Source organism: Limosilactobacillus gastricus DSM 16045 (genome assembly GCF_001434365.1).
GTDB lineage: Bacteria > Bacillota > Bacilli > Lactobacillales > Lactobacillaceae > Limosilactobacillus > Limosilactobacillus gastricus.
In genome coordinates this window covers 1-57671 of sequence record NZ_AZFN01000008.1, presented here as the reverse complement: position 1 = coordinate 57671, position 57671 = coordinate 1, and the positions used below count along the sequence as shown (strand labels likewise).

Below are 57671 nucleotides of genomic sequence, written 5' to 3'. Positions count from 1 at the left end.
GTTAAAAGCCCAATTAAACGAAGCTTTTCCTGACATTCCAGTGCTAGTTAGGACTACGGTTCCAGTGATTGCTACCAATACAGGATTCGGGGCTAACTGTTTAATCTACTATACTAAATAATTAATGATTAGGCCTCCAGAGTTGTCACTTGGACTTTGGAGGTTTCTTATTGGATTGAAAAATGAAAAAAAGAATTTGGTTATTTTTGATAATTATTGCTCTCCTTCTGATTGGAGGAGGGGGCTACCACTATTGGCAACAGGAAGCTAGCCATAATAGTCCTAAGAAAGTTTTGAAATCTAAGGTTAAATTAGTCGCGATTGGTGATTCCTTAACCCAAGGAGTTGGTGATCAAAAGCAACAAGGTGGCTATGTAGGCATCATCAAGCAGTTACTGGCTAACCAGTACCATAACCAAGTCATCACTTATAATTATGGGAAGAGTGGGGATCGATCGGATCAAATCTTGCAACGCTTGCAGCATCAATCAGTCATTCAGCACAATTTAAAATCGGCGGACGTAATTGTGATGACCGTGGGCGGAAATGACTTATCCCAAGTCCTGTACGCTAAAGCGCCTGGAAAATCCGCTAACCAAGTTGAAACTGCGGTTCAAAAAGCCGGCATTAGTTATCGAAAGAAATTACGACAATTAATGCGCGCCATTCGCCAAGAAAATAAGACGGCTCCAATATTTGTGATTAGTATCTATAATCCTTACTATGTCTATTTCCCAAATGTCACCACTATGGAGAATTCTGTTACCATTTGGAATCATTACACCCAGGCAACCGTTCAAAAGTACCAACAGACTTATTTTGTAAACATTCAAAAGTTAATGTCTTATGGTCAATATACCAGTGCCAGTTCGCGATCCTCCTTAGTATCGCAAACGGAACAGGCTAATCAATCTTCTACCAAACAAAGTGATCTCATTCAGGTAATGAATACTTCGTCTAATTTAAACAACTATATTTCACCGTCAGATAATTACCATCCTAATTACCGTGGTTATACGAAAATGGCGCAGGCCTTGTTAAAGGTGATGAAGCAACATAATCAATTTGAATATCGAATTGTAAAGGAATAAAAGTAATGAAAAAGATTAAACCTTCTCTTTGGAAATGGTTGTTTATTGGTTTGTTAACCATTAATATTGCCGTAATTGGTACGGTTATCTATCAGGGAACAGCGCCTTTAACCAATGTGGTTGAGACTAAAGCCCCTAAGTCTAGTGACTCCTCATTAGAACTGGTGCTGAGCCGTAATCAAGTAAATACTTTATCCTCAAATTATCTCAACCAATTTTTAAAAGATAAAACGATAAAGTATCAATTTATTGTCGGTAAAAAATATGCATCTGTTATTGGGGTGACTAAATTTATGGGTGTTCAAGTAAAATTTGCCCTTAATTTTGTACCCGAAAAAACTAGTCAAGGAAACGTCATTTTACATGCGAAAAGCCTTTCGGTTGGTCAGTTAAAATTGCCAATGTCATACATCATGAGATATATTAAGAAAAATTATACATTGCCAGATTGGGTCAGTTTAAACCAAAAAAAGCGAACGATCTTGCTGGATCTAAACAAATATAGTCAAAAGAAAGCCATCAATTATCACGTGAATGAAATTAACATGGATCAGGGACAATTTAGAATTGGTCTGACCATCCCTAAAAAATAGGAGGACTTTATGTACCGGGAATCTTTTTATCAATTTTTAATGACCCAGCGAAATCCTAATCAACCTAATGAAATCGAGCAGTTTGCTAATGATGCCTTTTTTGATTGGGCCTTTCCTAAACAATCGCAAGACTTTGACGAAATCTCTAAGTATTTAGAAGAAAACGCGACTTATTTGTATTCGATGACGATTTTTGATGATGCTTGGCAGTTATATCTAGCGAAAATGAATTAGGAGGAAAGATAGATGGCAGTAATTCAATGGTTCCCCGGTCACATGGCAAAAGCCTTACGCCAGATTCGGGAACAAATGCCCTTAGTGGATTTAGTTTTTGAATTAGTCGACGCTCGAGTGCCATATTCGAGTCAAAACCCTGAAGTTGATTTAGCAGCTGGTGATAAACCACGTCTATTGATCATGACTAAAACCGATTTAGCTGATCCAGAAGTCACCAAAGAATGGTTAGCCTTTTTTAAAAACCAGGGTCAACCAGTTTTGGCATTGGATTCGCGGGAGCAACAAGTTGCTAAAAAAGTGACCAATGCGGCTAAAAAAGTGTTAGCTGATAAAATGGCTAATGAAGCTGCCAAGGGCATGCAAAAACGGGCGATTAAAGCGATGTGTGTGGGGGTACCAAATGTCGGGAAATCGACATTGCTCAATCATTTGGTACACAAAAATGTGGCCGCAACCGCCAACCGACCAGGGGTAACGACCGGACAGCAATGGCTACGCTCATCAGCTGAATTAGAGTTGTTAGATACTCCCGGAGTTCTTTGGCCAAAATTCGCGACGACCAAACAGGGGACGATGTTGGCCCTTTCAGGAGCTATTAAAGATAGCCTCTATCCCAAAGATGATGTCGCAATTTTTGCTTTAGATTATTTACGTCAACAGCGGCTAGTTGAATTAAAAACCCGCTATCGGTTAACGGATGTAGAAGTCGATGAGGCCGTGCCAACTCCCGAATTATTATTAACGATCACCCAAAAACTGGGAATGCGCGATGATTATGAGCGAGCAAGCGAACGGATCATTTTCGATATGCGCAAGGGCAAATTAGGTTCCTTTACGCTTGAAAGACCAGCTGACCTCAATGCGGAGGGGTTAAATGAATGATCGTCAATTAACGGTAAGTGATATTAAGAAGCGTCTACAAACTATTTCAAATTTAGAAGATCCATTTGTTTTAGCCCTTTGTAATGATCAGCGTAAAGGAGTCCAATCGGCTCTTAATCAATTAAAAAAACGGCTAGAAAAGCAAGCCCAGGCAAAAGTAGCTTTTCAGGCCCGCTTTAAATATGAACGTGAATTATGGTCACACGGGCATCAATGGGTAGCTGGGATTGATGAAGTTGGTCGTGGTCCACTTGCCGGGCCAGTCGTTACCTGTGCTGTCATTTTAAATGAAGACTTTAACCTGATTGGAGTAACGGATTCTAAACAGTTAACCCCACATGAACGCGAGCAGCTCTACTTACAGATAGTTGATCAAGCAGTTGAAGTCCGATTAGCAGTTAATTCAGCGACCGTCATTGATCAAATGAACATTTATGCGGCGACTCAAGATGCCATGTTGCATTGTGTTAATTCCTTACACCATCAACCAAGCCATTTAATTGTCGATGCCGTTCCACTAGACACATCAATTGGTCAGACGACCTTGATTAAAGGTGATCAAAAAAGTATTTCTGTGGCTGCAGCTAGTATTGTCGCTAAGGAATATCGGGATCACTTAATGGCCACCTATGATCGACTATATCCAGGCTATGACTTTAAGGATAATATGGGTTATGGGACAGCCAAACATTTGGCGGGTCTAGCTAAATTAGGTGCTAGTCCGATTCATCGGCGGACTTTTAATCCCGTGCCGAAATATTTATAAAGACAATCTGGAGTTTTAAAACCTGCGTACTTGATAGTATGGAGGTTATTTATGAAATTAAATGATTTTATTTTTCGACTTAGTCTGTGTGAACATCTGGGGGCAGTTAATCAACTTAAAATAATTCGGGCTAAAATTGCTAGCCCAGAGGCTGCATTAGCTACTTTGTTGAAGGCTGCTAGTATATCACTCCAACAAGGACAAGCTATTTTAAATCAATGGTCCTCACCAGAACTAGATCGGCGAGTGCGACTCAATCAAGCGGTACCACACATACTCATTACTGATGAAGCTTATCCGGCAGCCCTAAAGGAAAGTTATGGGGCGCCGACGGTCTTGTATTATCGCGGTAATCGGGAACTATTAACTACGCAGATGTTAGCAGTGGTGGGAGCACGTCAAATGTCCTCATACGGGCAAATGGTGATGGATCAATTACTACCCCCAGTTATTTATGCGGGAATTACGATTGTTAGCGGGTTAGCTCGGGGCGTTGATGGTTATAGCCATCATATTGCAATTGATCATGCCGGAAAGACGATTGCCGTCATTGGAACCGGGTTAGATCGGTTCTACCCACGGGAACATCGACAGTTAATGCGACAGATGATGCAATCGCAATTAGTATTAACGGAGTATCCATTAGGTACGCCGCCATTGGCGAGCCACTTCCCAGCTCGGAATCGGATCATCGCTGGCCTTTGTCAGAGTTGTTTAGTCGTGGAGGGGCGGCAACGAAGCGGAAGTTTAATTACGGCTAATTTAGCCTTACAGGAAAATCGCAATGTCCTAGCAGTTCCTGGAGCAATTAATCATGAATTATCGACCGGCTGTAATGAATTAATTGCCGAAGGAGCCAAACCAATCCTTAGGGCGCTTGATATTCTGGAAGAGTTTACATAGCTGTTTCTACTATTAATATTACGATTTGATTTGACAGATTGAAATGAACTTGTTAATAATAGTATGCATAAATTTATAGAGGAGTGCCTCAAATTGGCTACTAAAACAACAACGAAGAAATCAACAAAAAAGAAAACCACTCGGAAGGCTCCGCAAAAGAAATTAGTGATTGTAGAATCACCTTCAAAGGCGAAAACGATTGAAAAATACTTGGGACGTACTTACAAGGTCGTGGCCAGTGTTGGTCATGTACGTGATCTGCCAAAGAGTCGGATGGGGGTTGATATTGAAAATGATTATCAACCTGAATATATTTCAATTCGGGGAAAAGGTAGTGTCATCAAGGAATTAAAAAAGGATGCCAAAAATGCTAAAGCCGTTTATTTAGCATCCGATCCCGACCGGGAGGGGGAGGCAATTGCTTGGCATATTGCCACTCTCTTGAAAGATTCCAATGAAAATTTAAATCGCGTGACCTTTAATGAAATTACCAAGGACGCTGTTAAAGAATCATTTAATGAACCGCGACAAATTAATATGAACTTGGTTGATGCTCAACAAGCACGTCGGGTTCTTGATCGGTTGGTTGGGTATTCAATTAGTCCCATCCTTTGGAAAAAGGTCAAAAAAGGATTGAGTGCGGGGCGTGTCCAATCAGTGGCCTTAAACCTGATTATTAAACGCGAGAATGAAATTAATAATTTCAAACCCGAAGAATATTGGACTTTGGATGCTGAATTCAAAAAAGGTCGTGAAAAATTTGCGGCCAGTTTTTATGGCATTGATGGTCAGAAAACCAAATTACCTAATAATGAGGCGGTCCAACAGGTCTTGGGTCAATTAGATCGGAAGGCGCCATTTTTAATTGAAAATGTGGAACGTAAAGAACGGCGGCGCGCTCCGCAACCTCCTTATACGACTTCTACCTTACAACAAGACGCCAACCGTCGGTTAAATTTCCGGACACGGAAAACGATGATGGCAGCCCAACAGTTGTATGAAGGGATCAATATTGGTCAAGGTGCGGCAGTGGGGTTAATCACCTACATGCGGACGGATTCCACGCGGATTTCGGAATTAGCTAAACATCAAGCGGCCGAATTTATTCATGACCAATATGGGGCTGAATATGCGGCCACCAAACCTCGAAAAGGAAAATTACCGGAAGGGGCACAAGATGCCCACGAAGCCATCCGACCAACCTCAGTTTTGCGAACACCGGCTTCAATTAAGCAGTATTTAACTAATGACCAATATAAATTATATAACTTAATCTGGTGTCGCTTCGTCGCTAGTCAAATGACAGCGCAAGTGACCGACACCATGACGGTAACTATTACGCAAGGTCAAGTTAATTTCCGGGCTAATGGCTCAAAGGTTAAGTTCCCTGGTTTTACCAAGGTTTATAAACGGGGGGATGAAAAGGACAATTTGTTACCAGATCTTGCGGTGGGGGACCAGGTAACAATGGTGAAAGACGATCCGGCCCAACACTTTACGCAACCACCGGCCCGCTATACGGAAGCGGCCTTGGTTAAAGCCTTAGAAGAAAATGGGGTCGGACGCCCATCAACTTATGCGCCAACTTTAGATACAATTCAACGCCGCTACTATGTCCGTCTAGTATCTCGGCATTTTGAACCGACTGAATTAGGCGAAATCGTCGATACGATTATTTCGGAACAGTTCCCCGAAATTGTCAATGTAAAGTTTACGGCTGATGTTGAACAAAATTTAGATGCGGTGGAAGCAGGTAAAGAGAATTGGGTCAAAGTAATTGATGACTTTTACCAACCATTTGCTAAAGAAGTTGCTCAAGCTGAAGATCAAGTCGCTAAAATTGAGATGCGCGATGAATTAGCTGGACAGGATTGTGACATCTGTGGTGCTCCTATGGTTATTAAAATGGGGCGATATGGTAAGTTTTATGCTTGCTCTCGTTTCCCGAACTGTCGCAATACCAAAGCAATCGTGAAGGATACGGGGATTACTTGTCCCAAATGTGGTCAAGGAACCGTTGTGGAACGTAAGTCGAAACGGAACCGGACCTTTTACGGTTGTTCGCGTTACCCAGATTGTGATTTCGTATCATGGGACCGACCAATTGATCGTAAGTGTCCTAAAGACGGTCACTTCTTGGTCGAAAAGAAGGTCAAGGGCGGCAAACAAGTGGTTTGTCCGAATGGTGATTACCAAGAAGAAGTGCAAAAATAGGCGGTGAGACCAATGGCAACGAATCAACAGTTATTAGCGCAATTTTTAAATTCACTCGCGACTAGTAAGAGCCCATCAACCTTAAAAAACTATCGACTGGATTTACAAAAATTCGTTCATTTTATTGGATCCAAGCAAGTAACCAATCTTGATACGGTTGATATCCAAGCCTACTTTAACCACCTAACGAAGCAAAAGCGAGGTGCCGCAACCATGCAGCGGCACCTTTCTAGTTTACGGCAATTCTATAAATACTTGATTAAACAAGGCTTAGTTAGCAAGTCACCATTGATGGAGATTCAGTTAGCGCAACCTAAAACTTCTAACCAGGTGATTGCATTAAGTAAAGATCAGCAAGTGTCCTTGGTAAGATTAGTTAGCGATCAATTTAGCTGGCGAGAAATGATCATCATTCGTTTGCTAATGGAAGTAGGTTTAAAACCACAAGAGTTACTAAATTTAAAATGGGATGATTTTGATGTTAATAGTCGTACCTTACGAATTAAGTCAAACCAAAACGAACGGATTGTCCCCATTTCAAAAGATTTAGTTGAAATGCTGGTTGATGATAAACGTTTATCAAAATATGATATAATTATCACAAATCAATTTGGTGAACGGTTAAGTATCGATGGCCTTTATTATCTAATTCGACAAATCGAAGCGGTTTGGGATCATCCGTTAACAATGAGTCAATTAAGAGAAACGGCTCGACAAACTATTAGTAAAAATCACCCATCATTATCGGAACTACAGAATCAATTTGGCGATCGCAGTTCTATCACAACGATGAGGCATTTACCAATAACTGTTCAGCATTTGAAAGAGGATTACCAACGCTACTTTAGACGGTAATGGTAAAGAGAGAGAACAAGTTAGATGATCACAATTGAAAACAATCGTTTAAGCGTATCAATTAGCGAACTTGGGGCCCAATTACATAGTATCAAACGCCTTCCCGATCAAACTGAATATTTATGGCAAGGTTCACCTGATTCTTGGGAAAGACAGGCACCAGTCCTTTTTCCTTTTGTTGGCAAATTAAAGGACGATCAATACACATATCAAGGGCAAACCTACCATCAAAGTCAACACGGCTTTGCTCGTGATATGGTTTTTGCGGTCACTAAACAAAGTGACCATGCGGTGACTTTTCAATTAAAGGATAACGAAAAGACCCGTCAAGTCTATCCATTTGCCTTTGAACTTAATATTTCATATCGACTAATTGATGATCAATTATTAGTGAATTACCTAGTGGTCAATCCTAGTCAGGATCAAACTTTGATCTATGCACTTGGTGCCCATCCGGGCTTTAGGACGCCGTTAAGCGACTCTAGTCACTTTGAAGATGTTGAGATTTCTACCGAACCGGCCGAAGAATTAGATCGCTTTAAGTTAGTTGGTCCCTATAATGATCGTCAACACCCCTTTAAAATGGATATGCACCAACCCATCATGGCTAATCATGACTTATTTGATGAAGATGCCATTATTTTTGAAACGCATAGGGAACCCTTTGCTGTTAACTTAACTGACACGAAAACTCAGCATGGGGTTAAAGTATCAGTGATTGACACTCCCTTTGTTGGGGTTTGGTCTGCTTATCCGCAGTTGGGTAATTTTATTTGTATCGAACCTTGGTGGGGAGTAGCCGATGCTGTTGATGCTGATGGGCGCTTGGAAGATAAAGATGCCATGCATCGTCTAATACCACAGGACTCTGATACGTATTCCTTCTCAATTAAACCATTTTAATCGCGAAATAGTTTAGGCGCTCCATGGGATTGACCTGGAAATGATCGTTGATCCATTCGAGTTAACGTGACTTTGCAGGCCAACCGATGGAGCGTTTTATAAGCTTGAAAGGAGATGACCAGGATGGATCAAACTTCTCTATTCGACCAAGCAATGGACGAAAACGCCCCATTAGCCAGTCGTGTTCGCCCAAGGGACTTAGACCATTTTGTCGGTCAAGAGCATCTCGTGGGTCCCGGAAAATTCTTACGAGAAATGATTGAAAAAGATCAGTTATCCAGCATGATTTTCTGGGGACCGCCCGGAGTCGGCAAAACCACCTTAGCTGAAATTATCGCTCGCCAAACTAAATCCCACTTTGTAACCTTCAGTGCCGTGATGAATGGGATTAAAGAGATCCGTAAAATCATGCAAGCGGCGGAGAATGATCGTCAAGTGGGCATCAGAACCATTGTCTTTATTGATGAAATTCATCGTTTCAATAAGGCGCAACAAGATGCCTTTTTACCTTACGTTGAAAAGGGTAGCATTATTCTCATTGGTGCTACGACTGAAAATCCATCCTTTGAAATTAATTCTGCACTCTTATCGCGGACGCGAGTTTTCATGTTAAAGCCCCTGTCAGATCAGGATTTGATGAAGCTTTTACACCAGGTTTTAAGTGCCCCCCAGGCTTTTGGGGAGATCAAAGTATCAATTACGGATGGACTTTTACATGAGATCGCTATCTACTCCAATGGTGATGCCCGATCTGCCCTTAATACTCTGGAAATGTTAGTGATCAATAGTGATATGCATGATCACCAAGTGACAGTCGACCAAAATTTATTAGCGGAGTTAACGGATCATAAAACCCAATATTATGATAAAGATGGAGAAGAGCACTACAATATTATTTCTGCACTTCATAAATCTATGCGGAATAGTGATGTTGACTCGGCCATTTATTGGTTGAGTCGGATGCTAGATGGTGGTGAAGATCCCTTATACATCGCCCGGCGCTTAGTTCGATTTGCTAGTGAAGACATTGGTTTAGCCGACAATAATGCCCTCAATTTAGCGATTAATACTTTTCAAGCTTGTCAATTTTTAGGTTTGCCCGAATGTGATGTTCATTTAACTCAGTGTGTGATTTATTTGGCGCTTTCACCAAAATCAAACGCAAACTATCAAGCGCGGGTTGCCGTAAAAAAAGATATTAAACAAACTATCAACGAGCCAGTGCCGATGCAACTCCGCAATGGTACCACTAAGTTAATGCGTGAAATGGGATATGGGAAGGGTTATCAATTGGCCCATCACTATGCGGACAAGTTAACGACCATGCCAACGCGACCTGCATCAATTAATGATCATATTTATTACCAACCAACCGAACAGGGGAATGAAGGAAAAATTAAACAACGACTTGAATATATTAAGCGTTGGAAAGCTAGTCATGATACTAATTTCAAGTCATAAATAAAAAATAACCAAAAAAGCAATAAGGGTGGGAAGAAATGCTAATCAACGTTTCTTCCCACCCTCTTAATTTTTGGTATGTTTTTTTCTAAGATATTGACCTAAGCCAAAGGAGACCATCGATTCTTGACCATGGATAATTCGTTGAATGTTGGACCGGTGTAAATAATAGACCCCAATCGTAATAACAATTCCTAGTAAAGATAATATCCAGTCATGTTGAATTAGGGCAATAATTGTAATCGAAAGGACTACCACTAAGCTACCTACGCTGACCATACTAGTCAAGAGCAAAGTTATCGCAAAAATGACGACCCCAACCAAAAATAATAAAGGGTTATAAGCTAATAAGACCCCAGAACTCGTCGCAACCGCCTTTCCACCCTTAAAGTGGTCAAAGATTGAAAAGACGTGACCGACTGCTGCAAAAAAGCCAATAAATAAAGGATTAATCGGACTATGAAATAAATAAGGTAAACAAGTGGCCAATGATCCTTTTAAAACATCCATGATAAAAACAATAGTGCCGGCTTTATTACCTAAGATACGGAAGGTATTCGTGGTACCAATGTTTCCACTCCCATAACGCCGCAGATCTTTATGGTAAAAATAAAGACCAATCCATAAACCAGAGGGAATAGAGCCTAAGAGATAAGCGATTAAGATCATGACTAAAGTTAAAACCAGCTGAGACAACATTGTATCGATCCTTCCTTTCAATAACCTTTTCAGTTTATCACGAATCGCACTAGGATACTATCTTCTTGCCATACAAGTGTTTGCAAAATAGGCGGAATTTGGGTATCCTAAAGATTGTGACCCTAGAAATAGGGAATTCGTTTAAATTAGGGGGCAATAGTTTGGCTAATAAAACTACTGAATATGATGCATCCTCAATTAAAATTCTGGAAGGCTTAGAAGCGGTCCGGAAACGGCCAGGAATGTATATCGGTTCAACTGATACCCACGGCTTACACCACTTGGTATGGGAAATCGTGGATAATGCCGTTGATGAAGCACTTTCAGGTTTCGGAAATCATATTGAAGTCACTATTGAAAATGATAATTCGATCACCGTTCAAGATCATGGGCGAGGGATGCCAGTCGGAATGCATGCTAGTGGGAAACCCACGCCAGAAGTCATTATGACCGTTTTGCATGCGGGAGGAAAATTTGGCCAAGGTGGCTATAAAACTTCTGGGGGATTACACGGGGTCGGTGCCTCAGTTGTCAATGCCTTGTCGACCCATTTAACTTTAACCATTGTTCGTGACCATGTCCGTTATCAAGAAGAATTCGCCGATGGTGGTCATACGGTGGGAACGCTTAAAAAGTTAGGCAAAACTAAAGATGATAGTGGGACCACCGTTAATTTCAAACCCGATCCCGCGATTTTCAGCACGACCGTTTATGATTACAATACCTTAGCCCGGCGTCTTCGTGAATCTGCCTTTCTCTTAAAAGGCGTAACCATTACTTTAACTGATCAACGCGCTGGTCAAGAACAAAGGGATGTCTTTTACTATGAAAACGGGATTGAAGATTTCGTAGAATACCTGAATGAAGATAAAGATACGCTAGGAAAAGTATTATCTTTTAGTGGAAGTCAGGATGGCATTGAAGTTGAAGTCGCCGCTCAATATAATGACGGCTATTCTGAAAATGTCTTATCATTCGTTAATAATGTGCGAACTCCAGACGGGGGGACTCATGAAGCTGGTTTTCGTGCGGCCTGGACGAAAACCTTTAATGATTATGCGCGTAAGATGGACCTGCTAAAAGACAAGGACAAGAATTTAGAAGGAAGCGACGTGCGAGAAGGTTTAACGGCAGTCGTTTCCGTGCGTGTGCCTGAAAATGTCTTGCAGTTTGAAGGGCAAACGAAAGAAAAATTGGGGACTCCTGAAGCCCGCAAAATTGTGGATAGCATTGTGAGCGAACAATTAGGCTATGCTTTGATGGAAAATGGTGACTTTGCTCAAATGTTAATTCGCAAAGCCATTAAAGCCCGGCAAGCCCGAGAAGCGGCTCGCAAGGCCCGGGATTTAACACGTTCTGGTAAACGAAAGAGCCGACAGGAACGGAATTTATCTGGGAAATTGACCCCTGCTCAATCGAAGAATGCGGCCAAGAATGAATTATTCCTAGTCGAAGGGGATTCTGCCGGTGGATCGGCCAAGCAAGGTCGAGATCGAAAATTCCAGGCGATTTTGCCATTACGGGGAAAGGTCTTAAATACTGAAAAAGCTAAACTTGATGATGTCCTTAAAAATGAAGAACTCAATACCATCATTTATACCGTTGGCGCTGGTGTAGGTTCGGAATTTAATGTAGAAGATTCAAACTACGACAAAATCATCATTATGACAGATGCTGATGATGATGGGGCGCATATTCAAATTCTGCTATTGACCTTCTTTTATAAGTATATGCGACCTATGATCGAAGCTGGGAAAGTCTATATAGCCTTACCACCATTGTATAAATTACAAAAAGGCTCGGGCGCTAAGACAACCATTACCTATGCTTGGACCAATGAAGAATTAACCCAAGTTTCGAAACGCGTTGGGAAAGGGGCCAGTCTACAACGTTTTAAAGGCCTGGGTGAAATGAACGCGGACCAACTGTGGGAGACGACCATGAATCCAGAAACCCGCACTCTAATTCAAGTCCGAATTGAGGATGCTGAATTAGCTGAGAAACGTATTACCACCCTTATGGGTAACAAGGTAGAACCACGACGGGACTGGATTGATCATCATGTCCAATTTACGATGACTGATGATGAAGAATCAGATCAATTAGTTGATACCAAAGGACAAGCCCTACCTGAAGTTGAACCAACTATCAATACTTGGGATCAAGGATAAATTAAGAAAGGAGGATGACCATGCCTGATTCAAAAATTGAAGTCATGAATTTAGAGGCGATTATGGGTGATCGCTTCGGCCGGTATTCAAAATCAATCATTCAAGAGCGGGCCTTGCCAGACATCCGCGATGGCTTAAAGCCTGTCCAGCGTCGGATTTTGTTTGCCATGAATAAAGACGGCAATACCTACGACAAAGGTTTTCGAAAGTCTGCCAAGTCAGTCGGGAATGTCATGGGGAATTTCCACCCCCATGGGGATAGTTCCATCTATGAAGCCTTGGTTCGTATGAGTCAAGACTGGAAATTGCGCGCGCCCCTAATAGAAATGCATGGTAATAATGGGTCCATGGACGGAGATCCACCTGCTGCGATGCGGTATACTGAAGCCCGGCTGGCGCAAATTAGCGGGTTGATGTTAGCTGACATTGACAAAGAAACGGTTGAAATGACCTGGAACTTTGACGATACGGAGAAAGAACCCACGGTTTTACCGGCACGGATTCCCAATCTGTTTGTTAATGGGGCAACGGGGATTTCAGCAGGTTATGCAACCGAAATTCCGACTCACAATCTAGGCGAGATGATTGATGCTAGCATCTATTTGATTGACCACCCCAATGCTAGTCTGGATAAATTAATGGAATTTGTACCCGGACCTGATTTCCCGACTGGCGGGATTATCCAAGGGGTCAAAGAAATAAAAAAAGCCTACGAAACCGGCCGCGGTCGCGTGGTTGTTCGGGCCAAAACGGCCATTGAAGATTTGCGTGGTGGTCGTCAACAGATTACCGTTACCGAAATTCCATATGAGGTTAACAAGGCCCAATTAGTTAAGCGGATTAACGATTTACGAATCAATAAAAAAGTTGAAGGGATTGCAGATGCTCGTGATGAAACTGATCGTAACGGTTTAAGAATTGCGATTGAATTAAAACGGGGAGCGAATGCTACCGGAGTATTAAATTATCTCCTTAAAAATACCGACCTGCAGATTAACTATAATTTCAACATGGTAGCGATTGATGATCAACGACCAATGCGGGTGGGCTTAAAACACTATTTAGCATCTTACGTTGATTTTCAAAAAGAAATTGTTACTAAGCGGACCCGTTTCGATCTGAATAAGGCCCAAGCTCGCCTTCATATTGTGGAAGGTCTGATCAAAGCTTTATCCATTCTTGATCAGGTGATTAAGACGATTCGGGCTAGTAAGAATCGACGTGATGCCCAGGATAACTTAGTAAGTGCTTATCAATTTACGCAGCGACAAGCCGAAGCAATTGTTGCCTTACAACTTTATCGGTTAACCAATACGGATGTAACCGCCCTTGAAAATGAGCTAGCTAATCTTAACGAACGGATTGCAAAATTCAAACAAATCTTGCTTGATGATCATGAATTAGCCCTTGTAATTAAGCAAGAATTACGCGCAATCAAAAAATCATTTGATAGTCCTCGCCAGACGCAAATTGAAAGCGAGGTGCAAAAGCTGACTGTAGATACTAAGATTACGGTGGCTAATGAAGAGGTCATGGTTTTAGTTTCGCATGCTGGTTACATTAAACGGAGTAGTATGCGGTCCTTTAATGCTTCTGACTTTAGTGATAACGGTTTACGGGAAGATGATTATCCGCTTTTGGTAACGAAGACCTCGACCTTAAGTCACTTGTTCATGTTTACTAATCAGGGGAATGTGATTTACCGTCCCGTCCATGAAGTTATGGATGCCAAATGGAAAGAAACCGGTGAACATATTTCACAAACAATTGGTTTAGCCGACGATGAAGAAATTATTGCGGCTCTGGTTGTTGATCAACTCGAACAAGCCGGTTCAATCTTGATGGCTTCTAGTGATGGTCAGGTCAAACAATCAGCTTTTGCGGACTTCAAACCTGGTTCTCGATACAAATCTCGACCAACCTTAGCTTTCAAATTAAAATCCAGTGATGCTAGAGTCGTAGCAGTGCATTATTATGATCCACTAGGTCCTAAACAGTCCTTAGTAGCGATTTCTAAAGCCGGTTATGGGTTACGATTTGCCGTTGATGAACTTCCAGTTACTGGTCTCCGTACTTCTGGAGTAAGGGCCATTAATTTAAAAGATGATGATCAATTGGTTGATTTGGCCTTAGTCGAAGAAAGTGATCATTTGGCCCTGATTACGCAACGTGGGGCCTTTAAAGAGATGTTGGCTAGTGATTTGGAACTCGGTGCTCGGGCCCGTCGTGGTAACCTTATTTTGTATAAACTTAAGAAAAATCCACATGAAATCGCGGACTTTATCGGTCATGCTGCTGATTACCAAGGAGCCTTGGAAATCATTACTTCACGACCAGTCTTTCAAGATGTTTTAGTAGCTGACCATCATTTAGGAACAGCTAAATCAAATGGTACCTTTGTAATCGATACTGATACTCAAGGGGTTCCAGTTTTGATTCGGAAAAAAATCATCATCAGTCAACCTAACGATGATGAGCATGAAAATGATCAATCCGTTGAACAATTAACCTTATAGTTGTGTGGGCAAATCGACCTTGATCGTGATATGATAAGAATGTTAAATTAAAGCTTTCCAGGAGGAATTTCATTTATGAGTAAAGAATTAGTTTTCGGTCATCAAAATCCTGATACTGATACCATTGCTTCAGCGATGGCTTATGCCTATTACCAAAACCAATTAGGCTACGAAGCGGAAGCTGTAGCCTTAGGGGAACCTAATGATGAAACCAAATTTGCTTTAGATAAATTTGACTTTGAACCATTACGGTTGATTGAAACGGCTGCTAACGAAACTGACCAAGTGATGTTAGTTGACCATAATGAACCCCAACAAAGTGTTAGTGATATTGATCAAGTTACGGTAACTCATTTGATTGACCACCACCGGGTTAACGGTTTTAATACTTCTGCTCCTTTATTCATGTCAGTTCGCCCATATGGGTCAGTAAGTACTATTTTGACAGAAATGTTCCAAGCTAAGAACATTAATATTCCAGCTAATTTAGCAGGAATGTTGTTATCTGGTTTGATCTCTGACACCTTGCTCTTAAAGTCACCAACAACGACCGATCATGATCGCGAAGCATTGACTTACTTGGCTAACTTAGCCCAAGTTGATGCTAACGACTATGGGATTCAAATGTTGAAGGCCGGGACTAATTTAGCTGCTAAATCAGACGAACAAATTGTTGATGGGGATGCGAAGACCTTTGAATTGGGTTCATCTAAGGTTCGGATTGGTCAAGTTAACACTGTTGACCTAGCTGACGTGTTCTCTCGTCAAGCTGACCTAGAAGCAACAATGAAGACTTTGATGGATGCTAATGGTTATGACACCTTCTTGTTAGTAGCTACTAACATTTTAGATAGCGATTCCGAATTACTCTTTGTGGGAGCTAATGCTGATAAGGTTGAGGCCGCCTTTGAAAAGAGTTTAAATGACCAAAACCGGATGGATTTACCAGGAGTTGTTTCCCGGAAGAAGCAAGTGGTACCACCATTAACAGCCGCTTTTGAAAATTAAAGATTGATTATTGAACCACCATTGAGCCAAACTAGCTTAGTGGTGGTTTTTATGTAAAAGAGAATTTGAAAATCTGTTTGATTCATGCTAATCTAGAACTAGTAAGAAAACGCTTTCATAGCGTTTGAAATAGATTGGAGAGTGTATTGAACTATGACATATTACTTTAAAGGATTTCCCCAAAGCGACCAAAACAAGTCCCTCAAGATGATTTATGTTGATGAACTTGAAGAACGGGCGAAGGAAGTAATGCCTGAACCAGCTTATTACTATATCGCTTCAGGTTCAGAAAATGAGTGGACTTGGCGGAATAATACTGCGGCTTTTAACCATTTTCAAATTATCCCACGTTCATTAACGGATATGGATGATCCACAAACGGAGACAGAATTTTTGGGTAAGAAATTAAAGACGCCAATTATGATTTCGCCAATTGCTTGTCACGGGATTTCACATAAGGACGGGGAAGTAGCGACGGCTTTAGGGGCTAAAGAAGCAGGAGCAATGTTCTCATCAAGTACCTATGCTAACCGGAGTGTTGAAGATATCGCTGAAGCAGCTGGTGACGCGCCTCGTTTATTCCAACTGTACTTAAGTAAGGATTGGGACTTTAACCAAATGGTCTTTGATGCAGTTAAAGCAGCCGGTTATCAAGGAATCATGCTCACGGTGGACGCCTTAGTTTCTGGCTATCGTGAAGCTAATTTACGGACTAAGTTCACTTATCCCGTTCCATTGGACTTCTTTACTCGTTATCAAGGTGGGCAAGGTGAAGGACAAAGTGTCGCGCAGATGTATGCAGCTTCGGCCCAAAAGATTGGTCCGGATGATCTAAAGAAGATTAAAGAACGGTCTGGTTTACCAGTTTTGGTTAAGGGGATTTTGTGTGCTGAAGATGCCCAAATGGCAATCGATGCTGGTGCAGATGGGATCGTAATTTCTAACCATGGTGGTCGTGAAATCGACGGTGCCCCAGCTACCATTGATATGTTGCCAGAAATCGCAAAAGTGGTTGATCATCGGGTACCAATTATTTTTGATTCAGGTGTTCGGCGGGGGTCCCACGTCTTTAAGGCTTTAGCTTTAGGGGCCGATTTAGTGGGAATTGGTCGTCCATATCTCTATGGCTTAGCCTTGGGTGGTTCCAAGGGAGTCGCATCAGTTATCAATCAATTAAATGATGAATTAAAGATTGATATGCAATTAACGGGATGCAAGACCATCGAAGACGTCAAGCACGCCATGATTACGAACTTGCCTTACAGTAGTGACAACTTACCTTCATCAACGGATCCAACTGTTAAACCACCATATCCAGTAACTGACCATAATCAAATGAAGGCCAGTTATGTGACAGGTACCGATGGTGAGGAACCTGCCCCACAAGTAGCTGAACCAGTTGATACTGAAGGTGGCGCATCCCATTAGTTAAGATTCATTAGAGCTTGCTTGGTTAAAACCAACGAGCTCTTTTTTGATGCATTTATATTGATCAGACAATTTAATCATGTAAAATAAACAAAAAATAAGCTTAAGAAGGTGAAGAATATGCAACAAGAAAAACAAGCTGATTTAAAGGGTCGACTGACACCAGAACAATATGCCGTTACTCAAGAGTCCGCAACGGAAGCTCCCTTTAGTGGTAGATATGATGATTTTTATGAGGAAGGTATTTATGTGGATGTGGTCAGTGGTGAGCCATTATTTCTCTCGGCAGATAAGTATGATGCAGGTTGCGGTTGGCCGGCTTTTAGTAAACCCATCGGTAAATTAAAAGAGCAAATTGATACTTCTTTGGCACGAGTGAGGACTGAAGTCCGAAGTGAAGAAGCCAATTCCCATTTAGGCCACGTGTTCAATGATGGTCCCCAAGAATTGGGTGGACTTCGATATTGTATTAATTCAGCTGCCTTAAGGTTTATTCCTAAGGACCAAATGGCGGCAGCCGGATACGGTAAATACCTTTCCCAGTTAGAAAAATAACAATATATATTAATTTCGCTTTTACAATTTTTTAATTAGATGGATCGTTATCGATTCATCTTTTTTTATTAATAGCTTCTAATTTAGAGCTTAGTAACCCAATCTATGAACAAAATACCAAGTTATAAGGTCATTTTGGTAAATAAAATCCTGACATTATCGTCTGATAACTTCATATATACAATTATGTATGGTATGATTTTAGGTGTTATAGATATATTGAATATATGTAGAGGGATCTAATGTTAGGGAAGAATAATATTAATGGTAAACCAATGAATGTTTTGCGGGCTCAGCAAAGATTCGGTTTACGAAAGTTAAATATCGGGGTCGCTTCTGTCTTATTAGGAACGACCTTTTTATTTGTCAATGGAACAAATGCTTTAGCCGATAGTTCTAGCAGTCTAACAACTGCCGATACAACAACTACTAGTCTAAACAGTTCAGCAGCAAGTAATACTAGTTCGAGCGCTCAGGTGACTGACAATGCTAGCGCTAGTTCAACTTCTACTGCTACTTCTACACCCACTAGCTCCAGCACTGATAGCACATCTAATGATACGGCATCCGCTGTAGTAACAACGATGAGTGCGGCAGTGGATACGACTGATGATGGTGAAATCACGGCCGATTCCCAAGAGGTTTTTGATAATTCGATTAGCTTGTCGAAAACAACAACTGGAAACGATGGATCAACCAGTCCGATCACGATTAGTCTTAATTTAACGGGGAATGCTGGTGATACCTTCACTTTACAAATCCCCAAAAACGCTACTTATGGTCAGCCTAGTTATGGGAGCTTAACTGGTACCGTGGGGACTACTACGCTTACTAGTGATAACAATTACTGGTATGTTAAGTATCTTTTGACCGCCAATGCATCTTTTCAGGATAAAGTCGTTTTAAGCGAAACTAATAACTATGCTGCTCAAGCAAAGCCGATTAGTAATATTGGTACAAATGAATTAGTCATGACTTTGTCGGGAGTAAACAGCGACGGTGAATCGGTCGGATCTACTTCAAAAACCTATACTTCCATTATTACACCCGGTATGAATCCTCAGTTTACTCGAGATAATCCATCCACGAGTACAGCGAGTTCAATTGCGGTTAATACCAATTATCGTTATTTACTCAAAATTAACGAGGCCAACGGGGTCCAAGATAGTAACTCCTATGCATCTAATCAGATTAATTCGGCTGATAATTACGGAACCATTATTACTATTCCGGTACCATCATCGTTTCAGCTGGATGAATCAGCAACTGCAACGGCCAATGCCTTTACCGATCAGACTACCATTTCCCAACCAAACGGGATTGGTACTGATATTATCATCACGGTTCCCAAAGGATCAGGAAAACAGGGATATGAAGGGGCTGCCGGGTATTACTTAATTGGTAGTTATCAAACGACTACCCCCAGCACAGATACAGTTGTTAGTGCTAATGCCCCCATTACGATTGTCCAAAAATTAGATGATGAGGGGAGTCAAACCTTAACCGCTACGGCAGGAACTTGGACGGAAACCCTGCGTGGTGAAGATAATACGACTTCCAAAGGTGAACTTACGGTTTCCGCCTCCGGGGCGGCCTCAAGTAATACATTACTGTTAGATGACGATAGTTCTAATGATCCAACTTATATTAATGAATTTGGCTTTGGAAATAATTCAATTCTAAATCTTACTGATGCGGAAATTACGATTAAGATCGCCGATGGTTTGATGGCAACCGGAATCACTACGCCTGTTGATAGTAAGAATTTGACTGGAGTGACTAGTTATGATTACACCTTAACCTATGCGGATGGCACCACTTCTGCTGGGACGGTAGCGGCGGGAGAAACTGTTAGTGCGACGGGATCTAGCTCCATCCGGACGGCCGTATTTAAACCTAATTTAGTGAACGTTGGCGATACGACCGCCACGGCTACCTATAATAACGTCACTAGTCGGACCGATGAATTTAAAGTCTTAGGGAAAATTTCGAAAACCTATGATGACGGTTCGGCGGTAAAAAGTGGTGATAAATTAAGCTCTTCCATTACTGATACATCCGCCTCGCTATCTTATGTCAAGGATGGTTCGGTCGTTTACCCGAGCTGGGGAGCCACCAATACTCAACAAGTAATTGGTGAAGAAGATTTAGTCGCTGCTCAAAATATTTTCATTTACCAGGCCAATAAAACGCCTGGTACTGATAAGGCTGGTTATATTTCGGTCACAAACGAAAATAATAGTAGCGAGAATACGAATACCATTAAAGAACCCACCTATTACTATGTCTTACCCCAAGGGGTGACTTATAATGCAGCAGCCAGTGATTTTGTGGGTTCACCAACCGTCTCTACTTTCTGGGTGGGTAATCAACAAGTAGTTAAAATTGATTATTCCGGAACAGGTTACTATTTAGATACTAGTCAGACCGTCAACCGGGTTTGGGTAAACAACAGTAATACGGCCACCACTGGGACCTATACGATTCCGATCTATGTTACCACTGCGACGAACATGTTAGACACTAAAGTCAGTTCGTTAAGTGACTTCAATAGTGACTTTACAGAAGGTCAAACGGATAATACTTATTTAATTGGTTCAGGGAGTTGGACTATCACGCAAGCAGCCGCCCTTTATACTACGGGGATGGCAAAAGGGAATAGTAACGATTGGTATGTTAATAAGGGAACCTCGAATGATAAGGGGTCAACGGCCATGAGTTATGAAGTGGCAGTGGTGAATGCTTTAAGTACTACGGCTACTAATATTCATGTGTACATTAATGTACCGAAGACAACCAGTAGCACTAATTTTAAGTTTGATTTAACGGGTCCCGTTACGACCGATTATAGTGGTAACTATACTATTTTGTATTCAACCAAAGCTTTCTCTACCAGTGCTACAGCTGAACCGACTAGTTCCAATTATGTCACTGCCGATCAGGTGACTGATTGGTCGGCCATTAAATCGATCGAAATTCAAGTTGATGAAATTGCCGGAAATTCCAGCGCCGGTTATTTCTATTTAAATGGGACGGATGCTACTTTAGCTAGTGACGTCAACAAATCAGCAAGTTTAGCCTTTCTAGTAACGGCAACCGGCTACGACAAACCACAAATTGTGGCTGCAGGGTCTTCGGGATCGCCAAGTATTACCATTTCTGGGACTTCCACCATTAAGACGGTCCTCGAATACGTTGATGCTAACGGGGTTAGTCAGACCGTTAATCTTGATTACAGTAAGACTTATACTGATGGCACCTCGGTTGTTCGCAAAACCGATTTCCCATGGTCAACGAATTATGCTAGTTGGTTTGATGCCCATGATGTGGCAATTATCAATAACTTATTAAATCAAGGCTATGCCATAGACTCAGATAATTTCCCTGCTAATACCTTAGAAAATGGGTCCGTAACTTGGCAGGATGGTGAAAGCAATCAAACAGCCACTTTCAATGTCAAGGCCGCTTATTATTTCGATGATGATAAGGTGGTTTATAAATTACGGCAAGTCACTGCCAATGTTTCATCAGTTCCAACTGCTGGGGTTACTCAATTAACTGACCTCCAAACAGGGCAGACAACGACTTATCCAGCCAACACCCCCGTTAACTCACCAGTTAATGACGCTAATAGCTATACCAATCACGCTACGGCAACCCGAACGGTTCAATATGTCTTTGAAGGTAATGCAACTAATAAACCATCTGTCGCAGACGTGGTTCAAACCATTAATTATGAATCCTATAATACTTACACCGTTAATTTAGTTACTGGGGCCGTCTTAAGCACGACAACTTCGGATTGGACGCCAGTAAGTGGGACTACATCCGCTACTAATACGACGATTGATGAAAATGGTCAACTTACCCAAACGGGAGCCGGTGACATCACCGATTCAACCAGTATTGTCCCCGCAGTTTCTGGAACTTTTGCCGGCTGGTATCTTGATTCATCGTCAAATGCAGGGTCGACTAGTTTAAGTGTCAATCAAAATACAACTGGTCAATTAGTTTATAAGCATTATCAAGGAGCGACGATTAATTATCTCGATGCGGACAATAATGATGCAATCTTAACTACCATCAGTGTTTCTGGTAAGCAAGGGGACACGATTGATTTTGATTATTCCCAAAATTTACAAAACCTACTTGATCAAGGATATGTCTTAGCGTCAAGTGATTATCAAACCGGAGCCACCTTTGATAGTGATGACAATAGTGACCAAACATTTACGGTTAAATTAGTCCATGGGACCACTGATTCAACTGAAACCAAAACGATTACGCGAACTATCAAGGTGACTAATCCAGATGGCTCAGTTACGATTACGACCCAACCAGTTACCCTTAGCCGCACGGTGACAACTGATCAAGTCACCGGTAATAAAACCTACTCGGATTGGACAAGCGGCGAATGGGAAGATTATACGACGCCTAATATTGCTGGTTACACGCCTACTATTTCATCGGTAGCTGAAATGACGGTTACTAGTGACTTATCAGATCAAACCGTCCAAATCACATATACCCCTAATCAACAACAAGCGCAGGTTAATTTGATTGATCAAACTACCGGGGCCGTCTTAAGTCAAGATGCCTTAATTGGAAAGAGTGATCAAGCCATTGATTTTTCAACTCCCAACTCCCAATTAGCCTACTATCTAGCGCATGGCTATCAATTAGCCAGCAATAATTCGAATGTCACCGGTGATACCATAACACCGACCGATTATGATCGGGATGATGATGAAACCCAAGTGATCAATGTCTATTTAGTGCATGCGACTGTTGAAACAACGGAATCAAAGACGGTCACGCGAACGATTAATGTTCATAATCCCGATGGGACGGTCACTACTGAAGAACAACCGGTGACGATCACTCGTTCAGTCACGACGGATTTAGTTACGGGTGAGAAGACATACGGTGACTGGACTAGTGCTGAATGGCCGGTATTTGTTACGCCAACAATTGCTGGATACACGCCATCAACAGTTGTAGTGATGAATAGTAAGGTTGATGGAACTACTAATGACCAGACTGTTAATATTGGTTATCGAGCAGACCAACAATTAGCAGCGGCTATTATTATTGATGACACGACGGGCCAGCGCTTAAATACCTTTGGGATCTTTGGTCCTTCCGATAGTCAAATTGACTTTAGTGAAGCTAATGCGCAATTAGCCTACTATTTGGCTCACGGATATGTACTTTCGACGCAAAAGACATCGGATATCACTGAAGGGGTATTTAGTCCAAGTCAGTTTGATCATGATGACCAACAATTACAAACTTTTACGGTTTACTTATGTCACGGTACCTCCGAATCTACAGAGATGCGGACGGTCACAAGAATCATTAATGTCACGAATCCCGATGGATCACAAACTACCACTAGTCAACCCGTTGAATTGACGCGCACGGTAACAACTGATTTGGTTACTAATCAACAAACTATCGGTGACTGGACCAGTGGACAATGGTCGGCTTACCTGACCCCAACTATCAAAGGCTATACACCATCACAAAGTGAAGTTGATTCATCAACCGTGGATGGGACGACCCAAGATCAGATCGTTAATATTTCTTATACCGCTGACCCGCAAACGGCCATCGTAAAAATCTTTGATGAGACGACGGGGGTCGAATTAGGACAACGGGAATTAAACGGGACGACTGGCGCAAAGATTGATTTCACCAGCTCAAATAATCAATTAGCTTACTATCTTGCTCACGGTTACCAATTAGCAAATGATAATTCAGTAATTACGGATAATGCGATTACTCCAGCTAATTACAATAATGATCCTGATGATGTGCAAACATTTACGATTAATTTAGTTCATGCTAGTCAAATTAGCCAAGAAAGCAAAATCATCACCCGGACCATTACGATTATTAAACCTGATGGCACTAGTGATACGCTTGAACAGCCAATTACTTTGACTCGCCAGGTCGAAACGGATCAAGTGACGGGGGATCAAACCTATGGTGATTGGTCAACCGATGAGTGGCCAGCATTTGTAGTGCCAGTGGTTGATGGCTATACGCCGAGTCAAGCTTCAGTGGCTAGGGAAAATGTCGATGGAGATACAAATAATCAAACGGTCACCATTACTTATCAACCTAATACCCAAGTCGCTACGGTTGAATTGATTGATCAAACCAGTGGGAAGACTTTGCAAAGCCTAAACCTTACCGGTAATTCTGATTCGGCGATTGATTTTGCGGATGCAAATACCTTATTGACTGAATATTTAAAGCAAGGTTATCAATTAGCTAACCAAAATCCGCAATTAACCAACGGACTTTTAACACCTACTAATTATGATCATGATGATACAGTTGATCAGGACTTTAAGGTCTACTTAGTTCATCAAACGAGTCAGTCCGAGGAAAGCAAGACAATCACTCGAACAATTCGGATTCACAAACCAGATCAGACAACAGAAGTTATTGAGCAACCGGTGACCTTAAAACGCACCATTACCACCGATCAAGTGACGGGTGATCAGAGCTTTAGTGCTTGGTCAACGGCTGATTGGGAGCAATATCAACTACCAACGGTCAATGGTTATCGGCCAAGTCAAGTCATGATTGATTCGGCAGTCGTTACTGGTGACAGTAGTGATCAGACCATCGACGTTACTTATCAAGCTAACCAACAAGTAGCAACAATTAAATTTATTGACGATACGACGGGCGAGACTTTATCAAGCCAAACGATCACTGGTCCTTCCAATAGTGCCATGGATCTTAAGCAGACTCAGGATCTATTGGATAGTTATTGGAAACAAGGTTACATGCTATCAACCAACAATCCTGATGTGAATAATGGTCGTTTAATCACTCGTAATTTTGATGCTGATGATCAAGTTGATCAGGAACTTGTTATCCATTTAGTTCACTCAACAACTACCACTGATGATCCACGAACTATTACGCGGACCATTAACATTACGCAACCGGATGGACAAACGTCCACTGAAGTCCAATCGGTAACCATTAATCGAACCATCATTACTGATAATGTAACTAAAGTAGCCTCAATTGGTGATTGGACAACCGGAGAATGGTCACAGTATTCGGTACCAAGTATCTCTGGATACACGCCATCGCAAGGTCAGGTGGATGCGACGACTGTTGATTGCGAAACGAACGATCAAGTGGTCAATATTAATTACCTTCCTAATGCTCAATTGGTCCAGGTCAATTTCATTGATCAAACTACCGGCCAAACTATCCGAACTTTTGATATCAATGGCTTGTCGGATGCGTCAATCAACTTCTCAGCAGCTAATCAGCAATTAGCTAATTATTTAGAGCAAGGCTATGCCTTAGCAGATGACAATCATGATTTAACGACTGATCTTTTAAATCCAGCTAACTACGATCACGATGACCAAGTTAATCAAACTTTCAACGTCTACCTTGTCCATCAAACCGAGGTGACAACTGAAACTAAGACCGTAACGCGGACCATTAATCTAATGCTGCCTGATGGAACAACTAAGGTCATTGAACAACCAGTAACCTTAAGCCGCACAGTAACCACTGATCAAGTCACGGGTGATCAAGAATTTGGGGCATGGTCAACTGGTGACTGGGAGGCTTATCAAGTGTCCGCCATGTCTGGCTATCACCCAAGTCAATTCACCATTAATTCAGCGACGGTTAACGGTGATTCAAGTGATCAAACCATTACCGTGACTTATCAAGCCGATCCACAAATTGCTCAAGTCACTTTTATTGATCAAACTACCGGTCAAGAATTACAAACCATTAACTTAACTGGGGTTTCAGACGCCGCGATTGACTTTAGCGCTGCTAATGATCAACTAAATGACTATTTGAACCATGGCTATGTTTTGACTGCTGATAATCACGATTTAACTGATGGGGAGTTAGCCCCAACTGATTATGACCATGATGACCAGGTTAACCAAGGATTTAACGTTTACTTGAAACATGCAACGCTAACAACCACGGAAAACAAAACGTTGACCCGGACCATTAATGTTCAGTTGCCGGATGGTACCACGACAGTCATTAAGCAACCTACGACCTTGTCCCGATCGGTAACCACGGACCAAGTCACGGGTGATCAAGCATATGGTGAATGGTCAACTGGTGAATGGGATGCTTATCAGGTTCCGGACATTACCGGATATACGCCAAGCCAAATGACGATTGATCAAGTTCCGGTTAATGGTGATGCAAGTGATCAGACGGTTAATGTGTCCTATCAAGCGGATCCTCGAACGGCAACGATTGAATTCGTTGATAAATCTAATGGTACGGTCTTAGCAACATTAACAACTAATGGTGGAGTTAATGAAGCAATTGATTTCACCCAAGCTAATCAAACCCTTGCAAGTTTATTGCAAGATGGCTACATGTTAAGTTCTGATAACCAATCCATTACCAACCAACAGTTAAGTCCGGCCACTTATAATCTAGCTGGCGATCAGTTCTTTACTGTTAATCTTGTTCATCAACCGAAATCCGTAATCACGACGCAAGAGTCCCGGAAAATTACGCGGACGATTTTATTATGGTTGCCAAAAGGTGAGGTTGAATCAGTCGTCCAAACGGCGGTAATTTCACGGATGGTAATGACTGATGAGGAAACGGGGGAACAAACTTATGGTGACTGGTCTAATGCTGATTGGCCAGCCTACACTGTGCCAGAAGTTGATGGTTATACGCCAACTCAAACGAATGTGAGCGAAAGTGACGTCAACGGAAATACTAGTGATCAAACCATTACAATTTCTTATCAGTCTGATCCCCAAGTGGCAACCGTCACTTTCGTGGACCAAACTAATGGTAAGGTTTTACAAACTACTAATCTGACTGGTGAATCCAACGATAAGATTGACTTCTCCACGGTTAATGATCAATTAGCGACTTATTTGGAGCAAGGCTATGAATTGGGATCGCAAAATCCAGATGTAAGAGCTAACCAATTAATTCCTGCAGACTTTGATCAAGATCCGCAAGTAAATCAAAACTTTACGGTTTACTTGACTCACCAAACAGATTCTTCGACCGAAAAGCAAACCATTACGCGGACCATTAAGGTGCACTTACCGAATGGGACGGTCACAACGGTTGTTCAACCGGCTACGTTAACGCGCACTGTCACCACTGACCAAGTTAGCGGCCAGCAAACTACTAGTGATTGGTCAACTGGTGAGTGGGAGGCATATCAAGTGCCAACTATCGCTGGATACACCGCTAGTCAGTTAACTGTTGACCAAACATCGGTTAATGCTGACACGACAAATCAAGTAATTGATGTCAGCTATCAAGCTGATCCGCAGGTTGCCCAAGTTATATTTGTTGATCAAACGAGCGGGCAAAGCATCCAAACAGTTACCTTAACTGGTAGGTCAGATGAAGTAATCGACTTTACTTCAATTAATGAGATGATTAGAGCTTATCTGGCAGCTGGATATGACCTGGCGCTAGTTAATCCAGACTTAACTAATGATCAGGTTACATCAACTAAATATGACCATAACGATTCAACAAACCAAGCGTTCCAAATTTTCTTAGTTCATCAATTCAGTGAAGGACAAGAAAGCAAAACGGTTGCGCGGACCATTACTCTGCATCTTCCAGATGGGACCAATCAGGTTATTAAGCAACCCGTTACCTTAACCAGAAGCGTTACAACAGATCTAGTAACTGGTCAATCATCCTATGGTGAATGGTCAACCAGTAGTTGGCCAGTATATGCGGTTAATACTATTGATGGTTACACGGCTTCCCTTGCACAAGTAGAGAGCGAAATCGTTAATTCAACAACGGCAGATGAAGCAATTGATATTTACTATCTTGCAGATTCTCCAGCTGAGCAAGCAACATCAAATACAATTACAACTTCGCAAACATCAACTAATGCCAATCTTTCAAATGATAAGTTAGTTAAATTATCACCAACTAAAGCAAATTCCCAACAGACGACTTCCAATAGACGCATGAAGTTACCGCAAACTGGTAATAACTATGATGCAGCTTTATTGGGATTAGGATTAGCCTCCACGGCAGCCTTAATTAGTATGCTTGGCTTTAGTAAAAAGAAGGATGAACATTCATAGTTGAAAAGAAGGCCCTCATTTTTGAGGGCCTTTTAATATTGTTATAGTAAAAAATAAAAATATTTTTATTTGAATAAATACATTAAGAAATAGTTAAATACATTCATATATCTGTTATAATATCGTCAACATATATTTAAAATATATCTAACGATAAATGAATGAGGAGGAATATATGGATAATAAATTGCATTTCAAGATGTATAAGAAGGGAAAGCAGTGGATGATCGGTGGAATTGTCACCGCTGCGCTGTCCTTTGGGGTGGCTAACTTTGTCCAATCACCCGTGGCTTCGGCTGACGAGGTTAGTGACACAACTAGTGCCGTTAATTCTGCTAGTTCGGCTTCCGATACAACGAGCACATCTGCTAATGACAATGTTGCTAGCAGCGCCACTAGCACTGCAAGTACGAATACAGTAACGGCAACTAGTGCCGATGGAACCTCGGTGACAGATGATAATACTAACAGTTCCAATGTTACTTTAACGCATGGTGATAATAGTACACGCAACGTAACGGTATCAGTTTCCGTGAGTGAAGGGGACACGGTAACAGTGACGGTTCCTTATATTTTCTCCGCTTCAACGGATCAAGATACTACGGGTGAATACTATACGGTAACGACCGCTAGCGAATCAGTAAGTAACCCTGGTTATATTACGAGTAAGTCATTTGCTAATACGACCTTTACCTATACGATGACGGGGAGTCGATCAGTTGAATTTAACGTGAAATTAACGCCGACGGTTTCGGATTGGTCATTTTTAACTCCCGGATCACAATTCCAAGTTGTAGTACGGAAGAATGGTCAAGATGTTGGGTATGTTACTTACACTATTGATGATCCGGCCACCATTACTTCATCCAATCTTAGCTTAGATCAAAACCAAACGACGAATCTGGTAACGGGGCAAAAATATGCCATTGGGTTGAACTTAGCTAACAATGGGACTAATGATGGAGACAATTTTGCAGGAACCACAGTTGTAAATGTCCCTGATGGCTGGCTCCTTGATACTTCTGGTAATTATGCTTATGGACTGACTAGTAATACCACACAGGTTGGGGATACCTTAGATACTTTTAACGACTTATCGAATGGTGGGGTGACGGTAAGTCAAGATGGTGGCGCTGGGACGCCAGTTACCATTACTTTCAATACCGCTAAAAGTAGTTTGAATAGTGGTGAAATCATTCTCTGGGGAACCTACACCAAAGAATTATCAGCGGATGAAAATACTTTCACCACAAGTACCACTTACTATTCAACTAACACCAGTGGTGAACAGGCTAATAATGGGACTTTAACAACCAATAGTACAAATAACCTGGGGATTGCCGTAACTAATACTGAAAATGCATCCATTCAAGCAGAATTTAAGCCAAAAGATGGGGAAATTTTTACCGATAATGGAACGGCAGATGGTAGTCACCAGGCTGATGATAACCAATATGACTATCAAGATGGTCGAACTTTAGTTATCAATAATAATGGTAATGTTGCGCAAACCAACGTTAATGTTCATCTTGATTTAGAACCAGGTACGGTGCTCAACGGTGGTAATGGTTCCTATTCGCTTGCCTTCACCAGCACAAGCGAAAATCAACCGGGTATCATCACCATTACGACAACTGATGGTAAAACTTACTCCAGTAGTCCGGTTTATGTTTCATCCAACGTGAACTCTTGGGTTTGGGGCATTAACGATGATGCCGTTGCGGCTGGCGTGGCCAAAGATGGTTCCAACATTGCTTCAATTGATATTAGCTACAAGAATCTTGAAGCAGGGACTTCATTAAGGGTCTCCTTTGCCAATAATTCAATTTTATCGTCAGCTACTAGCAAACAAGCGGGGGATACTGCTACTTATGCTTATCAGGTTACATCAGATCAAGATACCACTGGTGTCTCTGGTCAGATGAATTTAACGATTGCGGATCCAGCTAACAAGGCAGTTGCCTTTACTGGTCAAGTTGAGAGCCAACCAAGTGGGTCCTATCAACCAACTAGTACGGATGGTGGGAATACTGCTACCATTGTTTACAATTTCCGCAGTGACAACACATCCGATGATAGTTCTTCTTACTTGGTAACAATTCCTGAAGGGTTTGATGTGACTGACACAAGTCAATTATACCTTTATCAAAACAATGAAGAATATACTGACGGGACTATCGAAGATCTAGGCTACGTTGGTGTCAATGGGGAACGGATGTTTAAAGTTACGCTGGCCACCACTCCTTCATATGCAAGCCCAATTTATCTAAAGGGGGCCACTGCTGATAGTCCAATCACAATTGTGGCTAATGAAGATCAACTGCCAGCCACATATTCATACCGAAATGGTGATACTAGTAATGGAACAGCAATGAGTTTGATCATGGCCATTAATGATCAGAATCAGTTCTCTAACAATAGCTGGGATGAAGAAACCTTAACCTTGAAAGATGGATCAACTTATAATGTTGTCTTATCATCAACCGGATGGTATTCAAATTATACGGAAGCTTCCTATAGCTTTACTTACCCATCAACTTATAGTCAATTAAATGGGATCAAGTCCAGTACTGATAACAAGTACACTACAAGTTCAAAACAAGCTGTTAGTTTAAACTACAGTGATAATCAAGATGTTACCAATACAACGGGGACGATCCGATTAACCAATATTCTGACTGATAAGAGTACTTCTGCTTACTCCAATAATGTTATTAATTTACCAAGTGTCGAAAACGGTGATAGTGCGACCTTACAACTGACTGGTCCAGCTACTGACACAACCACCAGTGGGAATGTATCGGACGTCCAAGTCCTTTACTCAACGTCATATGTAACTGATCCAGCTGATACATCTACTTTTGTTAGTGCGGATCAAATCACCGACTGGTCACAAGTAAAAGCCGTTATGCTTAAATCAGGAACGATGGAACCATCGGCGGTTGCCGCAACGTATCTGCATTTTGAAGTGACTGCTATGCAAGATGGTGTAACTAATACAACTGTTAGCCTTCCAGAATACTTCGTTGGTGACCACAGTGGCGTTACTTATAGCTTGAATACAAGTTTAAAGGTTAATATTCAACGGTATGTTGATGTAATTACTAACTGGGTAACTCAGGCTGATGACGGAACCCAAACTGCAATTAAAGACCCAACAACCGAAACTGTTCAATCTAATAGTGCTTATACGACAAGTGGCCTAGCAGCTATCGAAATTCCTGCAAACTATCATCTATTGGAAACACCAAGTAATGCTACCGGGACGACAAACGCTACGAATGTAAATGTTACCTATGTTTATGTAGCCAATACCACAACTAGTCCAGTATCGAAGGCTGTTTCGCAAAACGTTGAATATAAGGGAGCAGGATCAGCAACCCCTGCAACTAACACTCAATCATATACTTTTGCTGGAACCACAACGACCAATGATGTTACTGGTTCAAGTAGCACAGCTTGGAACGAAGATAGTCATAACTTTGATAGTGTGGCAACGCCAGTGGTCACTGGTTACTACGCTGATCAAGCCAGTGTTGATGGGGCAACTGTAACGCCTAACAGTGACGACGTCACTACCACGGTTACTTACCATCAACTTGGTTCTATTGTGCCAGTAGATGAGAATGGGAATGAAATTGCGACGCCGGTAACCTACAACAACGATCCGTCGGATCCAACTAAGGCTACTACTACCGACGTGCCAACCATTCCAGGTTGGACGACGACAACTACCAGTGTTGATCCAACTAATCCAGGTGCAGACACGAAGGTCGTTTACACTCCAATCGTAATGCCAAGTCCATCCAATGATAGTCAGGATAATCCAGATAATTCATCATCCAAGACGGTTACTGACTACACTGATTACACGACGCATACCATTACTACTTCTTATACTTACTACTTCTTATACTGACCAAGACCAACTTCTTACTACCACTACGAATTCTACTGCCGAATCAAATGGTCAAGAAAGTGCTCAATTACCTCAAACAGGTAATGATGAACATGCTCAATCACTATTAGGTTTAGCCGGAATTACAATGTTGGGATTATTAGGATATGGGTTTGCTAGTAAGAAGAAACGTCAATAAACTATTCAAATAATTGAATCCATAGAAAACGTTCAAATCTCCCGGAGATTGAACGTTTTTTTGGTATAATACTTTTTAAAAATGAGGATTTATAACGATGACCATAAAATTTGAGCACGCAACAAATAAGAATTTACCTAAAATTGTTGAAATATATGTTGAAATATATAATGAAGCCATTCCAACGCATCAATCAACGGCTGATCTAGAACCAATTACGATTGATGATCGGATTGATTGGTTTAATAGTTTTGATGACACTCATCCCATCTGGCTAATTAAAGCTAATGATGAAACTGTAGGGTGGGTAGCTTTAGAACAAATGTATGGTCGGGCTGCTTATCAAAAATCAGCCGAAATTGCCATCTACTTATCCCAAAATGGGCAAGGGAAAGGTATTGGACCACAAGCAATCCAATTTCTAAAAGACCAAGCCAAAGAATTAGGGTTAAAGGCGATCGCAGCGTATGTTCTGTCACAAAACCAGCCCAGTCGAAAAATGTTTGAGCGTTCTGGATTTACCGAATGGGGTCATTTACCGAAAGTTTGTATCTTTGATGATATCAAACGAGATATTTACATTTACGGTTACCATCCGAATGATTAAGCAAAAACTTCATTTGAATTTAACAACCGAATTTTGAATATCTCAATTTAAAAGTGATTGCTAGAATTATGTAATTAGAAGTCACATAATTAATCAATTTGTATCAAAAACAATTTCAGACAATAAAGCCCCCTTACCGAAAATTTGACATCCGGTATCATTAAAACTATAATTTTAATGACAGGTTGATCAGTGAATAAAACGGTTCCCTGTTAAAATCAAATTTAATTTAAGGAATCTTTTTTATGGAATCAGATAAATACTTCCACTTAATCAAAACCGAATTGGAAAAGCTACCAGATTACGTTAATGAATATTATTTAGGAACTAATCATTCGGTAACGACCACGTATCAGTATCTAACCGAAATCCGCCGGTTTATGGATTGGCTACGTGCTAGCGGCGTTTCTAAAGCGCTAACTAATCAGGAAATCCCGACTAGCGACCTGGAACACCTGAGTCGTAGTGATGTCATGCTATATATTGACTATCTTCAACATACAACTAATGCGCAAGGTCGTGTCAATTCGCCAACGTCCGTTAATCGTTCTATTAATTCTCTACGGTCACTCTTTAAGTTTTTAACGGTTACAGCGGATAATAACCATGGCGAGCCTTATTTTGATCGGAATGTGATGCTAAAGATTGATTCATTAAACAATACGAAGACCTTAAATTATCGGGCTCATGCCTTAGCTTCGCATATGTATCGAGGTCAAATGAAATTTGATTTCATTAACTTCATTCAAAATGAGTATGCTCATAAGTGTGACAAACGGGTTTTGCCAGGCTTTGAAATGAACCGTGAACGCGATATTGCGATTATTGCCCTAATTCTTGGAACGGGCGTTCGGGTTTCGGAAGCAGCTAATCTTAATTTGGCGGACTTAAATTGGCAACAAGCAATGTTAGATGTTACGCGTAAAGGTGGTCAACGGGATTCGGTTCCGATTGCTCCTTGGTCCATGGAATATATTAAGACTTATGCCGCTATTCGTGCCGAACGTTATCAAGCTCATAAAAAGGATCAAGCCTTCTTTTTGACCCTTTATCATGGTGAAACTCGCCGGATGACCACTAATTCAATTGAAAAAATGGTTAAAAAGTACTCGACGGCTTTTGGTCACCCCCTCACCCCTCACAAGCTCCGGCATACCCTTGCCTCAGAATTGTATGGAATTACCAAGGATCAAGTCCTAGTATCACAGCAATTAGGCCAAAAAGGGACCTCGGCGACAGATCTCTATACCCACGTTGATCAACAACAGCAACGCGCGGCCCTAGATGAAATTAGTCAAGAACGGAATTAATTATGTGTACTGCTCTTACTTATCAAGACCATGATAATAATATCTTTGGTCGGACCATGGATTTACCAACTTTAAATACCCCTTGGGAATTAACCTATTTACCCAGCAACTATCAATTCACTCGCTATACTGATCAAACAAAATTTCAGAGTAAATATGCTATCTTAGGCGGAATGCGTCAAACTAATGGCAAGTTTTTAATTGGTGATGGAATTAATGCTGCCGGGTTAGTGATTGCAGAACTGTACCTCCCTAACCTGCCCCAATATCATCAGCAAATTCAACCAAACAAGATTAACCTAGCCCCTCAAGACGTCACTGAATGGGTATTAGCAAACTATGATTCTGTTGCCTCTGTTCAAGCTGATTTAGCTAACTGGGCACTGGTTGCTTCAAAATGGTATGACGAAGCCATTATTCACCAATTCCATTGGATGCTAGTCGATCAAAGCGGGACCTATTTGATTGAACCTACGGACCTAAAATTAGAAATCCGTAAATTAGACATCCCGGTCATTACTAATACCCCTCAATATGACGATCATTTACATCGCTTGGCCAAATATATTAATCATGATTCAGATCAGAATTTAAAGACTGCTTTGAAAAAATTTGCGGGTGATTTACCAATTGACCCGCGAACACCTACTCAACGCTTTCAATATGCGGCCATCCGACAAGCTAAACTACAATCAACTTCCACCCCTGACGATCTCAATCAAATTTTACAAGCAGTTAAAATGGAGCATTTACCGGGTCATGAAGACTATACGCATTATATTGGGACCATTGATTTAATGAGCCAGACTTATGTTTATCATGATGTTGATCGCCACCAAACTAAAACGGTTCGTTTGGATCAATTGATGTCCTTGAAAGCTCCTTATATTTTCCATCCTCGTGACTATAAAAGGTCTTAACCGAGTTCCTTACGAAAATTGGTTAAGACCTTTTTTCTATACTTTCAACTGAAATCTGCAATTATTGGTGTTGGCGTCTCAGTAACCATTTTCTAAATTCATCAATCAAAATCAATGGGATTGGAATTGCCATTAAGAAGTACCAATCGTGTGCGTTTAAAGGCGCGGTTTGAAAGACGGATTGGAGAATTGGTACATAGGACAGGCATAAGAATAAGGCAATTTCAAAAATGATCCCAATTGTGATCATCGAATTATCCCAGAACTGCCTAGTAAACATAGTTTGTTGGTTATAACGAATGTTTAAAACAGCTGCGATTTGACAGAATATTATCGCCCCTAAAGTAATTGTCGTTGCCTGAACATAGACATTTCCGCTCGTTGGTAGATTGGCTAAACCATAACCATGCATCAGATTTCCATAGAAAAAGGCGATTACTGAAATAATGGATGACAATAAACCATACCAACCGAAGGCTTTGAAAACTAACCGGCGATTAATCAAATGTTCTGACATCTTCCGGGGTGGCCGATCCATGATCCCAGCCTCAACCCGTTGTTTCCCTAGACCAAGGGCTGGAATCATATCCGTACCTAAGTCAATTGCTAAAATCTGCATGACAGTAAGAGCTAAGGGAATTTTCCCACCTGATAACAAGAAGAGCACGGAAGGGATCGCTTCTGGCATATTGGAATTCAAAATATACAACAAAAACTTACGAATGTTGGCGTATACTCCTCGACCTTCACGAATGGCTTCCACAATCGAGGTAAAATTGTCATCAGTCAGAATCATATCTGCGGCTTCTTTAGCCACATCCGTCCCGGTCACACCCATTGCAACCTCAATATCGGCTTTTTTCAAGGCTGGCGCATCATTAACGCCATCACCGGTAACGGCTACGACTTCACCCATTTCCTGCAAGGCATTCACCACCCGATATTTTTGTTCGGGGGCCATCCGGGCAAACACAATTTCACCACTCAGGGCAGTTTTTAAATCATCATCCGTTATCGCACCCAATTCTTCACCGGTTACGACACGGAGAGGCTGACGAGAATCGACTAAACCAATTTTTTTAGCGATTGATTCCGCGGTTAAACTGTAGTCCCCCGTTACCATAATAATTTTAATGTGTGCTTGATGACAAAGTTTGGCTGCAGCTAAGACTTCCTTACGTGGCGGATCCAGCATGACCGATAATCCAATAAAGACTAAAGCTTGTTCCACCGTATCATTCGTGGCTTGAGATAAGTCATGGTATAAATTATCTGGTAACGTACGCCCAGCGACTGCTAATACGCGGAGCCCTTGTTTGGCATATGCATCATTAGCTGCCAGAATTTGTTGCCGAATATCATCGCCTAATGGTTTTACTTCGCCATTGACCAAGTAATACTCACAATGAGCAACTACGACATTGGGCGCCCCTTTAGTGTAGGTATTAAATTGATGGTTCGTGTCAGCACTTTGAATAACCGTCATCATCTTTCGGTCCGAATCAAACGGTAACTCCTTAAGGCGGACTGAATTAGTCCGTTCAGCCCTCAGATCTAGTCCACCCTTAGCTGCCACAACTTCCAGACAAGCTTCCGTGGGATCCCCTAAAACCGTATAGCGCGGATGCTGATCATCAGGTGGCATGATGCGCGCGTTATCAGCTAATAAGCCCCCGCGTAATAATTCATAAAGATCTGGACTGGACTGATAATTAACTTGATGGGGGCCATCGTAGATCTTGCCATTCACGGCATAGCCTTCCCCATCAACCCGATAGTGTTTGTCAACAGTCCATAAATCCGAAACGGTCATTTGATTTTGGGTTAAGGTCCCCGTTTTATCTGAACAAATTACCGAAGCCGAGCCCAAAGTTTCAACACTGGAAAGCTTTTTTACGAGGGCGTTCTTTTTGGCCATTTGTTGAACGGCTCCTGCTAAGGATAGAGTAACGGTTGGTAATAAACCTTCAGGAATAAAGGCCACGATCATCCCGAGAGCAAAGATAAAGGATTTTACTAAGGGATAATGAACAAAGAAAGTTGCCACCAAGAAAAAGATTAAACCAATTGAAACCGCCAAAATAGAAATCTGTTTGGTTAAAACACTTAACTCTTTTTGTAAGGGGCTTTGGTCATCGTGAACATTTTGCGTCAAAGCAGCAATTTTTCCAAAGTCCGTCGCCATTCCGGTTGTTACCACTATTCCAGTTGCATTTCCCTTCATCATCGAAGTCCCAGAAAAAACAATATTGGTTAATTCGAAGTGATTAGTTTTCGGATTGGTTACTGGTCGTTCATTCTTATGAACGGGGTTGACCTCGCCAGTTAAAGATGACTGGTTAACTTGTACATCCGTGGTTTGAAGTAATCGTATATCTGCCGGGATATCATCCCCCTCTTCTAACTTGATGATATCACCAGGTACTAAATCCTCGGCTAGAATTTTCACATCAACGCCATTACGAACGACCCGACTATGGGCTGGTAACATCTTACTTAATGCTTCGGTTGCTTTGCCAGCCTGATATTCCTGCCAAAAAGAAAAACAACCATTGATAAGATTGACCGCCCAAATGGCAATCCCTAGTTCTTGTAATTGAGCAAGAAAAGCAATGGCGCCCGAGATCCACAATAAGATCGTCATGGTAGAGCTAAAATTCTTTAAAAACTTTAACCAAATCGGTTCCCCAGCCTTAGTCTTTAGAATATTTTCCCCGTATTGGCGCTGACGTTGGCTGACTTCATCTTCATTCAGGCCCGTTGAGCGTGTTTGCATTTGTTGATAGATCAAATTGGGATCGTCAATTTGAGCAATTGTGATAATTTGATCATGATTCTCACTCATGTGACCCACCCCCTAATTTACTTATTATTGATTATTATAAATCAGTTATTTTCAAAAGCAGCAGACTTTTTGAAACATTTGTTTGATTATCAATGAATTCCTAAAGCAATCCGGGCATAGCGAGTCATTTTTGACGGATCCCAAACGGGTTCCCAAACCAGTTTAATTTCACACTCAACTACCCCTGCAACCGATAAAACGGCCTGCTTAATTAACGAATTTAATTCATCAACTAAGGGACAGCCCATCGTAGTCAAGGTCATCGTCACCAGACAGTGACCGGTTTGACTAACGTCAATATCATAAATTAAGCCTAAATTGACCAGATCGATTTGTAATTCGGGATCAATTACTTCCTTGAGTTGATCATAAACCCTTTGTTCAATTTTTGATAATCCCATACATTCTCCTAGAAAAAAGCGAATGCACGATACGAAACCATACCGTGCATTCGCCAGTTTAGTGCCAAAAACAAGTGATTACCGTTGCAAAAGAAAAGAAGACCCCGGGGAAGTTAGCCCAGAAAACTGGCCAATCCCGATGTTGTTTAAAGTAGGCATAAATACTCCATAAAGAGCAGTTTATTCCAGCTACAAAAGGCTGTTCCCATGACACGGGATTTCCGTGAAAGTTTTGAATAATATTAAAAACATACGACACGTACATTAAAATTGCAATAACACTCGCAATCTTACCCAACCAACTGATAAACGTTTTTTCTTCCATGATTCTTTGCTCCTGTCTAAATGACTTTGTTACAAGATTCAGGGTAAGAATAAAACGCTTTCATAAAAATGTCAACCGGTAACCTAAAAATTTTTATTTTTAGGCCGTCGTTCCTTCATGTAAAGTGACTGGTAAAATCACCGAAGCAACATTCTCTTCGCCATTAATCCGTTTAATTAATAAATCGACGGCTGTTGAAGCTAAATCATTAATCGGTTGTTTAATAGTGGTAAGCTCCGGCATTAGGATTTCCGTCGTGTCCGCCCCGTCAAAACCAATCACTTTTAATTGGTCCGGAACTTGATAACCAAGCTCTTGGGCCAAGTGAATAATCAAACTAGCGTTGGTATCGTTATCAGCCACAATCCCGTCGACCTCTGGATGTTCGGCAAAGATCTTTTTAAAGATGGCAACCTTATCTTCTACTGGTGAATCAAAGTTAACTTCGTAAGTAATCGGTTGCCGATGATGTTGAATCATTAAATCTTCATAGGCTTGTTGCCGGCGTTGGTTGGTTGACGATTCCAGCCGCGGATAGTTGGTGTGAATAATATTTTGACAACCATCGTCCAATAGTCTTTGGGTCGCCATTAAACCACCGGCATAGTTATCTGATGCCACAATTGGAATCTTGGGTGCCACCCAGCGCTCAATTGAAACAATCGGCAAATTTGTTTCTTGATATTCAGATAGGCCTTGATTATGGGCCCCGACGATTAAACCATCGATTTGCCCGTCAAGCAGGTAATGTAAAAAGCGTCGTTCTTTATCAGGATTATTTTGACTATTGCCCATTAAAGTCGCGTAGCCACGTTCATATAATTCATAGGCTAAGCGTGATTCCAAGTGGGCAAAAAAGGATCGTTCACCGTGGGAAAAACCAAGCCAACTTGATTAGTTTTTTGATGATACAAATGTCTTGCAACCACATTTGGGCGATAATGTAACTCCTCCATGGCCTGATGGACTTTTTTGATTGTTTGGTCACTTAAATACCCCCGATGATTAAGGACTCGTGAGACGGTTGTTTTGGAGACTCCTGCCTTTTCAGCAACGTCATCTAATTTTACTCGTTGGTTCATCAGTTTCCTATCCTCCTTAGAGTTCCATTATACAATGACGCCTAGGATTTGAACATTGATAATGGAAGCGCTCCAGGCAAATAATTAATTTTTTTAGTAACGATTTTATCAAAATGGTTATTTAAACATTGACAACCGGTTGACATAAAGATATGATACTAACCGTAAATGTTTGTATTTTTTATCACAAATGGAGGAATTATTGTGAAAGCATTAGTTTTAACTGGTTTAAAGCAACTCGAAGTTCAAGATTACGATAAACCAACAATTAAGCCAGACGAAGTATTAGTTCACACGGCTTTTGCTGGGATCTGTGGGACTGACAAGGCCCTTTATGCAGGTCTGCCTGGTTCAGCTGAAGCGGTGCCACCAATTGTTTTGGGGCACGAAAACTCAGGGGTCGTTGCGGAAGTTGGCTCCGCTGTTACTAACGTTAAGGTTGGTGACCGGGTGACCGTTGACCCTAACATCTACTGTGGTCAATGTAAGTACTGCCGGACCCAACGTCAAGAATTATGTGAACACTTAGATGCTGTTGGGGTAACACGGGATGGTGGTTTTGAAGAATACTTCACTGCCCCTGCTAAGGTGGTCTACCCAATTCCAGATAGTGTTTCTTTAAAGGCCGCAGCGGTCATTGAACCAATCTCTTGTGCGATGCACGGGGTTGACTTACTAGATCTGCACCCTTACCAAAAAGCCTTTGTTCTAGGTGATGGATTTGAAGGTCAATTATTTGCCCAAATTTTACAAGCTAGCGGAGTTCATGAAGTTACCCTTGGTGGCCGGAACGATGAAAAGTTAGCTAATAACCGCGAACACTTTGGCGTTAAGACCCTTAACACAGTTACGGATGAAATTCCAGAAGCTGAATACGACATCGTTATCGAAGCCGTAGGAACTCCAGAAACGCAAGAACAAGCCCTTCACGCTGCTGCTCGTGGGGCCCAAGTCTTGATGTTTGGGGTTGGTAATCCAGATGACAAGTTCTCTGTTAATACTTACGATGTCTTCCAAAAGCAATTGACCATTCAAGGGGCCTTCATCAACCCATATACTTTTGAAGACTCAATTGCCCTCCTGGCTTCTGGTAAGGTTGATCCATTACCATTGTTCTCACACGAACTTGAATTAAGTGAAGTCGAAGATTTCGTTGCTGGCAAATTAGGTAAGGTTTCAAAGGCAATCGTTAAGGTGGGTGGCGAAGAAGCCTAGCTTGATTACCGATTCATAAGAGAGAAGAAAATTGAATCATGGAAAATAAATCAGTCGATCCTACGCCCTTGAAAACAGAGCGGACGATCTCAATGTCAAAATCAATTGCTTATTTTGCACTATCAATTGTTATTAATTCGTTGGGAAATGTTTTGACTTTAGTTACCAGTTCGCATATTCATCCACAATTTTTAGGATCTGCTTACTGGACCGCGGCCGAAAATAACTTGGGGATTGCCGTTTTAGGGAATGAGAAATGGACGCTCTTTTGGGCCTTCATGTTACTAGGTTTATGTATTTCCTTTCTAAACGCCATTTTGTTAAGAAAACTGGATTGGAAACGAATTGGTGGTAATATCGCCTTTTTGGTACCTTTCTCCCTTTTCATTCAATGGTTTTCAAACCTATTTAACGCCATTATGCCGGATGCTCATGGAATTGTGATGACAATCGTGTATACGTTAGTTAACTTCTTCGGGGTTGCCCTGATTGCCATTGCGATTTCGATATACCAACGAGCTAATCTGGTGCTTCACCCGGCTGATGATTTATTTCAAATTTTACGCTTTAAATTTTTCAAAGGTAATTCTACGATTTCCATGTGGGTTTCATACTTACCGCCTACCATTATGGCGATTATTGCGATTATTATGACCCATCAAATTGATAATTTTGGACTTGGAACCTTATTCGCCTTCGCCTTTCAAGGATGGATTACTGGCTGGGGAGACCGCCATATCTTCCCTAGTTTAAAGCACCAAGCCCTTGACTTAGGATTTTAATTTAAGGAGATGTTCTATTATGGCTTTTAATAAGAGTTTAGCTGGTTATTTTGATGATCTACAACACGTTGGTTTACCAACCGATGATTTGAAAAAGACGGTCGACTTTTATGCCGGTCTTGGTTTCAAAATGAACGGAAACTTTGATACAGACGATCAAGGTAATCAAGTGGTATTTATGACGTTAGGTCATTTAACCTTAGAAATCTGGACTGGTGACGGAGCTGTTCGTCAAACCGGGGCCATCAACCACCTTTCCTTTAATACTTCTGATGCGGATGCAGCCTACAAAGCAGCTAAAGCCGCCGGCTACCAAATGAAGGAAAATGAAGTTCAACACTTAGACTTCTGGGATAAAGGAATCAAGTTCTTTAATATCGCTGGTCCCAACGATGAAACGTTGGAATTTTGTGAAATTGTTAAATAATTAACCAATCCAATAAATATGTGTTCATTAAGGTCTGCTTGGGATTTTTTCAAGCAGACTTTTTGATTCCAAAAAATTTTTTGAAAAATATTAGGTTCCATTCCCTCAAAATCGAATTAAAAGATGATGAAAACATTCGGGATTATCACGCTTTTTGCATGGAAAATGATGAGAATTTGTTAGGTAACTTTTCCAAAGCTAATCAAAGCTCTTAAAAATCACTAAAACCCGAACATCAAACTTGGCATGTTCGGGTTTTAGTAGTTTGTAATTCCGTTTTTTAAGTGCTATTATGCAAATAACGAACAATATGTTGTTTTGGTCTTTATATAGTTCGAAAGATGTATTTGGAAGGAGATCTTTAATTTGAAATCTGCAACTCGTTATCTTGTCGCTACGGCTGGAGTGGTTCTCCATTTAATGATTGGTTCGGTTTATGCTTGGAGTGTTTACAGTTCACCAATTATTAAAGAAACCGGTTGGTCTGAATCAGCGGTATCCTTTGCCTTTAGTATTGCTATTTTCTTTTTAGGCATGTCCGCCGCTTTTATGGGCCACGCAGTTGAAAAGTTTGGCCCTCGCGTTACCGGATCAGTTTCTGCCCTTTGTTATGGTTCTGGAATGTTGATCACTGGTTTTGCGATTCACTCCCACAGTTTGGCCTTGCTTTACTTAGGCTATGGTTTTATTGGGGGGATTGGCTTAGGATCGGGTTATGTTACCCCGATTTCAACAATTATTAAGTGGTTTCCTGATAAAAAGGGGCTCGCTGCCGGCCTGGCTATCATGGGCTTTGGCTTTGCAGCGATGTTAACAAGTCCGATCGCCCAAGCTTTAATGGATTCGGTCAATGTAGTAAATACCTTCTATATTTTGGGAGTTGCCTATTTTATCTTTATGATTATTGCGGCCCAATTTATTCGCAAACCGCGTCCTGGTGAAGTTCCAGAAGCTGAATTAGCGCAAATGGAAAGTCGCTCTCTAACTGGAGCGCAACTAACCGCTAATCAAGCGGTAAAAACGCCTACTTTCATCTTTTTATGGATCATGTTCTTTATTAACATTACCTGTGGTATTGGCTTAGTTTCTGCCGCTTCACCGATGGCGCAAGAAATGACTTCAATGTCTGCCGGAGCAGCCGCATTGATGGTTGGGATTATTGGTCTCTTCAACGGTTTTGGCCGTTTGGTTTGGGCTACTTTGTCAGATTACTTAGGTCGGCCTTTTACCTTTACCTTGATCTTTGTGGTTGATATCTTAATGCTAGGTTCGATGTTGCTTCTCAATATTCAATTCGTCTTTGTAGTGGCTCTTTGTCTCCTCTTGTCTTGTTATGGTGCTGGTTTCTCAGTTATTCCACCATACCTAAGTGATGTCTTTGGGACTAAACAACTGGGGGCCATCCACGGTTATGTCTTAACTGCCTGGGGAGTAGCCGGCATGGTTGGTCCAGTCATTCTTTCATGGACGCACCAAGTTCTCCATAGCTATACAGTCACCCTCATTACTTTCATTTTAATTGATGCTATTGCATTGATTATTGCCATTGCCATTCGCGCCACTTTCAAACACGTAAAAAATTATGAATAACCTAAAACATCCTCGGGTCAATTGACTCGAGGATGTTTTTTTAGCCTAATCAACTTTAACTACTACTTTACCAAAACTCTGTTGACTAGCCAGATACCGGTGAGCATCTGGTACTTCGGGAAGTGAAAAAATCTTTTCAGGCGTAACCTTAACCTGATATTGGTCAATAAATGCTAGTAAGTCGTTGAACTTCTCAGCCGAAACGTTGCCAGAATAACCACTCGTCAAATATGAATTAGGAGCTAAGTCCATAATTGGATCAAAATCATTTAACGTCCACTGACCACCTAACAGACCAGTAATACAAACGATTCCCCCTTCATAGACATGTTGGAAGGTGTCTTTAACGGTTAAAGGACCAATTAGTTCTAACACTCGATCAAAACTACGAGTCGTTTGAAGGTGATTTTGATCATCAATTACCACTTGGTCAAACCCGGCCGCTATTAACTGATCAGTTTTTTGAACTGAACGAGTGGTCCCAGACACTTTAATATCAGGAAATTGACTCTTTAATAAATTAGCAAAAGCCACCCCGACCCCACTTGTGGCTCCCCGTACAAGGACCTGGTGATTAGCATCGATTTTCAAATTTTTGAGAGAAATAAAAGCAGTATAGTAGGTCTCCGGTAAAGCGGCTAAATCCGTCCAGCTTAGCTGGGAATTGATAGGATAAATTTGTCGATTAGGTAATAAGACATATTCAGCATAGGAGCCATCAAAATCACGCCCCATTTAACCCATCAAGGAAACTACTTTTTGACCTACAGATAATTTTTGATCGGTAGATTCAACAATTTCTCCTACACATTCAATGCCTAAAATACGTGGAAAATGAACCGATGGAGATAATCCCTGACGAGTAAAAACCTCAGAATGATTGATCCCAAAGGCTTTAACTTTCACCAAGGACCAACCTGGTTTGACTGCTGGCTTTGGTACATCTTCATATTTTAATTGCTCAGGACCACCTGGCTCATGAATCACAATTGCTTTCATTTTTATCCCACCTTATCTGAAACTAATACTCGTTCAATCATTTTTAAGATTCCGGCACCGATCAAGGTTAACAGCACGGTGGCGATAATTCCCCAAAGAATCGGCGCCATTGCTTGTGATTGTAAACCTGCAAATAGCAATTCGCCCAGGCCGCCCGCATTAATGGTAGCGGCAATCGTTGCAATCCCCATCGTGGATGCTAAAGCAATTTGCAAACCACCAAAGATACTGGGCAAAGCCAAGGGTAATTGTATTTTGATCAGGATCTGGGTATCAGTCATCCCCATTCCTTTCGCGACCTCAATCAAAATCGGATCAACCGATTCGATGCCGCTAACGAAGGATCGTAATAAAACATATTCACAATAGACTACCAACACAATCACCGCCGTTAGACGTCCCAAGCCAGTGATTGGAATCAAGAGAGCAAATAATGCAAAACTAGGAATCGAATAGGCTAAGGAAAAAACATAATTTAATACCGTTAACCAACGATCGTGCCCTAAACAAAGCACAATTAATTCAGTCGCGATGATCAAGGCAATAATTAGCGCTCCACCCACTAATTGCAGATGCTGCCAGGTATCGGTTAGAATCATCGAACTATTAGCTTGCCAATAACTAATCATGTCGCTCCCTCCAGATTCGTTGATGATCGATCTCTGTTTGTAAGAGGGCCTTTACGAAGGGGGTGGCTGGTTGATCAATAATGGTTTGCGGATCTGCAAACTGTTCAATATGTCCTTGATCCATAATCATAACCCGTTGACCAAGGAAGAAAGCCTCGTTAATATCATGAGTGACTAAGACGAAGGTATGATCATTTAATTGCTGATGCAGCTTCTTCAAATCCTCTTGTAAGTTTAACCGAGTCAAGGCGTCTAAAGCTCCCAGTGGCTCATCAAATAAGACAATGGGCGGGTTGGCTGCTAAAGCACGGGCCACCCCAATTCGTTGTTGTTGACCACCAGACAATTCACGTGGATAACGATTTAAATAGTCACCATTATCCATATCAACTAACTTGAGTAGTTCAAGATTACGTTGCTTGATTTGCTCTTGATTCCAGCCCATTAATTTAGGGGTAATCGATAAATTGTCAGCAATCGTCATATGGGGGAACAACCCAACCTGTTGAACCACATAACCGATTTGACGCCGTAAAGCCACTAGATCAGTGGTTTGAGGATCTAAGCCATTTACCAACACCTGACCGGAGCTAGCGGTCAAAAGGCCATTAATCATCTTCAAGGTAGTCGTTTTCCCACATCCGGAGGTTCCTAAAATCGTGATAAATTCACCCGCATTAATTGTAAAACTTAGATCCTTAATGACCTGATGATCACCAAAACTTTTAGAAACGTGATCGAATTTAATTACTTCTTTAGTCATGAATCGTCACCTTTTTTATCCAAAAATCAAATAACAGCATGGTCAATAAAGCGATCAGGGCAACACTAAGCCCGCCGATCACAACATAGCTCATCTCATACAAGCCCAACCCTGTAAAGACTAAGGTTCCTAAGCCACCAGCTCCAATATAAGTGGCTAAAGTTGCGCTCGCGATGACCTCAATTAAAGATAATTTGATGCCATTTAAGATGATCGGTAAAGCAAGCGGGAATTGCACTTGCCATAAAATTTGCCGATTTTTCATCCCCATCGCCCGACTAACCTCTAGATAGATCGGCTCAACTGTTGTTAACCCAATAATGGTATTAATCAAAATGGGTGGAATGGCTAAGATCACTAGTGCAATAATTGCTGGTAATTCACCCGTTCCAATAATTGGAATCAAAATAAATAGGAGTCCTAAGCTAGGAATGATTCGCAAAGTTTGCGCAAATAAAGTACAAATAGTTGCCACTCGTCGACTTTTCGAAGCCCAATAGCCAACCGGAAAAGCAATTACCATCGCTATCAGTAAAGTAATCAAACAAAGAGCGAGATGTTGACCAATCAGTTGCCAATATTGACCCTGATCTTTTTGGAAATATTGGATAATTTCTTGCAACATTTAATCGCCCTCCTTGAAGTTTTCTTGATACCAATGCTTAGCAACGGTGCGATAATTTTGCCCATCCACATCAACTTGTCTATTCAATTGCATCAAAGTTTTAGTCGTTAGTTTAGCATCAACTTGATTCAAAATAGTCGCAATCTTTGGATTTTGACTTAAAGTTTGTTCTCTAATTAAGGGCACTAAATTATAGGCTGGCCATAAGCCCTTATCATCTTTTAGCACCGTATATTTATTTGTTTCGGTTAGTTGTCCTTCGGTCGTTGAGACTGGGAAGGCATCGCCTTGACCTGCATCAACGACCTGGTATTTGAGACTATCATCATAATCTTTGACCGATTTAAAATTATATTTACCATATAATTTATTCATTCCCGGTAAAGCATCAGAACGTTGATCAAATTCTCCTTGGGAAACTAGACGGACTTTGCTAGCTTGCTTTTGCAGTTCACTTAAAGTATAAATATGATATTTTTTAGCGACACTCGTTCGAATAGCCATTCCCTGACTATCATTTCCAGGCGCATATTTCAACGTAGTTAAGCCATCTTTAACAACCCCATTTTTAGCCAATTGAGCAATTTGTTTAGCTGATTTACCAGTGGTTGATTTTTTTAAATAGGCTTGCACAATTGTTCCAGTGTATTCAGGATATAAATCGATTTGTCCTGTCTTTAATGCATTGTAAACCACTGAATTCGAAATGTTTTGCTTCCTGGTCACTTGGTAACCATGCTTTTCTAACGCAATGGCATAGATTTCACTAACCACTTGGCTTTCTGTAAAATTCTTTGATCCAATCACAATCGACTGGTGAGCACGATTACGAAATAGACTTAAGATGCCAACGACTATCATCGTCGCAATCAGCAAATATCCCCATTTAAACCAGGTTGATTTTTTCATGTTAGTCGCCTTTCATGTAATTTATATGGTCACAATAACACATTCATATTATTTGTCAAATGTTTGACTTATTGCATTTATCGTCTATAATTGTAATGTATCAAATTACACGAAAGGAGAAATTGTGATGCGTATATCAACCCGTTTTAGTGATGCCATTCATCTAATCTGTTTTCTTGATATCTATCAGAATCAAAAACTAACAAGTGATTTTATTGCTTCTAGTATTCAGACCTCGCCAGTCATGGTTCGGCAAATCATGATCCAACTCCGAAAAGCCGGATTGTTAAAAACCACTAAAGGCACTGCCAATCCTCAAATTACTCGGCCTTTAGATGAAATTAGTCTTTATGACGTTTATCTAGCAATTGAAGAAGCATCCGGCCCACACCCACTTTTTGAAATTGACTACGACACCAATCCTAATTGTATTGTCGGTGGTAACATTCAAGGCGTTCTCGAAAATTTTTATGAAGATGCCAAGCAAGCGGCAATGGCTAAGTTACAACAACGAACAATTGCCGACGTTGTTAATCAAATCAAAATTTCGCAGAGTAAGAAAGAACTAAAACAACGACAGGAGTTATAAAATGAATTATCTAGTTACTGGTGCCAGTGGACATCTGGGTCATCAAATTGTTGAACATTTAATCCCAAAATTGCAGAAGGATGATCACCTATTCGGCTTAGTTCATCGACCACGTCCTGCCGACGATATCGAGTATCGTCCCGCTGATTTTATGGACCTTGACTCATTAAAGCGTGCCTTTCAAGAAATCAACGTCCTCGTTTATATTCCTAGTAAAACCTACGTGACAGCTGATCGTCTCCAGGAACTTAAGAATGTAATTGCTGCTGCGCGCGATCAGCACGTTGATTCAATAGTGGCCATGAGTTTTATTGCCGATCAAGCCAATAATCCCTTTATAATGGCGCCTTTTTATCATCAAATGCCTAATTTATTAGCACAAAGTGGCTTAAATTATGTCATTTTAAAAGACGCGCTTTATGCTGACCCATTGATCCCTTATCTACCAGAATTAATTGACCGCCAAGCAATCATCTATCCTGTTGGCGATCAAAAAATGGCTTTTATCGCGATTGACGACTGTGCTGAAGCATTTGCAGCCGCGGCGACTAACCCCACCATTCGATCAAGTCGACAAACTTACACTCTTTCACAAAAGACTGCCTACACCATGCCAGAATTAGCCGCAATTATGTCAAAGGTAACTGGCCAACCCATCGGCTATCAACCAGTCACCACGAAAGAATTTGGTCAAATTTATGCTGAAGATGGTGATGGCGACGAACTAGCTTCCATGTATGCCGGCGGAGCTATGGGTTTATTAAGTACAACTACCAATGATTTTGAGTTCATAACCGGACGCCAGCCGATCGATATGGAAAAATTTTTAACGGCTAATTATCATTAACGATAAACCCAGCTTAGTTGATTGCTAATCACTAAGCTGGGTTTTCAATGCTATTTATGGTCTTTAATAATTTTTGCTGGACAGCCACCAACGACCGCATTGGCAGGAACATCCTTGGTTACTACAGCTCCGGCAGCGACAATCGCGCCTTCACCAATGGTAACACCCTGCGTGACTTTAACGCCTTCACCTAACCAGGCACCATCTTCAATAACAATCGGTTTACAATAAATAATCTGTAAATCATTTAGGTCATGATTGGCCGTCAATAAAGCCACATTCGGCCCAATTTGGACATGGTTACCGATGTGTATTCCACCCGTGGAAACCGAATTAAAGCCCCAGTTAATAAAAGTATCCTCACCAATGGTGATCGTTTTTCCGCGGTCGATCTGGACTGGCGTTAAAATGGTCGAGCTTTGCGGTAAGCGCCCTTCAAAGAGTTCATCAAACAAGTCCCGCACTTGCGGATCGTATGGATCCAACATATTAATCCGATGGCACAGGGTTCGTGAACGCACCATTTCTGGGCCTAAAACCTCGTGATATTCCTGATCCGTCCGCATATCCAGCGGTTCACCAGTCGCGGCTCGTTGATAAACATCCATTTCTGCACCTCCTATTTTAACCCTCGCTGTTTTGACCATTCGTTATGACTTGGTCGTTTATTCCCAACCTCAATTGGATTAGCAACAACCTTCGATAATAGTTCGACCACTTTAGGATCGCAATGGTCTAAGGCAGTTGTTTGACCAATGTTTAATTCTCTAATCATATCCATTTCCGTTTCGGTTAACGAGAAATCAAAAACATTAAAATTCGACGTGGCATGTTCATAGTTTGAAGTACGTGGAATGGCAACAATTCCCCGTTGGATCACCCAACGTAAAATGACCTGTTGAACGCTCTTTTGATATTTATTAGCTAGCCCCATTAATTGGGCATTATTAAACAAATCATGTTTATTCTCTGCTAAAGGTGACCATGCTTCGGTAATTATCCCATGTTCTTGATCGAATCCATGTTCAGGAATCATCTGGTTCCATGGGTTAACCTCAATTTGATTAACGGCTGGAACAATCTGGTTATGCAACATCAGATCCATTAAACGGAAAGGTTCAAAGTTTGATACCCCAATGGATTTGATTTTACCTTGCCGATGAAGCTTTTCTAAAGTACGCCATTCACCGTAAATATCACCATATGGTTGATGAATCAAATATAGATCAATATAATCAAGCCCTAAGTTCCTTAGAGAATTCTCGACTGCTGCAGTGGTATTTTTCGCTCCATCAGATAAAATTTGCATTTTCGAGGTGATAAACAGGTCCTCACGTTTAACAATTCCAGATTTAATTGCTCGATGAATCCCTTCACCAACCTCCTGTTCATTATCATAATTAGCTGCAGTATCAATCAAACGATAGCCACTATCAATTACTTGCGGAAGCAATTCTGCCAAACCTTGAACTCGCATCGTCCCAAATCCTAAACAAGGAATTTTAATACCATTATTTAGCGATAAATATTCCATTTGAAAATTCCTCCAGTTCCTTCTTTTCCAAATTATATTTAGAAAATGGTTGAAACAGAAGATCCCAATTAGTTACTATTGTAGAAACCACTAGTTTCTGCATGGAGGGTCAAAATGTATAATCAATTATTAGACACCTTTAAGTTGGTAGCTGAAGAAGGTAGCTTTACTAAGGCGGCCCATAAACTCTATCTCACCCATACAGCAGTTCGCAAACAAATTAATCAACTAGAAAACCTGCTGGAAACAAAGTTATTTATCCGTGATACGACTGGCGTTTCTTTAACTACCGCCGGACAAATTTTATATACTGAAACGCTTAAATTGATGAACTATTCAGCTGAGATTGTTAGTCGAGTACAAGCGGCTTCAGATATCGGAACGAAAGAAATTCGAGTTGGCTCATCAAATCTTTATCCATGTCATATTTTTATGGATCTTTGGGATCAAATCAGGAATCAAATGCCAAATTGGCTTTTAAAAGTAGTAACCGTAAACAAGGACAGATATCGTTTGAGTCAACTTGGCCGTGATTATGATTTTATTGTCGGTCCTTATGATTCTTTCCCCTTAGAGTCAAAATATGCTTTTCAGCAGATCGGCACCTATCGCTTCACTCTAGCTGTCCCGAGAACTAACCACTTAGCGAACAATGAGTCGCTTTCATTATCAGACTTGGCTGGAATGCCTTTGATGGTAATGAAAAAGGGTACCAGCCTAATTAATGACCAAATCCGCCAAACGATTATTGATAAGTACCCGAAGATTGATATTATTGATGTCCCCTCTCACTATGATATTCAAACCTTTAATCAGTGCGCTTCCACAGGTTCGATCCTTTTGTCACTTGAATGCTGGGATCGAGTCCATCCGGAGATTAAAAATATTAAATTAACTGATCATTTTGAACTTCCATACGGACTCACGTATCTTAAAGCTGATCAATTAGCCAATGATTATGTCACTCAACTAAAAAGCGTGCTAAGTAATGACCATTAAGTCGTTAACTAGCACGCTTTTTGTTGTCTATAAAATTCTTGCTCCAAGCACTGTCTTAAAGTGATTAAGGGCCCATTCCTGACCCGTTTCGGTCATGGTTGCGACTGCATCTTCGTAAACCGTGATTTGATATCCCAAATTATAAGCATCAACGGCTGTATGCAAAACGCAAATATCAGTGCACACCCCCGTTAAGGCTACCGAACTAACTTGTCGGGCTCGTAAATCTAAATCTAAAGTCGTCCCCGCAAAAGATGAATACCTTGTTTTATCCATCATCATCACATGGGGATCATTTTGATGGTGGTGATACCACTGATCTAACTCGCCATATAGTTCGCGACCCCAACTATCACGGACATTGTGGGTTGCAAAGAGCTTGGTTTCCGGATGATATGGATCATCAGCTACATGAACATCCGTCGGCAAAATCACCCATTTCCCTGCTTCTAAATATTGGTTAGCTAATTGAACCAAGTTAGCCGCAATCTTTTGGGCTGGTTCACCACAGGTCAAGGCCCCATGGCGGGCTACAAAATCATTCGTGTAATCGATAATTAATAAAGCATCTGCTAACATAAATCCACCTCATTAAATTTCTTTCTTAACAATATCCTGTTTCCGCACCCTTGTAAATTCTTTTATCTAAATAACAAATTAAAGCCGAATAAAATTCCATAAATCTTGATTATTGTTTTGAAAGCTAGTAAACTGGTCCCTGTTTGTTGGGGTAGGAAAGCCCGTAGTTAACGTCCAACGGAACGGAATGTGAACGTTGGAAACAGGATCAGGGTCCGCTTAAGCTTTCCGCATTCACCACAGGAAATTAGAACGGTCTATGTTTCCCTGACAAATAATTTCGAAGGGAGATGTATCAATGCATTTATTATCATGGCGCGGTCCCAAAATCACTGCCCGCGTTATTACCATTAGCGCTTTATTTTTAGCTCTTAAGATTGTGGTTGGATTTATTCCAGCCATTGGGAGTGCCCAATTAGTACAAATTGGGCTCGGCTTTTTAGTTACTGCCCCGATGGGTTATTATCTTGGTCCTTGGTTGTCCGGAATCATATTGGTCTTTGATGATATCATTTCTAATACCATCTTTAACTTTGGGGGCTCAATGTTCTTCCCTGGCTATACTTTCTCGTCATTAATTTCTGGAATTATTGCCGGTGCCTTTTTATATCAACAAAAACCTACCTTAAAGCGGATCTTCACCTACATGTTTGTGCAAATTTTGATTTCAAATGTTATCCTGGGAACCTTGTGGTTGGTTATGATGGGGGTATTCTCGATTCTAACGCCCGTTCCTTTTGCCATCCGGATGCTTAAAGAAGTGGTAACTTGGCCAATTGAAGCCATCGTGGTTTATTATCTGCTGAATAGTCTTCTAAAAGCACGGCTGGAACGTTATATTTATCAATAAATTTTGGAAGCTGCCCTGACAGCTTCTTTTTTACTTTCTTCAGAAAAATTTAAAATTTTGTTGACAACTACTAAGGATTAAATTAAGATAACTTCATAGAATTTTAATAAACGTTTTGAACAGCAGAGTAAAAGTAGTTGCGACCCCGAGAGAATCTTTGGTTGGTGCAAAAAGATGGCGCAGGTACTTTGAAGATGGGTTGGAAATAATGGTAATGGTGTCACAGCCATTAACGGAGTAGCGAACGTTATCATCGCTGGGTTATAGATTAGTAACTCAATGAGGTTAGGATTGTGAGGTCCTAACGAATTAAGGTGGTAACACGTTCACTCGTCCTTTTTGATCATTTTGATCAGAGGGCGAGTTTTTTTATGACTCCCTCACCTGTTGTTGAAAGCGTCGATTACGATTTTAGGAGGAAATAGAAGATGAGTAAGAAGACACGGAATTGGTTAATTGGTATTATTATTTTACTGGTTGTTGTTATTGGGGGCTACTTTAGCTTTGTGCGGCCCCAACAACAAGCTGCGAAGACAGTGACCATTGGGATTATGTCGGGAACTAAACAAGATGACCAACTTTGGGACTCAGTTGCGAAAACTGCTAAAGATAAGTATGGAATTACTTTAAAGTTTAAGAAATTTACCGACTACAACCAACCAAACAAGGCTTTGACGAATGGTGATATTGACTTAAATGCTTTCCAACACAAGCTTTTCTTAAAGCAATGGAATAAGGCTCATAAGACCAATATCGTTGCCATCGGTGATACTTGGATTACCCCAATCCGCCTTTACTCTGACAAGTACAAGAGTGTAAGTGACATTCCTGATGGTGCTACGATCGCCGTACCAAATGATGCTACTAACGAATCGCGGGCCCTCTTTGCTTTAAAGAATGCTGGTTTGTTCTCCTTGAAGAAGGGAACTACTCTAGCAACTGTTAGCGATATTACTAATAACACGAAGAACATTAAGATTAAGGAATTATCAGCGGAACAAGTTGCCCGTTCCTTGAGTGACGTTGATGCAGCCGTGGTTAACACTAACTATGCTAACGCAGCTGGTTTGAACTACAAGGATGCCATCTTTGTCGAACCTACTAATGCTGATTCTGCCCAATGGGTCAACGTGATTGCAGCTAACAAGAAGGACAAGAACAAGCAAGTCTACAAGGACGTTGTGAAGTCTCTCCAAACAGCTGAAACAAAGCGGTTAATTAAGAAGTTCTACGGAACGGCCGAATTGCCAGCTTGGGATATGAGTTTTAAATAAGCACATTAAAAAGGGTTGAGAAAAATCTCAACCCTTTTTTTGCGGCGTAAATTCGGCGTAAATTCTATGAAAATTCTTGGCGGATGGCTTTCCCTTGGGCATCTAATTGCGGTGAGTCCACTTTGGCTCCCCAGGAATTCCAAGTACTGAATTTCATCGGGGTCCCAATCACCTCACGCCCATCTGGTAAAGCTTTCACCATTCCCCGCTCGATAATTTGTGGGAGACGCCGGGTCTGATCAACATTTAAGACAATTCCTACTGGTACGCCCGCAGCTTCTAACTTATCCCGCCAATTCTCAGCCAAATCGGATTTTAAGACTCCTTCAAGCGCATCTTTAACGGCTTGCCAGTTGGCTTCACGTAAATCATTAGTCTTAAAGTTAGCTTGGTCAATCCATTCGGGATGTCCTAAAGCATTACACAAGAGTGACCAGAGATGGTCGTTCCCACAGCAAATTGCTAAGGGTTGATCCTGGCATGCAAAGGTATCAAAGGGATACATGTAAGGATGCCGATTCCCGATCCGGTGCGGGATTTGATGAGGACCCAAGGCGGTCATCAAATCTTGTGCCATCAGAGAAAAGGTAGTATCCAGCATTGCGACATCCACGGTCGTTCCCTGACCTGTCCGTTCTCGGGCCACCAGGGCTGTTGTAATAGCCGCATAGCCCATGATTCCCGCGACAATATCAGAAATGGAGGTTCCGACTCGGGTCGCCGGGCCATCTTGACTTCCAGTGGCGTCCATGATACCTGATAAAGCTTGAACAATCGTATCATAAGCCGCTTGCTTACTCATGGGTCCATATTGACCAAAGCCCGAAATTGAAGCCACGATTAAGCGCGGATATTCTTTTACAAGTTCTTCCGGATCAAGCCCTAAACGTGCCATTACACCGGGACGGAAGTTTTCGACTACCACATCTGCTTTAGCAATCATGCGTTTGAGCAAGGCAAAATCGTCTGGATCCTTAAAGTCGAGTGAAATCGATTCTTTGCCGGCATTCGCAATCCGAAAGTACTCACTTGATCCATCAGCCAGATATGGTCCCATGGAGCGAGTATCATCACCGCTCCCCTTTCGTTCAACGTGAATTACGCGGGCGCCAGCATCTGCCAACATTCTGGTACAAGTGGGACCAGATAAGACATGAGTAAGGTCAACCACCAACAAACCAGCAAGCGCATAGGGCTTATTGGGATCGAGATGTGGATTATGAATTTCTTGTCCCCGATAATTTGGTTCTGTCCGTGATTGTGTCATGATTGACCTCCTCAATAACTTAGTTTTGCTTACCTTTAATTACTTCACGGCGAGGGTTCTTCGGTCCCCGGGCCTTGGCAATTGTCCCGTCGTCTTCAAGGCCCTTGATTTGATCTTCACTGTAACCAAGATCTGCCAGGATTTCATTATTATTTTCACCTAAGTCAGGAGCCCGCTTGTAATCAGGCTTGTAGTTAGCCATTGAGAATGGTAACCCGATCGTCTTAAATTTACCCCGGTTACCACCTTGGTCAATGGTAATGATCGTCCCATCTTCGTTTAACTCGGGATCATTTTCCAGTTCGTACCAATCAAGCACTGGACCAACTGGAACCCCAGCAGCACCCAATTTTTCAGTTAATTCATACTTATCATATTGCTTAGTATAGGATTCAATCAATGGATAAATTTCTTCCTTGTGCAATTGACGGTGTTGCCAATCACTGAAGCGTTCGTCATCAATCCATTCAGGGTGACCCATGGTGTTGGCAATGGCTTCCCAAGACTTGTTGGCATCTTGAATAACAATGTAGACATAAGCATTTGGATCAGTTTCCCAACCTTTAGCCTTGTAAGTCCAACCAATAACTTCCCCACCTTCAGTGTTTTCGGCCCGTGGAACGGCCTTACCCCAATCGTAGTCAGGATAAACGGCGTAGTGTGGCAAAGCTCCTAGGTTGTCTAGCATCACTTGATCCCGCAGCTTAATCCGGCAAAGGTTCATGACGGCATTTTGCATTGATTGGTAAACGTAGGTCCCTTCACCAGTCCGTTCCCGTTGCATTAAAGCGGCTAAAATCCCGATGGTTAAGTGCATTCCGGAGTTAGAGTCCCCTAAGGCAGCCGCAGATTGAGTTGGCACATTATCTTCGCCCTTGTTCCAACCGGTTGCCGAAGCGGCCCCACCAGCGGATTGAGCCACTGGTTCATACGCCTTCACATTTTCAAAGCGGGAGCCCTGGTTAAAGCCCTTTAATGATCCCATGATCAAACGTGGATTGATTTGGTGAACTTGTTCCCAACCAAAACCAGCTCGTTCCGCTGATCCCGGACGGACATTTTCGACAAAGACATCGGCCTTCTTTAAAAGATCGGTCATGATCTGCTTACCTTCATCGGTCTTGATGTTTAAGGTTAGGGACTTCTTGTTAGCGTTTAATTGGAGATAGTACATCCCCCATGAATCTTGAATATCTAATAATTGGTTCCGAGTTGGGTCCCCAGTATCTGGACGTTCGATCTTAATAACTTCGGCCCCCAACCAAGCAAGTAATTGTGTACAGGAAGGACCTGATTGAACTTGAGTCCAGTCAACAACTTTAATTCCCTTTAATGGTGCAAAATCTGTTTCAGCCATGATCATATCCTCCTCGATTAGTTATTACTCTTATCACGAATATCAGGGTTGAGGTTACCAATGTGACCCGATTCAGCCCCCATATTTGGATCAATCTTGACGTTAATAATTGCTGGCTTTCCGGCAGCGTAAGCCTTTTGTAAGGCAACTTGGAATTCATCTGGTTTCTCTACAAAGTAACCATCGCCACCAAAGGCCGTCGCTAACATATCATAATGGGCATCGATGTCCAGCTTCGTTGGGTCAGGACGATCAACTTCGACAGCTGTACTGTGGGAAGTTCCTTTGTAGATCCCACCATTATTAATAACAACGACAATCACTGGTAAGTTGTAGCGACAAATCGTTTCAATATCCATTGCATCAAAACCAAAGGCCGAGTCCCCTTCAAGGGCAATCACTGGTTTGCCAGTTTCTACAGCAACCCCGGCAGCATAGCCCATGCCAATGCCCATGACTCC

At 41.4% G+C, this 57671-nt stretch carries 45 protein-coding genes, 2 pseudogenes and 1 other annotated feature (1 of these 48 running past the window's edge); of the genes and pseudogenes, 31 read left to right on the top strand and 16 right to left on the bottom strand.

What is annotated here, in order from left to right; genetic code table 11:
- The 11 genes from FC60_RS03655 to FC60_RS03605 form a co-directional block, all read left to right on the top strand.
- Positions 1–121: the end of a DegV family protein gene (locus FC60_RS03655; protein WP_056937125.1), read on the top strand. 722 nt of this gene lie to the left of the window's left edge; only the last 121 of its 843 coding nucleotides appear in the window; its start codon lies off the left edge, out of view; it ends in the stop codon at positions 119–121.
- Between the two features lie 61 nt (positions 122–182).
- Positions 183–1091: an SGNH/GDSL hydrolase family protein gene (locus FC60_RS03650; protein ID WP_056937124.1), complete on the top strand. Its 909-nt coding sequence runs from the start codon at positions 183–185 to the stop codon at positions 1089–1091.
- A gap of 5 nt (positions 1092–1096) precedes the next feature.
- Complete coding sequence (locus tag FC60_RS03645; RefSeq protein WP_056937123.1) at positions 1097–1684, top strand: YpmS family protein; 588 nt, start codon at positions 1097–1099, stop codon at positions 1682–1684.
- 9 nt (positions 1685–1693) lie between these two features.
- Complete coding sequence (locus FC60_RS03640; protein ID WP_056937122.1) at positions 1694–1918, top strand: YozE family protein; 225 nt, start codon at positions 1694–1696, stop codon at positions 1916–1918.
- Between the two features lie 12 nt (positions 1919–1930).
- On the top strand, positions 1931–2803 hold the full coding sequence (gene ylqF, locus FC60_RS03635) for a ribosome biogenesis GTPase YlqF (protein WP_056937121.1): 873 nt from the start codon (positions 1931–1933) through the stop codon (positions 2801–2803).
- Positions 2796–3569, top strand: a complete 774-nt coding sequence (locus FC60_RS03630) for a ribonuclease HII (RefSeq protein WP_056937120.1) — start codon at positions 2796–2798, stop codon at positions 3567–3569. The genes ylqF and FC60_RS03630 overlap by 8 nt, the downstream gene beginning before the upstream one ends.
- Before the next feature lie 51 nt (positions 3570–3620).
- On the top strand, positions 3621–4472 hold the full coding sequence (gene dprA / locus FC60_RS03625) for a DNA-processing protein DprA (protein ID WP_056937119.1): 852 nt from the start codon (positions 3621–3623) through the stop codon (positions 4470–4472).
- Positions 4473–4565: 93 nt separating this feature from the next.
- Entirely contained in the window at positions 4566–6686 is a 2121-nt protein-coding gene (gene topA, locus FC60_RS03620) for a type I DNA topoisomerase (RefSeq protein WP_191978590.1), read from the top strand.
- A 12-nt stretch (positions 6687–6698) separates the two neighbouring features.
- Positions 6699–7541: a tyrosine-type recombinase/integrase gene (locus tag FC60_RS03615; protein ID WP_056937117.1), complete on the top strand. Its 843-nt coding sequence runs from the start codon at positions 6699–6701 to the stop codon at positions 7539–7541.
- 24 nt (positions 7542–7565) lie between these two features.
- Positions 7566–8444 carry an aldose 1-epimerase family protein gene (locus tag FC60_RS03610; protein WP_056937116.1) on the top strand — a complete coding sequence of 293 codons (879 nt, stop codon included), beginning with the start codon at positions 7566–7568 and terminating at the stop codon, positions 8442–8444.
- Between the two features lie 123 nt (positions 8445–8567).
- Entirely contained in the window at positions 8568–9905 is a 1338-nt protein-coding gene (locus tag FC60_RS03605; protein ID WP_056937115.1) for a replication-associated recombination protein A, read from the top strand.
- A gap of 66 nt (positions 9906–9971) precedes the next feature.
- Here FC60_RS03605 and plsY read toward each other — a convergent pair whose 3' ends face one another.
- Positions 9972–10604 (bottom strand): glycerol-3-phosphate 1-O-acyltransferase PlsY, encoded by a 633-nt coding sequence (gene plsY / locus FC60_RS03600; protein WP_056937114.1) that lies wholly within the window; start codon positions 10602–10604, stop codon positions 9972–9974.
- Between the two features lie 161 nt (positions 10605–10765).
- On the opposite strand from plsY, the gene parE reads away from it, so the two are divergent.
- The 11 genes from parE (at position 10766) to FC60_RS03550 (ending at position 35322) form a co-directional block, all read left to right on the top strand.
- A complete protein-coding gene (gene parE, locus FC60_RS03595) occupies positions 10766–12775 on the top strand; it encodes a DNA topoisomerase IV subunit B (protein WP_056937113.1) in 2010 nt (669 codons plus the stop codon).
- Positions 12776–12795: 20 nt separating this feature from the next.
- Entirely contained in the window at positions 12796–15291 is a 2496-nt protein-coding gene (parC, locus tag FC60_RS03590) for a DNA topoisomerase IV subunit A (protein ID WP_056937112.1), read from the top strand.
- A gap of 75 nt (positions 15292–15366) precedes the next feature.
- Positions 15367–16299 (top strand): manganese-dependent inorganic pyrophosphatase, encoded by a 933-nt coding sequence (locus FC60_RS03585; protein ID WP_056937111.1) that lies wholly within the window; start codon positions 15367–15369, stop codon positions 16297–16299.
- Positions 16300–16452: 153 nt separating this feature from the next.
- Entirely contained in the window at positions 16453–17727 is a 1275-nt protein-coding gene (locus FC60_RS03580; protein WP_082601342.1) for a lactate oxidase, read from the top strand.
- A 120-nt stretch (positions 17728–17847) separates the two neighbouring features.
- A complete protein-coding gene (gene msrB, locus FC60_RS03575; RefSeq protein WP_056937110.1) occupies positions 17848–18282 on the top strand; it encodes a peptide-methionine (R)-S-oxide reductase MsrB in 435 nt (144 codons plus the stop codon).
- Between the two features lie 242 nt (positions 18283–18524).
- Positions 18525–28388, top strand: coding sequence for a mucin-binding protein (locus FC60_RS03570; protein ID WP_056937109.1), 9864 nt, complete (start codon positions 18525–18527; stop codon positions 28386–28388).
- A 175-nt stretch (positions 28389–28563) separates the two neighbouring features.
- Positions 28564–32307: a mucin-binding protein gene (locus tag FC60_RS03565; RefSeq protein ID WP_056937108.1), complete on the top strand. Its 3744-nt coding sequence runs from the start codon at positions 28564–28566 to the stop codon at positions 32305–32307.
- Complete coding sequence (locus FC60_RS09810) at positions 32198–32485, top strand: LPXTG cell wall anchor domain-containing protein (RefSeq protein WP_082601340.1); 288 nt, start codon at positions 32198–32200, stop codon at positions 32483–32485. The genes FC60_RS03565 and FC60_RS09810 overlap by 110 nt, the downstream gene beginning before the upstream one ends.
- 97 nt (positions 32486–32582) lie before the next feature.
- A complete protein-coding gene (locus FC60_RS03560; RefSeq protein WP_056937107.1) occupies positions 32583–33092 on the top strand; it encodes a GNAT family N-acetyltransferase in 510 nt (169 codons plus the stop codon).
- A 245-nt stretch (positions 33093–33337) separates the two neighbouring features.
- Positions 33338–34402 (top strand): tyrosine recombinase XerS, encoded by a 1065-nt coding sequence (xerS, locus tag FC60_RS03555; protein WP_056937106.1) that lies wholly within the window; start codon positions 33338–33340, stop codon positions 34400–34402.
- Positions 34403–34404: 2 nt separating this feature from the next.
- A complete protein-coding gene (locus tag FC60_RS03550) occupies positions 34405–35322 on the top strand; it encodes a linear amide C-N hydrolase (protein ID WP_056937105.1) in 918 nt (305 codons plus the stop codon).
- Positions 35323–35383: 61 nt separating this feature from the next.
- Here FC60_RS03550 and FC60_RS03545 read toward each other — a convergent pair whose 3' ends face one another.
- From FC60_RS03545 to FC60_RS03530, 4 genes and pseudogenes are all read right to left on the bottom strand, one after another.
- Positions 35384–38167 (bottom strand): cation-translocating P-type ATPase, encoded by a 2784-nt coding sequence (locus FC60_RS03545; RefSeq protein ID WP_056937104.1) that lies wholly within the window; start codon positions 38165–38167, stop codon positions 35384–35386.
- 89 nt (positions 38168–38256) lie between these two features.
- Positions 38257–38568, bottom strand: a complete 312-nt coding sequence (locus FC60_RS03540) for a metal-sulfur cluster assembly factor (protein ID WP_056937103.1) — start codon at positions 38566–38568, stop codon at positions 38257–38259.
- 58 nt (positions 38569–38626) lie between these two features.
- Entirely contained in the window at positions 38627–38893 is a 267-nt protein-coding gene (locus tag FC60_RS03535) for a hypothetical protein (RefSeq protein WP_056937102.1), read from the bottom strand.
- Between the two features lie 99 nt (positions 38894–38992).
- Positions 38993–39975, bottom strand: a pseudogene (locus FC60_RS03530) (LacI family DNA-binding transcriptional regulator).
- Positions 39976–40179: 204 nt separating this feature from the next.
- Between FC60_RS03530 and FC60_RS03525 the strand changes: the two are divergent.
- The 4 genes from FC60_RS03525 to FC60_RS03510 all read left to right on the top strand — a co-directional run bounded on the left by FC60_RS03525 (position 40180) and on the right by FC60_RS03510 (position 43989).
- On the top strand, positions 40180–41190 hold the full coding sequence (locus FC60_RS03525; protein WP_040468493.1) for a zinc-dependent alcohol dehydrogenase family protein: 1011 nt from the start codon (positions 40180–40182) through the stop codon (positions 41188–41190).
- A 38-nt stretch (positions 41191–41228) separates the two neighbouring features.
- Positions 41229–41972, top strand: coding sequence for a DUF6198 family protein (locus tag FC60_RS03520; RefSeq protein ID WP_040468495.1), 744 nt, complete (start codon positions 41229–41231; stop codon positions 41970–41972).
- Positions 41973–41991: 19 nt separating this feature from the next.
- Positions 41992–42399 carry a VOC family protein gene (locus tag FC60_RS03515; protein WP_007122451.1) on the top strand — a complete coding sequence of 136 codons (408 nt, stop codon included), beginning with the start codon at positions 41992–41994 and terminating at the stop codon, positions 42397–42399.
- Between the two features lie 366 nt (positions 42400–42765).
- A complete protein-coding gene (locus FC60_RS03510; protein WP_476703297.1) occupies positions 42766–43989 on the top strand; it encodes an L-lactate MFS transporter in 1224 nt (407 codons plus the stop codon).
- A gap of 45 nt (positions 43990–44034) precedes the next feature.
- Here the strand turns inward: FC60_RS03510 and FC60_RS03505 are convergent.
- The 5 genes and pseudogenes from FC60_RS03505 to FC60_RS03485 all read right to left on the bottom strand — a co-directional run bounded on the left by FC60_RS03505 (position 44035) and on the right by FC60_RS03485 (position 47914).
- A pseudogene (locus tag FC60_RS03505) lies at positions 44035–44988 on the bottom strand (zinc-binding alcohol dehydrogenase family protein).
- Positions 44989–44990: 2 nt separating this feature from the next.
- Positions 44991–45617 (bottom strand): ABC transporter permease, encoded by a 627-nt coding sequence (locus tag FC60_RS03500; RefSeq protein WP_056937101.1) that lies wholly within the window; start codon positions 45615–45617, stop codon positions 44991–44993.
- Positions 45610–46380, bottom strand: coding sequence for an ATP-binding cassette domain-containing protein (locus FC60_RS03495; protein ID WP_056937100.1), 771 nt, complete (start codon positions 46378–46380; stop codon positions 45610–45612). Before FC60_RS03495 ends, FC60_RS03500 begins: the two co-directional genes overlap by 8 nt.
- Entirely contained in the window at positions 46373–47005 is a 633-nt protein-coding gene (locus FC60_RS03490) for an ABC transporter permease (RefSeq protein ID WP_056937099.1), read from the bottom strand. The genes FC60_RS03495 and FC60_RS03490 overlap by 8 nt, the downstream gene beginning before the upstream one ends.
- Positions 47006–47914: a glycine betaine ABC transporter substrate-binding protein gene (locus tag FC60_RS03485; protein ID WP_056937098.1), complete on the bottom strand. Its 909-nt coding sequence runs from the start codon at positions 47912–47914 to the stop codon at positions 47006–47008.
- A gap of 127 nt (positions 47915–48041) precedes the next feature.
- Between FC60_RS03485 and FC60_RS03480 the strand changes: the two genes are divergently transcribed.
- Positions 48042–48503: an Rrf2 family transcriptional regulator gene (locus tag FC60_RS03480; RefSeq protein ID WP_056937097.1), complete on the top strand. Its 462-nt coding sequence runs from the start codon at positions 48042–48044 to the stop codon at positions 48501–48503.
- A 1-nt stretch (position 48504) separates the two neighbouring features.
- Positions 48505–49350: an NmrA family NAD(P)-binding protein gene (locus FC60_RS09265; RefSeq protein WP_082601339.1), complete on the top strand. Its 846-nt coding sequence runs from the start codon at positions 48505–48507 to the stop codon at positions 49348–49350.
- A gap of 50 nt (positions 49351–49400) precedes the next feature.
- Here FC60_RS09265 and FC60_RS03470 read toward each other — a convergent pair whose 3' ends face one another.
- Together FC60_RS03470 and FC60_RS03465 are read right to left on the bottom strand one after the other, a co-directional pair.
- Positions 49401–49958, bottom strand: a complete 558-nt coding sequence (locus FC60_RS03470) for a DapH/DapD/GlmU-related protein (RefSeq protein WP_056937096.1) — start codon at positions 49956–49958, stop codon at positions 49401–49403.
- Between the two features lie 11 nt (positions 49959–49969).
- Positions 49970–50884, bottom strand: coding sequence for an aldo/keto reductase (locus tag FC60_RS03465; protein WP_082601337.1), 915 nt, complete (start codon positions 50882–50884; stop codon positions 49970–49972).
- A 114-nt stretch (positions 50885–50998) separates the two neighbouring features.
- Here FC60_RS03465 and FC60_RS03460 point away from each other — a divergent pair, with 114 nt between their 5' ends.
- Entirely contained in the window at positions 50999–51883 is an 885-nt protein-coding gene (locus tag FC60_RS03460) for a LysR family transcriptional regulator (RefSeq protein WP_056937095.1), read from the top strand.
- Between the two features lie 27 nt (positions 51884–51910).
- Here FC60_RS03460 and FC60_RS03455 read toward each other — a convergent pair whose 3' ends face one another.
- On the bottom strand, positions 51911–52462 hold the full coding sequence (locus tag FC60_RS03455; protein ID WP_056937094.1) for a cysteine hydrolase family protein: 552 nt from the start codon (positions 52460–52462) through the stop codon (positions 51911–51913).
- Between the two features lie 298 nt (positions 52463–52760).
- On the opposite strand from FC60_RS03455, the gene FC60_RS03450 reads away from it, so the two are divergent.
- Both FC60_RS03450 and FC60_RS03445 read left to right on the top strand, forming a co-directional pair.
- On the top strand, positions 52761–53312 hold the full coding sequence (locus FC60_RS03450) for a folate family ECF transporter S component (RefSeq protein ID WP_056937093.1): 552 nt from the start codon (positions 52761–52763) through the stop codon (positions 53310–53312).
- 106 nt (positions 53313–53418) lie between these two features.
- Positions 53419–53653 (top strand) — a binding site (T-box leader).
- An 87-nt stretch (positions 53654–53740) separates the two neighbouring features.
- Entirely contained in the window at positions 53741–54586 is an 846-nt protein-coding gene (locus FC60_RS03445) for a MetQ/NlpA family ABC transporter substrate-binding protein (RefSeq protein WP_007122459.1), read from the top strand.
- A 64-nt stretch (positions 54587–54650) separates the two neighbouring features.
- Here FC60_RS03445 and FC60_RS03440 read toward each other — a convergent pair whose 3' ends face one another.
- The 3 genes from FC60_RS03440 to FC60_RS03430 form a co-directional block, all read right to left on the bottom strand.
- Positions 54651–55853: a CaiB/BaiF CoA transferase family protein gene (locus FC60_RS03440; RefSeq protein ID WP_056937092.1), complete on the bottom strand. Its 1203-nt coding sequence runs from the start codon at positions 55851–55853 to the stop codon at positions 54651–54653.
- Between the two features lie 19 nt (positions 55854–55872).
- Positions 55873–57210 carry a formyl-CoA transferase gene (gene frc, locus FC60_RS03435; RefSeq protein WP_420804649.1) on the bottom strand — a complete coding sequence of 446 codons (1338 nt, stop codon included), beginning with the start codon at positions 57208–57210 and terminating at the stop codon, positions 55873–55875.
- Between the two features lie 17 nt (positions 57211–57227).
- Positions 57228–57671, bottom strand: a 444-nt coding sequence (locus tag FC60_RS03430) for a thiamine pyrophosphate-dependent enzyme (protein ID WP_235806065.1), incomplete at its 5' end; no start/stop codon positions are given.

Coding starts and splice junctions, on each gene's coding strand:
- FC60_RS03650 (WP_056937124.1), top strand. CDS start 183: ATGAAAAAAAGAATTTGGTTATTTTTGATAATTATTGCTCTCCTTCTG.
- FC60_RS03645 (WP_056937123.1), top strand. CDS start 1,097: ATGAAAAAGATTAAACCTTCTCTTTGGAAATGGTTGTTTATTGGTTTG.
- FC60_RS03640 (WP_056937122.1), top strand. CDS start 1,694: ATGTACCGGGAATCTTTTTATCAATTTTTAATGACCCAGCGAAATCCT.
- ylqF (WP_056937121.1), top strand. CDS start 1,931: ATGGCAGTAATTCAATGGTTCCCCGGTCACATGGCAAAAGCCTTACGC.
- FC60_RS03630 (WP_056937120.1), top strand. CDS start 2,796: ATGAATGATCGTCAATTAACGGTAAGTGATATTAAGAAGCGTCTACAA.
- dprA (WP_056937119.1), top strand. CDS start 3,621: ATGAAATTAAATGATTTTATTTTTCGACTTAGTCTGTGTGAACATCTG.
- FC60_RS03615 (WP_056937117.1), top strand. CDS start 6,699: ATGGCAACGAATCAACAGTTATTAGCGCAATTTTTAAATTCACTCGCG.
- FC60_RS03610 (WP_056937116.1), top strand. CDS start 7,566: ATGATCACAATTGAAAACAATCGTTTAAGCGTATCAATTAGCGAACTT.
- FC60_RS03605 (WP_056937115.1), top strand. CDS start 8,568: ATGGATCAAACTTCTCTATTCGACCAAGCAATGGACGAAAACGCCCCA.
- plsY (WP_056937114.1), bottom strand. CDS start 10,604: ATGTTGTCTCAGCTGGTTTTAACTTTAGTCATGATCTTAATCGCTTAT.
- parC (WP_056937112.1), top strand. CDS start 12,796: ATGCCTGATTCAAAAATTGAAGTCATGAATTTAGAGGCGATTATGGGT.
- FC60_RS03585 (WP_056937111.1), top strand. CDS start 15,367: ATGAGTAAAGAATTAGTTTTCGGTCATCAAAATCCTGATACTGATACC.
- FC60_RS03580 (WP_082601342.1), top strand. CDS start 16,453: ATGACATATTACTTTAAAGGATTTCCCCAAAGCGACCAAAACAAGTCC.
- msrB (WP_056937110.1), top strand. CDS start 17,848: ATGCAACAAGAAAAACAAGCTGATTTAAAGGGTCGACTGACACCAGAA.
- FC60_RS03570 (WP_056937109.1), top strand. CDS start 18,525: ATGTTAGGGAAGAATAATATTAATGGTAAACCAATGAATGTTTTGCGG.
- FC60_RS03565 (WP_056937108.1), top strand. CDS start 28,564: ATGGATAATAAATTGCATTTCAAGATGTATAAGAAGGGAAAGCAGTGG.
- FC60_RS09810 (WP_082601340.1), top strand. CDS start 32,198: ATGATAGTCAGGATAATCCAGATAATTCATCATCCAAGACGGTTACTG.
- FC60_RS03560 (WP_056937107.1), top strand. CDS start 32,583: ATGACCATAAAATTTGAGCACGCAACAAATAAGAATTTACCTAAAATT.
- xerS (WP_056937106.1), top strand. CDS start 33,338: ATGGAATCAGATAAATACTTCCACTTAATCAAAACCGAATTGGAAAAG.
- FC60_RS03550 (WP_056937105.1), top strand. CDS start 34,405: ATGTGTACTGCTCTTACTTATCAAGACCATGATAATAATATCTTTGGT.
- FC60_RS03545 (WP_056937104.1), bottom strand. CDS start 38,167: ATGAGTGAGAATCATGATCAAATTATCACAATTGCTCAAATTGACGAT.
- FC60_RS03540 (WP_056937103.1), bottom strand. CDS start 38,568: ATGGGATTATCAAAAATTGAACAAAGGGTTTATGATCAACTCAAGGAA.
- FC60_RS03535 (WP_056937102.1), bottom strand. CDS start 38,893: ATGGAAGAAAAAACGTTTATCAGTTGGTTGGGTAAGATTGCGAGTGTT.
- FC60_RS03520 (WP_040468495.1), top strand. CDS start 41,229: ATGGAAAATAAATCAGTCGATCCTACGCCCTTGAAAACAGAGCGGACG.
- FC60_RS03515 (WP_007122451.1), top strand. CDS start 41,992: ATGGCTTTTAATAAGAGTTTAGCTGGTTATTTTGATGATCTACAACAC.
- FC60_RS03500 (WP_056937101.1), bottom strand. CDS start 45,617: ATGATTAGTTATTGGCAAGCTAATAGTTCGATGATTCTAACCGATACC.
- FC60_RS03495 (WP_056937100.1), bottom strand. CDS start 46,380: ATGACTAAAGAAGTAATTAAATTCGATCACGTTTCTAAAAGTTTTGGT.
- FC60_RS03490 (WP_056937099.1), bottom strand. CDS start 47,005: ATGTTGCAAGAAATTATCCAATATTTCCAAAAAGATCAGGGTCAATAT.
- FC60_RS03485 (WP_056937098.1), bottom strand. CDS start 47,914: ATGAAAAAATCAACCTGGTTTAAATGGGGATATTTGCTGATTGCGACG.
- FC60_RS03480 (WP_056937097.1), top strand. CDS start 48,042: ATGCGTATATCAACCCGTTTTAGTGATGCCATTCATCTAATCTGTTTT.
- FC60_RS09265 (WP_082601339.1), top strand. CDS start 48,505: ATGAATTATCTAGTTACTGGTGCCAGTGGACATCTGGGTCATCAAATT.
- FC60_RS03470 (WP_056937096.1), bottom strand. CDS start 49,958: ATGGATGTTTATCAACGAGCCGCGACTGGTGAACCGCTGGATATGCGG.
- FC60_RS03465 (WP_082601337.1), bottom strand. CDS start 50,884: ATGGAATATTTATCGCTAAATAATGGTATTAAAATTCCTTGTTTAGGA.
- FC60_RS03460 (WP_056937095.1), top strand. CDS start 50,999: ATGTATAATCAATTATTAGACACCTTTAAGTTGGTAGCTGAAGAAGGT.
- FC60_RS03455 (WP_056937094.1), bottom strand. CDS start 52,462: ATGTTAGCAGATGCTTTATTAATTATCGATTACACGAATGATTTTGTA.
- FC60_RS03450 (WP_056937093.1), top strand. CDS start 52,761: ATGCATTTATTATCATGGCGCGGTCCCAAAATCACTGCCCGCGTTATT.
- FC60_RS03445 (WP_007122459.1), top strand. CDS start 53,741: ATGAGTAAGAAGACACGGAATTGGTTAATTGGTATTATTATTTTACTG.
- FC60_RS03440 (WP_056937092.1), bottom strand. CDS start 55,853: ATGACACAATCACGGACAGAACCAAATTATCGGGGACAAGAAATTCAT.
- frc (WP_420804649.1), bottom strand. CDS start 57,210: ATGGCTGAAACAGATTTTGCACCATTAAAGGGAATTAAAGTTGTTGAC.